Raw genomic sequence first — 57,671 nt, forward strand, 5'->3', positions numbered from 1 at the left:
GTAAATTTGGACAATCTGCTTCCCGCTTGATGGGCTGGGTTATTGTTGTCCTCGCGTATGGTGTGTCATTCTATTTAGCATTCACTTTCTTTAACCCATGGGCCGAAGTAAACTTTGAAATGGTTGGCGTTATTCTGTTTATTTTTTTAGTGTCTATGTTTGTTTTTGTGAGTGTGAAGTCAAAAGGGAAAAATATTAAAATAAATGTCAATTAGTCAAACGAAAGCTTTAATCTGTTGAAGATTGAAGCTTTTTTGTATGAATTTGTTGAAGTTTATGGCTATTTTCGGTCGGTTATGAATAAGTTAAAGTATTATCTGTATTTAAAGGATGGAAAATTGTCTGAAAACCATTATAATTAAGGATAATTTAAGGTCGTTATGTGAAACGTAGAACATAGTTATACGTACGATAAATAAAAGCATTTAATGCAAGCAGCAGGGGTTGTTTGGAGGAGGAATTGATTTGAGTCAGGTAATGGTAGAACAAAGCGTGTTTAGTTATTTAAAAGAACACGAACAAGAGATGCTTGAAGATTTAGTTGGATTTGTGAAAAAAGAATCGCCGTCCTACAGTAAAGAGTTAGTAGATCAGTGTGGAATGTATTTAACGCAGCTGTTTCATAAACGGTTAGGGGTAGGATACGAAATCATAGAAGAAAAAGAAGTAGGAAACCATTTGAAATTTACGATTGGAAAAGGAGAAAAGCAGCTTTTAATTATCGGTCACTTTGACACGGTATGGGAAAAGGGAAGGCTGAGTCTAAGAACAGAGGGAAACAAGCTGTACGGTCCGGGAATTTTAGACATGAAAGGCGGCATTGTGCAATCTATATGGGCGATTAAAGCGATTCAAGAGCTTGGCTTATCGCTCGATAAAAAAATTGTGTTTTTCTGCAATTCGGATGAAGAGATTGGGTCAATTTCTTCTAAAAAATACATTGAAGAAGAAGCACAAAGAAGTGAAGCAGTGCTAGTAGCGGAACCGGCGGTGGCGGGTTCAGGCGCGTTAAAAACGTCGCGCAAAGGAGCGGGAATTTTCACCGTAAAAGCATGGGGACGAGCAGCACACGCGGGTAATCACCACAAAGAAGGAATCAATGCGATTGAAGAGCTGGCGCGCCAAGTGATTTTCTTGCAGGGCTTAACAGATTATGAAAAAGGCACAACGGTGAACGTTGGGACATTTACGGGAGGCAGCGGTACAAATGTAGTGCCGGAATATGCAGAAGCGCACGTGGATTTACGTGTTTCTACAGAAGAAGAAGCAAAACGCATGACGGATATTATTTTGAATTTAACACCCATTTTAAAAGGGATTAAGCTCGAAGTAACGGGAGGAATGAATCGTCCTCCGATGGTCAAGTCTAAACAAACGGAAGAGCTATTTGAATGTGCTCAATCAATCGCGGCCAAACTGGGTATGAAATTGGAAGAAGCAGCTGTGGGCGGCGGAAGTGATGGCAATTTTACAGCGGCCATTGGTGTTCCCACGTTGGATGGATTAGGAGCATGCGGAAAAGGAATACATGCGGAATATGAACATATTCAAATTGATACGTTGTCCGAGCGTTCTTCTTTATTTGCCAATTTGCTGCTGCAAATATAAAAAAAGCCCGCCTTAAACGGCGGGGACTAATCTGAAAGCTTATATTGGGAGAGTATAAGCTTTCTTTTTTTATTTACTGCTTTCTTCTTGAAGAGAAAAGGCAGTTTCTTTCTTTTTGAATACCACTGCATCAAGAGCAAGGAACTGGCTTCCTGCAAGAAATAAGTGAGCAGACATGGCAATTAAGGCAATATCAAACTCAAACCCGCCAACAAATCCGCTTTTAAGCTTGGCTGTAAAAATGGCGCCAAGCATAACTGCCACAAATAAAGCAGATACAACTCTTGTTGCTAGGCCAAGAATAATAAGAACCCCCCCTACAAGTTCAATGGTTGCAACAATATATGCCATGAAACCAGGGATTCCTAAGCTATCGAAGAACCCTACTGTATTTTCAATCCCGCCTTGCCATTTTTGAAAGCCGTGTACTAAAAATGTAAAACCTAATACTAAACGAATAATAAGTGAACCAATTTCGACGTTTTTATTCACTTTACTTCCTCCTTTAAGTGTATTTGAAAAACACTACATTATGTAGTGTAAAAGCCCGAAAAAAGAAATGTAGTAATTAAATCAGAAAGTCTTTCTTATTTGGATAATTTTACAACATTATGAACATCACACTACACATTGTAGTGTGATGTTTGTCCCCAGTCAAGTGAAAATATAAAATTAGACCATTTGGCATACAAAAATTTTCTGAAGAGCACTTGAAAAATCCTTTAATTATGTACAAGTTAGTCCCTTATTTTCAATCTTATTCTCCAACATGCTATACTGATGGCGGAGGTGTTACGATGCGTTTAGAAAATAAAAGAGTTATTGCGCTTGTTAGTGCAGACTTTGAAGATCTAGAACTATGGTATCCAGTGATGCGTCTTCGAGAAGAAGGAGCAGAAGTACATTTAGTTGGAGAAAAAGCAAACGAAACGTACATGGGGAAATACGGTGTTCCAGCCGTATCGGACTACGCTTTTAAAGATGTTGATCCAGCTGAATATGACGCTATTTTAGTACCTGGAGGCTGGGCGCCGGATAAACTACGCCGCTACCCTGAAGTAATTGAAATGGTTCGTCATATGGATGAACAGCAAAAGCCAATCGGCCAAATCTGCCATGCAGGATGGGTATTAATCTCTGCAAAAATCTTAGATGGCCGAAACGTAACAAGTACGCCAGGAATCAAAGATGATATGGAAAATGCGGGAGCTATTTGGCATGATGAAGCAGTCGTAATCGACGGTCACATCATCTCAAGCCGCCGTCCGCCAGACCTTCCTCCTTATGCAAAAGCATTTGCTGATGTACTAGCAGAGCAATAAGAAAAAGCCGAAACCAGTGTGGTTTCGGCTTTTTTGTAAGATCCGCTAAAAAAGAAATGATAAAGTAAATAAAAAACCATCATTAAAAAAGCGAGCAGATGCATCTGCTCGCTTTTGTTCGTGTTTCTTATCAGTAACTTGCTTTTGCAAGTGTAAAAACAAAATGATTACTTTCTTTATAAAATCCATGATTACGGTTTTTGTATGTTTCGTTGTTGTTAGGGCACAATTAGCATTGATTGTGCTTGCATGGATTTCATCCATTGCCGCGGTTTGTTTTTCCACATGATCGATTAACCTAAACGACGCAAGCCCTACCTCTCTTGCATCCTTACGGCTCCGAAGCCGATCCAGTGTGAATAAGTTTTGTTCAAAGACATGTGTCGAATGCCAGTATTTTTACCTTGCATTGTACGATACATCCTTTCAAGTTACTTTCACTATGTCCAGCTCTTAAAGAAAAGCCAGAAATCTAAATATAACACCTCAGTTGATCTATGTCAAATAGAAAATATGATTTTTTCACGTGAAACAATTGCAGCTAAAACATGGTTAAGTAAAGGGATATCCTTTTTATATAGAAGAGTTTTTTGATACGATAAGCTAGAGGAATCCTAGAGGAGGATTAAATATGAATAAAAATGAACAGTTTCGAAATGACGTATTGAGCAGTGTAGAATCATTAACATATGAACAATTAAATCAACAGCCAGCATCTAATACATGGAGCGTTATGCAAGTATTAGAACATTTATATTTGATGGAGCGCATGATTGTTTCACGTGTAAAGGATCAGTTAGAAAACGGTGTGGATCAGCCGACTGAAGATAAGCCGTTTCATTTAGCGGTAGACCGTTCACGGAAAGTAGATGCACCGGCTCAAGTTACGCCTTCTAATGAAAAGCAGACATTAGAAGAAATGAAGAGTAAGCTGGCAGAATCAAGAGCGGCTTTAATAGAGCTAGAAGAAACAGCAAGTGAAGACAAGCTAAAGCAAAAATCATTTCCACACCCTGTATTTGGGTTAATGGATTTAAAGCAGTGGATTGATTTTATTGGCTATCATGAAAAGCGTCATCAAGAACAAATAGAAGAAATCAAAGCAGCAATTGGTGCATAAAAAAAACAGGCAGTCCGCCTGTTTTTTTATTTTTGGACCAAAATAGGATAGTCCGACATCATCCAAATACCAACACTGTATGTTTGGGGATTATGGTTCCCTACGGTAGAGCCTGTTTGAATCGTAAACGAGAGTTGCAGAGGATCCTGATCGTAATAAATTGTTTGCTTGGTGGAAGGGGAATAAAGGCGCTTCGGCGGGATTTTAGGAACCGTATCCGTTGTGTTAACAAAACAGCGGCTATTTGAAACAAGATTTGTGTATGTTTGAACGAATTGAGGATCACCTACTCGAGGAGCTCCGTAGTTGTACATTGTAACTTCTGGAAAAGATGCGTTTGTGGCGACATCTAAGGCATGAAGAACAGCGAGTGCGCCACCTAGGCTATGCCCCGTTATATAAAGTGGCTTGGGGGCAAGGGACTGATACGTTTCAAAAATTTCATCACGGCATGATTCGTAAACGGCTAAAAAACCTTCGTGGACGAGACCGGCTTGTTGATTGTATGGATAAGGGCGCTGCCTAATGCGAGCATCAGCAATCCAGTCTGCCTCAGATTGAGTTCCTCGAAAGGCAATTACGATAGAGTCATCAGATTCTAAAATAAAACCAAACCATTCTTGCACCCCTACGGCAGAAGCTTTAAACGATTTAATAAGCCGGTAGCCTTCAGGTACATCAAATGTGCCTCCCTGTGCGTATTGCTTATAAGCTAAGACGCACGCATAAAGAAGGTCTAGAGCTAAAGGACGATAAAATAAAGGCTCTATTCTCATCATTGTTTTTCACACCTTCTAATAGAAAATAACTCCTACAGCCTATGTGTTCCTGATAAGAAAGGTGCAGATATCTCTCTTTTGAAGGCGATAATTACGGAATATAAACGGTTTATCGTTGGATGTTTTTGAGGATTTTATAAGTTTTTTGTGTATTTTAACTAAAAATGAGTTTTAATTTAGAGTTTTATTGTTAAAATTTATAATTTAACTTATAATTTAAAATAGTCTGAATATAAAATAAGGGGGTTATCGTTTGGAGCAATTTGTAACGAGTATGAATAATGTGCTATGGAGCACACCTGTTATTTATGGGTGTCTTGCGATCGGCCTGTTTTTCTCAATTTTAACGAGGTTTTTGCAGGTAAGACACTTAAAAGACATGGTTATGCTGATGTTTCAGGGTAAAAGCTCAGAAGCAGGAGTTTCTTCCTTCCAAGCCCTGTCTTTAGCGCTGTCGGGACGAGTCGGAACAGGAAACATTGCTGGAGTTGCAACAGCTATCGCTTTTGGAGGTCCAGGAGCTGTATTTTGGATGTGGGCAGTTGCTTTTATTGGTGCTTCTAGTGCATTCATCGAATCAACACTTGCTCAAATTTATAAAGTTAAACAAGATGGCCAATATCGAGGTGGTCCAGCGTACTACATTGAAAAAGGAACAGGTATGAAATGGTATGGCATTTTATTTGCTATTGCAGCACTTGTTGCAATGAGTATCTTAATGCCGGGCGTTCAGTCTAACTCCATCGCGCTTGGCATCGACAACGCATTTGGCGTTAGTCCAACGGTTACAGCAGTAGGATTAGTTATTATTCTTGCTTTTATTATCTTTGGAGGCGTTAAGCGTATTGCAGGAGTGGCCCAATTCGTTGTACCTTTTATGGCACTTGGGTATATTATTTTAGCTCTTATTATTATTGCCATGAACATTTCCGAGTTGCCGGGAGTTATCGCTCTTATTTTTAAAAGTGCTTTTGCATTAGATTCTGCTTTTGGAGGAATCGTTGGTTTAGCTGTTTCTTGGGGAGTTAAGCGCGGTATTTATTCAAACGAAGCAGGGCAAGGAACAGGTGCACACGCAGCAGCTGCAGCAGAAGTTTCACACCCAGTGAAACAAGGTCTTGTACAAGCTTTTTCGGTTTATATTGATACACTGTTCGTTTGTTCAGCGACAGCGTTTATGATTTTATTTACAGGCATGTACAATACGGAAGGACCAGGCGGTTCATTTATTATTTCAAATCTACCGGGTGTAGAAGCAGGACCTGGATTTACACAAGCTGCTATTGAAACAGTGTTGCCGGGGTTCGGAGCTGGCTTCGTGGCAGTTGCCCTATTCTTTTTCGCGTTTACAACGATCATGGCTTATTATTACATTGCTGAAACAAATATTGCTTACCTAACTCGCGGAAAGAACGGAAAGTGGGCTATGTTTGCATTAAAGCTTGTCCTTCTAGGAGCTACGTTCTACGGCTCAGTTAAACAAGCATCACTAGCTTGGGCGTTAGGAGATGTCGGGCTTGGTATCATGGTATGGCTAAATTTAATTGCTATCTTAATTTTAGCTAAGCCTGCGTTAGTTGCATTAAAAGACTATGAAGCTCAGAAAAAACAAGGGGTAGACCCTGTATTTGATCCTGTTAAGCTGGGAATTAAAAATGCAGACTACTGGGAGAAAGAATATAAGAAAGATGAGTCACAAGTTTCGTAAACAAGAAAATCCTCACATATGTGAGGATTTTTTTATGAAGAAAGTGAGACAGATGAGTTATTTAAATTATATCGATCCTTCAAACAATGAATACGGTGTAGTTCTTCAAGCAGATGGTGAATTGCAAGCAGTTCGTAAAGCATTGTTGTTTCTGTTGAAAAAGGGTGATCCCCTCTATTTTCCTCCTGCTTATGTGCCCAAAACCTTTGTTTTAAAGTCAAAACAAGCGTTTGATGCTGCAAAGAGCTTTTATATTGTTCATTTTGTAAGACATTATGAAAGGAAGTGAATGTATCCCATATTACTTGATTCCTTGCACTTTGCAGCTGATGAGCAGGCAAGTAAATTAAATTGCCAATATGGTAGACAAGCTGCCTCATAAGAGAAAGTTTCTTATATTCATAGTGGAATTTTCTCATAGCTGTACGAGTGAAATGATGAAACTTCCATTCTTTTCGCTGATACTCACAAAGCGTCTCAATTTTTTCAATTTCAGCGGAAAGCTGCTGAAATTGAAGCTTTGTTTGTTTATGACAAGCATGTACTTGGGAAAGTTCGCTTCCTCTTTGCTGTAAAACGCTGCTCATTTGTTTTGGGAGATTTTGAATTTTCCTCGTAATAATCGGTGTATAATTAGGAGGAAGAACGATGATATTCACAAGTGAAGAAGTAAGCAGCCCAATACTGGTGGTCGCTAACCGAATTAAAAACGAGATGAAATAATGATCGTGCACAATCGTCAGCATAGCCACCCCTGTTAGCGTGGCAACGAGTGTTCCGGCATGCAAACGCAATTTAGAACAGGATATAATAGTAGAAACAGCAACAAGCATATAGGTAAGCGGCGTCACTCCTAATAGAAATGTATAAAGCATGGCAAAAGCAGCTCCGATTGCTGAAGCAGGAAAGCGGATGAAAGCTTTTTTAATAGAATCGGCAGCTGTTGGTTCAATCGTAACAATAGCTGTAATAACAGCGAGCATATACGGCCAGCCAATGGACTGGCAAATGAGCGCAGTTAAAAAAACGGCAATGCCTGTTTTAATAATACGACCGCCTAAAAAATTGAATTTTTTTATGTTAATCATTATGCATACCTTCTTTAAAACAGTTAGTAATTTAATTATAAGGCATATTAAGGTGATAGGAAAACCCGTCTTAAAAACTAGCTTTTTAAAAAAACGAATAAATATACTATAATTTGTTTAAATATTTAAAAGAGGAGTACAACTAATGAAACAATTAATAAATGAAACAATTAATAACTTACAGGATACATTTTATGAGGTAAGCAAATATATTGGGCAAAATCCTGAGCTTGGTCACGAAGAATTCAAAGCGTGCAAAGCATTAACGGATGTTTTAAAAGAACAAGGGTTCACAGTTGAAATTGGTACATGTGACTTGCCAACGGCTTTTACTGCTGTTTATGACAGTCAAAAGCCAGGTCCGTCGATTGGGTTTATGGCTGAGTACGATGCTTTGCCGGATCTCGGACATGCATGCGGACATAACTTAATTGGAACCATGTCGATTGCAGCTGGTATTGGTCTTAGTAAAGCAGTTGCAGAAACAGGCGGTAAAGTATACGTATATGGAACGCCTGCAGAGGAAACACGAGGCGGCAAAGTAACGATGGCCGAGCAAGGCATTTTTAATCATTTAGACGTAGCTATGATGGTACACCCTTATTACTGCCACCAAAAAAGCGGACGTTCTCTTGCGATGGATGCCATTCAATTTGAGTTCTTCGGAAAATCCGCGCACGCAGCAGCTGCTCCTCATGAAGGAATCAACGCGTTAGACGGCGTATTACAAACGTTCAACAGCATTAATGCGCTTCGCCAGCACGTGAAGCCGGATGTACGCATTCATGGAGTGATTACAGAGGGAGGCAAGGCGGCCAACGTTGTACCGGATTATGCAGTAGCACAATTTTATGTCCGCGCTTCAACTCGTGCATATGTAAGTGAAGTGACAGAGAAGGTGAAGGCATGTGCAAACGGCGCTGCTCTAGCCACGGGAACAAAATTAAAAATCTCAAACTATGAGTTTTCTTATGATGATATGCAAACGAATCAAACATTATCCGATGTCTATACAAATAATCTCATCTCATTAGGCGTGAGCGAACAAAGCATTACGGAAGACCAAGGCGATCATGGATCTTTAGATATGGGGAATGTAAGTCAGGTTGTTCCGGCTATTCATCCGTATATTCAAATTTGTGATGATTATTTTGTTTGTCATACGCACGAATTTAGAGAAGCAGCTTTAAGTGAGCAAGGAAGAGAAGCAATGATACTTGGGGCACAAACAATGGCATTAACAGGGTATGACGTATTAACAAATCAAACGCTGCTCCAAAAGATCAAAGAAGAATTTAATGCTACAAAGTAAGAGATAATGATAAAACCATACCAAATAATACGCTTGCGATTGCAAGCGTATTATTTAGTATGAGAAGCGGGACTGAATGGTTTGGAAAATTTGACCGTGGCGCTGTTCATCGCTCGCAGCTCGAACAATGCGGCTTTGAATTCGAGCATTTGTGATTCTTCTAGCGATTGATTGATAAAATGGAACGGTTTCTACTTCATCTTTAATGGATTCAGAGACCCCTTCTTGAAAAGTATTTGGCAGTTTTATGTTTAATGAAATCTGTGGGTAGCTGCCTGATAAATCATAATAGGCTTTAGAAAACCAGTCAAAGTGTTTAATTTCATCCTGCCGAATACCTAATATAGCTTGTTGAAACTGATTATTAGGAGCCAGTTCTGCTAAGCGTGTATAGTAGTGAATAGCGGAAAACTCATCGCTTACAGCTTTGTTTATATCTCTTAGAAGCTGTTCGTCTAGTCTTGTATCATCTTCCCAATATTCTTCATGCCGGGAGTAAAATTCATACATATGGATATACCTCCTCACCGTTTTGTTCTCTTGTCGTCACCATCATCGTATGTATAGACGAGAAAAGGCGTACATTAAAAGAAAAAAGTTTAATAAAATGGTAAAAAGGGTATGTGCAGAGAATAGTATCAAAAAAGACAGAGGTTATCTTATGATTAAAATTGTAGCTAAAACCAAAGAAGGAGCTATTAAAGAAATAGAAATGAATGAGATTCGTTCAAGGCATGACTTTCAATGGTATTGGGTTGATTTTTACAATCCCACCGAGGAAGAAAAAAAGCAGCTTGAACAATTTAATTTTCATCCTTTAGCAGTTGAGGACTGTTTAAATCAAGGTCAGCGCGCTAAATTTGAGTTGTATGATGAGCATTATTTTTTAGTCTATTATGCACTTCATAAAGAAGAGCTTGAGCACTTAGAAGTATCTGCGTTCGTAGGAGATAACTTTTTAGTCACTTACCATATGGATAAGCTAACGAGCGTGGCTAGGGTGTGGGAGCTTATTAAAAAAGACCCTGAAGCTACCGAAGATGGAACATGGGATATCATGTATGAACTCTTAGATCATACCGTTGACGAATACTTCCCCGTGCTTTATAAATTTGAAGATCACATAGACGACATTGAAGACAATGCAAAAGACGAACCTATGGATGAATTAATGAGGCAGCTTTATGACATCCGAAGTGACTTGTCACGAATGCGCCGCATTTTAAACCCCATGAGAGATTTAATGTATCGTATTATGTCAACTAATGCGTTAAAAGCAAAAGAGCAGGTTCGCTATTTTAATGATATTTATGACCACTTATTAAATATGATTGAAATTATGCAGGCGAGCAGGGATTTGTCAAATGATATTCGAGAAAGCTTTATGTCCATTAACTCGGATCGTATGAATTCAATTATGTTTACGCTAACGCTTATGTCAGCTATTTTCTTACCGTTGACGTTTATTGCTGGTCTCTATGGCATGAACTTTTCATATATGCCGGAACTGACGGGGAAATATAATTATTTTATTGTACTTGGCATTATGATTGGGCTTGTAGGCGTAATGGTCTTTGCCTTTTATAAAATGGGATGGTTCAAATATCGAAAAGGACCTAAACTATAAAGTAGATTGTTAACCTTCCTGTATAAATGTTAATCAACTCAGTAAAACTGAAATTAAATAAGCGAAGATCTTATCTGACTCTAGATAAGATCTTTTTCTTGTGCTATAAACAAGAAAAGCAGGGAAGCGAGGGAAGAATGTGAAACACGGAAGAATGGGGCTGCGAAGCATCACGGTGCTGCTTGTATGCATGGTGGTGATTCTATCGCTATTGTTAACGGATTTATTAGTTAGCAGTTCAATTGGAAAAAATATTCGAGATCAACAGGCTGAAAAAGCTCGGACTATTGCTACGATTATTTCAGAATCAACGAACGTGAAAGAAGGACTAGAGACAAAAACACCTCAGTCAATTCAAGAATTCACTAAACGAATTCGTAAAAAATCAAGCGTCTTGTTTATCGTTGTTATGGATATGAATGGAATTCGCCAATCTCACCCAGATCCTAAAAAGATAGGAAAGAGGTTTGCCGGAGGAGATGAGCAAAAATCATTGCACGGAAAATCTTATGTATCTGTATCAAAAGGAACGCTCGATAAATCTCTGCGCGCTTTTGCACCTATTTATAATGAAAAAAATCAACAAATTGGCGCAGTAGCTGTGGGGATTTCTTTGAATAATGTAAATGAAGCAATTAGAGAAGGGCATCGCCGAATTGTTTTAGGTTCATTAATTGGTTTACTTGTAGGCGTTCTTGGTGCTATTTTATTAGCGAATTACATAAAGAAAATTTTATTTGGCTTGGAACCTTCTGAAATCGCTAAAATTCTAGAAGAGAGAAGCACCATGCTGCAGTCGGTTCGTGAAGGAGTGATAGCTGTTGATAAAGAAGGTAATATTACACTTGCTAATCGTTCTGCACGCCGCTTATTTGTTAAAGCAGGGTTAGCACCAGAGCCAATCGGTTTGTCTATTCGAGAATATATGCCCACCTCCAGGTTGGACGACGTTTTGTCTACGGGGGAATCTCATTACGATGAAGAGCAAGTCATAAATGGAGTAGCCATTGTGGTTAACAGGGTTCCGCTAGTAGTAAACGAAGAGATTGTAGGGGCACTTTCTACGTTTCGGGATAAAACAGAAGTTAACATCTTAGCAGAACAGCTAACAGGTGTTAAAATGTATGTGGAAGCGCTTCGAGCACAATCGCATGAATTTATGAATAAACTTCATGTGATTTTAGGAATGGTGCAGATGAATTATTATGATGAGCTAAAAACGTATATTCATCAGCTTGTTAATCACCGTGTCGATGAATCTAGTTCAGTGACTAAATCTATTAAAGATCATGCGTTGGCAGGGTTCCTCATGGGCAAAATGAGTTATGCTAGAGAGGAAAGCGTAGAACTGACGTTTTCCGCTGATGAAGTTATTCCAGAACCTTCAGATCCACAAGTTACTCATCATCTCATTACCATTATTGGAAATTTAATTGATAATGCAATTGATTCAGTTTGTCATCAAGCCTCTAAAAAAGTGTCCGTTATGCTTGTGTATAAAAACAATAAACTTACGATTCAAGTCACGGATACAGGCTGCGGCATTCCTTCCGATACAATGAATCAGATTTTCAAGAAAGGCTTTTCTACAAAAGGCACGAGCAGAGGGTTTGGGCTGCATTTAGTGAAGCAAACGATTGATGAACTAGGTGGCCAAATCGTCATTGACTCATTTATAAATAGCGGTACCACATTCTATATTGATATTCCGTACGAAACAAGGAGAGATCAAGTTGATTAAAGTATTAATTGTTGAAGACGACCCAATGGTTGCTCAGTTTAATCAGAAGTACATTGAAGAGATAGAGGGGTTTACAGTGGTCGCTGTTGCTCATTCGGGTCATGAAGCCTTGGTGAAGGTAAATGAATATCAAGTTGATTTAGTGCTGCTTGATGTCTTTATGCCTGGACAAAATGGTTTGAAAGTTTTACAAGAGATTCGAACAAAACAAGAGGAAATAGATGTCATTTTTATCACCGCTGCTTCGGATGCCCAAACGATTCAGCAAGCTCTACGCTACGGAGCGATTGATTATTTGATTAAGCCTTTTACATTTGAACGCTTTTATCAAGCACTTTCGGCTTACAAACAAACATTTCGTACGTTAAAACAGCAACCTCAGCTTAATCAACAGGAATTAGACGGGCTGCTGTCTAATAAAAAAATAAAAGAAGCTCCGTTAGAGCCGTTGCCTAAGGGTTTAACGACAGGAACATTAGAAGTTATCGTAGAAGCCATTGAGCATCTTAAAGATCACCCTTTTTCGACTGATGATGTAGCTGAAAAAACGGGAATTTCAAGAGTGTCTATTCGGAAATATTTAAAATTTCTAACAGATATAGGTCTTCTTGGAGAAAGAATGACTTATGGCACAATAGGACGACCTGTGTATGCGTACTTATACAATGAACAAAACCGTCACTTGCTGCATCACTACCTCGTTGACTTTGAAAAATAAAGAGATTGACCTGTCAGAGACGTCCGGTGCTATTTTGTCAGTGTGAGAATATTTTACTGTAGAGTGCGGGTGAGTTAAGTGGTATGGTTGATAATAACAAAGGAAAAAACAAGTCGTTTGACTGAAAAAGAGGTGGTTTCTTGATTGAAAGCATAGAACGCTTGACTGAATTACTGTTATCAGGGAATCAAGACGAAGCTTGGAATATTGTGTGGAAAAAAAGACAGCAGGGTTTCGATACATTTTATATTTTTCAGCAATTCATTTCAGTGTCAATGGCTCAAATCGGTATGATGTGGGAAGAAGATGAAATTTCAGTGGCTGATGAACATTTAGCTACTACTACCTGTGACTATGTTTTGTCACGCTATCAATTGTGTATAAGACAAGAAGTTATTAAAAATGAAAAAAAAGGTCTGTTTTTGTGCATAGAAAATGAACAGCATTTTTTAGGTTTAAAAATGATTTCCATTCTCTTTGAAGAGCACGGATGGCAGACGAAACTTTTAGGAGCAGATTCTCCGCTTTTACATGCAACGCACGCTGTTGAACAATGGAAACCTGATTTAGTAGGAATCTCGTTCAGTTTAACTCATCATATAGAAAAAGCAAGCGAATATATAGAAGGATTACAAAAGACAAAACATCAGCCGCTTATTTTAGTTGGAGGCCGAGTAGTTTCAAACTATAAGTTTCCTCTTGTTCAAACAAATCAAGTTCGATTTATTGCACAGTTAGAGGAGTTGAAAGAGTTTTTTCATTATCAGTCAATTAGGGGGATTAAGGTTGTCGACTATTAAATATGCTCCGCTTCCTGTTTTTATTATGGATGAGGAAATGAATATTCTAGCGCAATCTGATGAAGCAGCCGCTTTATTCGGAGAGGTTCAACATTTTTTAGAAATTGTTGACGAAGATAGTCAGAACAAAGCTAGAAAACGATTAGGGCAGAAGAAAAAAATAAAAACAGAATTAGTCATGCATTCGCGCAAAGCTAAAATGTCTCTTTATACCGTGAATTGCAAATGGGAGCAAGATAAGGCACATGTAATATGTGTAGAGGAAGATTCTCAAATTAGAATTCTTTCAGAAAAAATCGAACAACATACAGCGCGTTTATCTGAAACAGACTTAGAACTGCTGCTGCAAAAAGAACGATTAGAAAAAGCAATGAACCGAGTTATAGAACTGTCGGGACCGTTTATTCATTTATCGAACAACATGGTGCTTATACCTCTGTTTGGCGATTTGTTTGAGGAAGTCATCATGAAAAATGAACATCGGCTGCTCAGACAAATAGATGAAGAAACGGTTGATCGAGTTATCATTGACTTTAATGGAATAGGTCAAATTGATGAACGAGGTGTTGCAGCCCTAGAACATTTAATATGGGAATTTCAGCTAATGGGTGTACAGATTTATTTAACAGGTGTGACACCCGATCATAGTCAATGGCTTCACCAGTATCATTTTCAAGCAAATGTAAAATCTATTAGTAACTTAGGTCAGGTCATTCATCAATTTTTTACAACGGCATGAAATGACTACAAAAAGTGAACACTTCATATAAAGACAATAAGACAGGGGATCAATACTGATAAACAGGTGATTAAAATTTGGTGAAACACGCGCGTAAAGTAGCTTTAAGAATTTCAATTATATATATCATTATTGGCGCTGTATGGATCTTGATATCTGATAATATATCTAGAACATTAGCGCAAGGTCGTTTTGAAGTATATATTTTTTTTCAACAATACAAAGGTTGGTTTTTTATTTTAGCTACGGGGATTATTCTGTATGGGTTGGTATATAGGAGAGCTTATAAACTAGTGGAGTCCCAGCAAGAGCTCGTAGTAAAAGAACACGAACTTCAAACGAGCAATCAGCACTATCAATCTTTATTCAAACATAATCCCGATGGCGTTTTTGAAATAAGTAAAACGGGTGAAGTTCTTCTTGCTAATCCAGAAGGTGAAGCAATCGTTGGATACTCCAGTGAAGAATTACAAAAGATGAAACCTTCAGCTCTTATCGCAGCTGAAGAGTTTGATATGTGTAAAGAGTATTTTAAAGAAGTGCTGAATGGAAAAGGTGCTAAGTTCGAAATGAATGTGATCAATAGAAAGAGAGAAAGACGGTTGCTTAGGTGTTCTTTGCTTCCCATCATCGTTCATAAGCAGGTAGTAGGTGTATTTATGATTGCACGCGATATTACTACATACCGTCAAGATGAAGAGCTTATGATAACCTCGGAAAAAATGTCGGTTATTGGACAAATGGCAGGTGCCGTCGCACATGAAATTAGAAACCCGCTTACTTCTTTAAAAGGCTTTGTACAGGTTATGCAAGCCTCTAAGGAAACAAATGACACATATTTAGATATTATGATGTCTGAAATCGACCGCATCAACTTAATCTCCAGTGAAATGCTCATTCTTGGAAAAAAGCAGCATGTATCTTTTGAAAAGACCAATTTATGCGAGATTTTAAAACAAGTTATTACCCTAATGGAAGCGCAGGCCAATTTAAATAATGTTTCTATTTTATTGAAAGAAACAGCGAAAAGGCCTATTTATGTTTCAGCTGATGCAAATCAGTTGAAACAAGTGTTCATCAATGTGATTAAAAATGGTGTAGAAGCTATTATGGAGAAAGGTCATATTACAATAACAGTTGAAGAAAAAGATACACGAGCATTGATTCACTTTGAAGACAATGGAATCGGAATGAGTCAAGAGAGGATTGAACAAGTAGGAACGCCGTTTTATTCTACAAAAGAAGCTGGCACTGGCTTAGGGCTGGCCGTGTGTTACAAGATCATGGAGCGTCATCAAGGTACCATGCATTTTAAAAGCGGTAAAGGAAAAGGGACAACGGTTACTATTGATATGCCAATTATAGAACGAAACAGCCGCCTCTCGTAGTTCAGAGAGGCGGCTGTTTTCTTGAAAAAGAGGCAGTAAGCAGATGAGCCCTTTGCGTCTGGATCCATATAGGACATAAAACCTTCTTCTTATACAAGTTTTCGTTCATAATAAAGAGGATCATATTGTTTTCTATAGAAGCAATAGTGTATCATAGTTGAAGCTATGTTTATTGATGTAGAAAAGTTAAGGCAACAACCGATTTTTCTACTGACGGATTGACAGGGTCCCTTGGGATAAGAAAGGTTTATTTATAAATAGAAATTAAGGTCAGTATTAACGCACATCACATGGCGACTGATACATTCGTTTAATTGAAATAAAAAAAATCGTTTATAATATCGAGAAAAGCATGGAAAAGGAGATAGATATGAGTCAATTTATAGAGACTTTACAGCCTTTTTTACAAGAGGCGTGGAAAAAAGCAGGGTTCAATGAGCCTACTGCTATTCAAACGAAAGCTATTTCAGAGATTTTAGCTAATAAAGATGTAATAGGAGAATCCCCAACGGGAACAGGAAAGACGCTGGCATATTTGTTGCCTGTCTTACATCGCATTCAGCCGGGACCATCTCATATTCAAGCAGTTATTTTAGCATCTTCCCATGAATTAGTTATGCAAATTCACGGTGAAATTCAAACTTGGTCGCAGGGAAGCGGTATTTCAAGTGCTGCGTTTATTGGCGGAGCAAATATGAAACGACAATTAGAAAAACTCAAAAAACGTCCTAATATCATTGTTGGTACCCCAGGACGTTTGAACGAGCTAATTAAAATGAAGAAATTAAAAATGCACGAAGTCAAAACAATTGTGATTGATGAGGCGGATCAATTGTTTGTACCTGAGCATTTTCAAACGGTTCAACAGATTGTAAAAATGGCGTTAAGTGATCGTCAAATCCTAGTCTTCTCAGCTACTGTATCAGAACGTACCAAATTGCTAGCGAAAGATATGATGAACCATCCTCTTGAAATAGAGGTAGGAAGAGACGAACTTCCAGCTTCGAAGGTAGAGCATGTATACATCAAAAGTGAAGCTAGAGATAAAGTGGACGTGCTTAGAAAACTAGTTCGTCAAGAACAAATGAAAGCTTTAGCCTTTTTTAAAGGGATTGATACTCTCATCGAGTTTGAAGAGAAATTAACATTTAAGCGTGTAGAAGCAGGCTCTTTACACAGTGAAACGAAAAAAGAAGATCGTGCTACGACGATTAAAGGGTTTCGAAAAGGAGATTTCCCTGTCTTATTAGCAACGGATGTCGCAGCTAGAGGATTAGATATTAAGGGATTGACGCATGTAATTCACATCGATGTTCCTCAAGATGCAGATCAATACGTACATCGCTCAGGTAGAACAGGCAGATCGGGAGCAGAAGGTACAGTCATTTCTCTTGTGACTGAACGTGAAGAACGAAATTTAAAACAAATCGCACGTGAACTTCAACTTTCATTAGTGAAAAAAGAACTTTATATGGGTGAAATCGTGGATGACGGAACAAAAGAGCAGTCCCGTACAGCTAAAAAACCTTCAAAAAAGCCATTTAACAAGAAAAAGAAACAAAAAGGTCGAATGTAAACTAGGTATTATTCCTTTTTATAACAGCAGTGTCACAACCTAAAAAGCAACGTCTACTGCTTTATTACAGCAGCCTGGCGTTGTTTATTTTCTCTATTTTACCTGTATAAATAAGTAAAAAAAGAGAAATGTAGATATTTTTTCCTAGGTATGAAAATAGTTTGAATGATGGATTTTGTTTTTTGTAACCTTATTTTAACATTACTTTAAGAGACTTCTAATAAAAGAGGAAGAAGGACGTGGGGACATTTTATGGATGCAATTGATGATCTCTTTGACGACATAGAGCGAAGAAGAAAAAGTAAAGAATATAGTCGAGATGCAGATCAATTAGAATCATATTTACATGAAGTTCAACGTATCATGGAATTTCTTGAAGAGGGTATCTATCTGTTTCAAAATTCGCACCAACAATATGCGTCAGATTGGTCAGGGCGTTCTAAGAGCTCATATGAGGATATTTATAATGATATTACGCAATCTACTTTTCATCTGTACGACGTAAGGGATGAATTGTTTCAAACTTTACGCTTAGAAATTTCGCGATTAAGAGAGTTAGCATCGGCGTAATAAATAACATTATCGACTCACTCCTTTAGAAAGTGAGTCTTTCCGTATAGGCTTAAAAAATGTTTGGATGATGACTGAAGGCTTACAAGAGATAGGGGGACGGACATACATGGAGATAAAAGTAAATCCAGAGGTGCTGCAGACATTTGCAGAGCGAATTCAGCAGTCTCATTCACAGACGGCTGATGCACTTCAAAAACTAAGCTGGGAAGCTACAAATCTACATTTCTTGTCTGTTGCAGATATTGATAAAGTGCTGGACTTGCAGGAAGAGTTACAGCATATGATTCGCAAACTTGATTCGCTAACGGAAAACGCACATTTATTAGTAAAAGACACTGCAGAACAAATGAGAAAAGCAGATGGAGAGCTAGAAGGCTCTTCAGGCTGGACGGAGTTTTGGTCGAGCGTGTGGAGCGATGGGAGCACCCATTCACAAGATACGTGGAATGACATAAAGAACTTAAAAGAATGGAATACGTATGACAATATGCATAGAACGATTGAAAAACCTTTAGGTACTCTTAATGTTATGTGGAATTCGCTTTCTATGTCTTGGGAAGAAAAAGTAGTGAATGGTTCTACATGCAGTCGAACGGAATTTTTTACTTATGGCGTTATTCAAATGGGGTTGGGCATTTTAAGTCAGGAAATGAATCCTTCAAACATTATGTTTAGTGACAGCACAGAGGAAGTGAAGAGAGAATGAATGAAGTATATGATGGCGCTGGAAGTGAAATGGTACAGTTCCTTACAGGGTTGTCTCGGCAATGAAATATACATTTAACTTATTAGAAAAATCATTAATTGAAGCAATGAAAGATAATAAGAAAATTGCTCAATTTTATAAAACTTTAATGAATAGCAATTTATGGCTAGTTGTTAGTTCAGAGCATGGAGCATCAGATATATTAATTGCAGAGCACTACGTTCAGACGATGAAAAGCGCAGCGTACCGATATTTACCTGTTTTTTCGTCAAAATATCCGATTGAACAGATGCTGAAAGATGAAAAGACCGTATGCGTATCATTTAAGGATATGCTGCCTGTATTAGATGAAGAAATAGCGATATTACTTAACCCTGACACGCCTCTCTCAAAATTATTCATCCCCGAAGAAATAAGGATGTTAAAAGAAGATCAAAATTATTTTAAGCAGTAGCCAAAAAATAAAAAGCGCATGTGCTTTTTCAAAGCATGTCTGAATCTTAAATAAATAGAAGATATATAAAGAGGCAGGGCCTTAAATAGGCTGCTGCTTTTTTATTACTAGTAAATAGTTCTATAGATAATGAACAAAAATGTAATTTAATAGTCTTATAGTTTTTATTTTCCTTTAAATAGGTACCTATAGATCAGATGGAAAAGGTTTAAATGAGAACAAAATCTTGGTTATTTAGGTTTTATTTGCATTTTTTAGGGGTATTTGTAGATACATATTCTTATTTTTGGAGGCTTTTGCAAGTAACCTTTGACCTTAACACTAGAGTTTCTTACAATAATAGTAAATATATAAACCGAAGGAGAGATATGTATGTCAGGGATTATTCGCGTAACACCAGCAGAGCTTCGCGACATGGCAGGTCGTTATACTAACGAAAGCGGTCAAGTTCAAGAATTAGTAAGCCGTCTTGATACAATGAAAAATCAACTTCAAGACATGTGGGAAGGTGCTTCAAGCGAAGCGTTTGCTGCTCAATACGAAGAATTAAAGCCTTCTTTCGTTGAAATGTCTAACCTACTTACAAAGATTGCTAAGCAATTAGATGACTCTGCAAATGTTCTTGAAGATACAGATAACCAAATCGCTAGCCAAATCCGCGGTTAACTTCATCTAATAATCTAAGTGAAGTAATAAAAGGAGCGCCCTATTCTCAAAAGATGAAGGCGCTTTTTCTATGTTTTGAGGTGATGAAACCCTATGTATATAGAAGTAACAGTAGACTTAAAGCACTATACAGGTGATCGGTTCGATTTGCGACTATCAAACTATCATTCACTCAAAAAAGTAGTCGAGATCGTTTGGCAAGCTAAAAAGATTACTCAATCACCAAAGGACGGTGCGTGGATACGTGTTTCAAATAAAAATCTTATTTTCTCGGGAAATGAGACGATGATTAACTGCGGAATTACCACAGGTGATTGTATCGAAATTCTCTAAAGGAGTCTATTAGAATGTCAGAGAAGAAACCGACTTACTTAGAAGAACAGCTCGAAGCTGTAATGACACGTCATAATAATCAATATACATTTATTTTTCAAAAAGAAAAAATTCGACTTAATCGTTCTGTTGAGATTGAAATGTTAAAGGATGTAAACACGGCTTTTCAAAAAGAAATCATGATGAGCGATGATGAACTTAAAATAACAATTAAGCCTACTTCTGAATTTCAACCTTTTACAGCATTAAGAGGAAAAGAAGAACAGCAAAAATGGCTGTTTGCAGATCAGCTTATCAAACAGGTAAAGCAGCATTCTTTTTCAAGGCTGCATTTGTTGATTTGTCCAGAAAATATCATTTTTGATAAAAGTTTAAGTCCGGCTTTTTTACATTATGGAGTCAAAGAAAGTTTACCTCCTTATGAGTCTAACGAGGAACAAAGCTTTCAAGAGTTAAAGGCTACGATAGCAGCGGCCGTTGACTCATCGCATACATTTGAACAGTATTTTAAGTTATATGAGACCTTGCAATTAAAAGAAGACGCTAAAAAAATAATGCATATCAGCAATGAGGAAGAGTTGAGTCAATTTGTTCAGCATAAGCTAACCCAAATTGAAAAGCATCAAAAGACACTCGTTCAACTTCCTCAAAAACGCTGGACTATTTTTAAGTTTTCATCTGTGGGTATACTTGTCTTATTAATTCCAGCTCTTATTTATACTTTTTACTCTTACTTTTTTGCTCAGCCGAAACAAGAAGCATTTGTAGAAAGCAACGAATACTTTCTTGAAAAAAACTACAGCAAAGTAGTCGACACACTTGAAGATTATGACATTGAAAGTATGCCTAAAATTGTGCAATACGAAATAGCAACTTCCTATCTTGTTAATGAAAAGTTAGGGGAGGAGCAAAAAGCAAATGCTTTAAAGACTATTACGCTTCAGTCAGATCCTCAGTATTTTGCGTATTGGTTTTACATTGGCCGAGGAGACAACAAAAAAGCGCTAGAAGTCAGCAGGTTGTTAGAAGAACGTTCATTAATTATCTATGCACTAATGAAATACGAAGGTCAGCTAAAGACAGACAACGATTTAGCGGCTGATAAAAAGCAAGAGGAGCTTGATAAAGTAGCGAACGAACTTGAAGAATTTAAGAAAGAAAATGATCAGCAAGAAGCGGAAGCAGCCAAGCAGCAAGAAGAGAAACAAGCTGAGGAGGCAAAGGCGGCCAAGCAGCAGGAAGAAGATCAGAAAGCTGCAGAAGCCGAGAAAAAGAAACAAGAAGAGCAGAAAAAACAGCAGGAAGACCAATCGAAGTAGGGAGGTAGTTGTATGAATATGCTTTGGGTAGTTAGTGGGCAAACGTATCAGCAGCTGCCTGTAGATTTTAAAACCTTTCGCCAAGCAACGGTTGGAAACACTCAGCATCAAACTTTTACGTTTTCCTATCCGTTTGAGAAAGGGCAAATGACGCTGTCATCTGAAAAGAACGGCCGGCTCTTAATTTCCTACGGAGAAGAAAGGATAGCAGAGCTATCTGTTTCTGAGTCGTTTGTATGGCGAGAACAAGGACATGCTTTAACCTTTGTCCTTACAGAGACGGCTGTTAAAGAAGCTGTCTATTATATTGATTACGGATCAGAAGTTTCGTTTTCCACAAGTGATGAAGCAGCTGATGTGTATCAGCAGAAACAAAAGTGTGTAGTAGAGCCAAAAGAAGGATTTTACTTATCAAAGATAAACGGGAAGTGGAAGGTCTTTTATAACCAAGAACCGCTTTATCTTAACGGACACCGACTAGAAGAGAATACGAACCTTCAGCCCGGAGATCTTATTTTATGGTCTTCTATGACGATTCAATTGATCGAAAAAGATTTGCTGAAGATTCAAAGCTACTACGATTATGCATCTAAGCTTCCAGCTACGGCACAGCCTATTTCTGAAATGAAAAAGAAGTACCCGGTTTATAGACGGACACCGCGCATGATATATGATTTGCCTAATGATAAGGTAAGCTTGTCCTTTCCGTCTCAGGACAATGATGAAAATAACCGAAGCTTATGGCTTACTATTTTACCGCCATTAGTCATGCTTTTAGTCATGGGTACGGTCTCGATTATTCAGCCTAGGGGAATTTTTATTATTATATCTGTCATGATGTTTACGACTACGCTGATTGTATCTACCGTTCAATACTTCAAAGATAAAAAACAGCGCAAGAAGCGGCAGGAGCGTCGTCGTCGAATTTATACAAAGTATTTAGAAAACAAGCGCGAGGAATTACAAGAACTAGTATCAGTTCAACGAGATGTATTATCTTATCATTTTCCGACGTTTGAACGAATGAAGTATTTAACAGAACAGATTTCTGATCGAATTTGGGAACGAACTGTAGAAAGCAGTGATTTTTTACAGGTGCGCCTTGGAACAGGAACAGTTCCGGGAAGCTACCAAATTTCTTTGAATAGCGGAGATATGGCTAATCGAGAAATTGATGATTTGCTTGAGCAGTCTCAGCACATGGAAAAGGTCTATCGAGAAGTGAAAAATGCCCCTGTTACCGCTCATTTAGGTTTAGGCTCTATCGGTCTGGTAGGAAAGATGAAAACGGTGAAGAATGAACTGCATCAGCTTGTAGGACAGCTGGCATTTTCCCACAGTTATCATGACCTAAGATTCGTATTCATTTTTGATGAAGAAGAATATAAAGAGTGGGAATGGATGAAATGGCTTCCTCATTTTCAGCTTCCGCATTCTTTTGCGAAAGGTTTCATCTATAATGAACAAACGAGAGATCAGCTTTTATCTTCTATTTATGAAATGCTGAGAGAACGCGATTTAGATGAAGCAAAAGGAGAAGGGGTTTTCTTGCCTCACTTTGTTTTTATTATTACGAATCAGCAGTTAATTGCAGATCACGTTATCTTAGAGTATTTAGAAGGATATCACCCTCACCTTGGGTTCTCTGCGATATTTGCGGCAGAGACAAAGGAAAGCTTAACGGAGCATGTTCATACACTCGTCCGTTATATTAACGAATCCGAGGGGGATATATTAATTCAAAAGCAAAAAGCTGTGAATATTCCATTTCAGCTTGATAAGCACACGCTTGATTATAATGAAAGATTTGCAAGGATGCTGCGAACATTGGATCACCAAGTCGGCATGACCAACTCAATTCCAAATAGCGTTTCATTCTTAGAATTATTTAAAGCAAGAGAAATTGGTGAGTTGGATATCGTGCAAAGGTGGCAAAGCAATGAATCAGCTAAGTCGCTAGCAGTTCCCATTGGTTTAAAAGGAAAAGAAGATATTGTTGAACTAAATCTTCATGAAAAAGCTCACGGCCCTCATGGATTACTTGCAGGTACGACGGGGTCAGGAAAAAGTGAATTCTTACAAACGTACATTCTTTCTCTAGCGGTGAATTTCCACCCCCATGAAGTTGCATTTTTATTGATTGACTATAAGGGCGGAGGAATGGCTCAGCCGTTTAAAAACATGCCTCATCTGCTTGGAACCATTACAAACATTGAAGGAAGTAAGAATTTTAGTACAAGAGCCCTAGCTTCTATTAAAAGTGAATTAAAACGACGCCAGCGCTTGTTTGATAGATATGAAGTCAATCACATTAATGATTATACAGATTTATATAAGCAAGGTATGGCAGAAGAACCTCTGCCTCATTTATTCTTAATCTCGGATGAATTTGCCGAGTTAAAAAGTGAAGAACCAGAGTTCATTCGGGAATTAGTCAGCGCGGCGCGCATTGGACGTAGTCTGGGCGTTCATTTAATTTTAGCGACGCAAAAGCCAGGCGGTGTTATTGACGATCAAATTTGGAGTAACGCGCGCTTTAAAGTAGCTTTAAAAGTCCAAGATGCCGCTGACAGTAAAGAAATTTTAAAAAATGCGGACGCTGCTTCTATTACGGTGACGGGTCGAGGCTATCTGCAGGTTGGAAATAATGAAGTGTATGAACTGTTTCAGTCAGCTTGGAGCGGCGCGCCGTACATGGAAGATACGTATGGGGCTGAAGATGAAGTCGCCATTGTCACAGATCTCGGGTTGATTCCTTTATCTGATGTATCTACTCAGCAGACGTCATCTAAACAAGCGGAAGCAGAAATTGATGTTGTGGTGCAAAAAATTGAAAAAACGCAGCAGGAACTAGCTATCAAAAAATTAAATAGTCCATGGCTGCCGCCTCTTAAAGAAAGATTGCTTCGCAGTGAGTACAAAGAGAAGCGAGACGGCGTATTCCCAATTGGCCTGATTGATGAACCGGAAAAGCAAAGCCAAACGGTATATAACTATCAGCTGATGGACGATGGAAACATTGGTATATTTGGTTCGTCAGGATACGGTAAATCGTTTACAGTCATGATGTTGCTTCTTAGTCTAGCTGAAAGACAGAGCCCGGAGCAGCTTCATTATTACATTTTTGACTTTGGAAACGGCACGCTACTGCCGCTTCGTCAGCTGCCTCATACGGCGGATTATTTCTTAATGGATCAAATGCGTAAAATTGAAAAATTCATGACGATTATCAAACAAGAAATCGCAAGGCGAAAGCAGTTATTTCAACAGCGGGAAGTTAGCAATATCAAAATGTATAATGCTCTAAGTTCAGAAGAGCTTCCTCTAATTTTTATCACGATTGATAATTTTGATCTTGTCAAAGAAGAAATGCAAGATCTAGAAATGCAGTTCACACAGCTCGTGCGTGACGGTCAGTCTTTAGGAATTTATATGATCTTTACCGCGACGCGCGTGAATTCTATTCGTCAGTCGCTTATGAATAACTTGAAAACAAAAGTTGTTCATTATTTAATGGATCATTCAGAAGCGTATTCTATTCTAGGACGTACGCCGTATGCGCTAGAGTCTATTCCAGGCCGGGCTATTATCAAAACGGATCAACCTTATTTTGCGCAGCTGTTTTTACCTGCGGAAGGAAAAGATGATTTTGAAATCTTTGATGCAGTTAAGCTGCACATTCAACGATTAAAGAATCAATATGCTGATGCTACTGTTCCGGAGCCTGTACCAATGCTGTCATCGAAACTTGTACTTGCCGAGTTTATGACGGACAGAAGGGTTATTCGGGAAAAAGGAGTCATTCCTCTTGGATTAGATGAAGAGTTTGTTCGACCGGTGCATATGAACTTTACGAAAAATAAGCATTGCATCGTCATGGGGCAGACGCAAAAAGGAAAGACAAATGTAGTGAAGGTCATACTGCAAACAGCGCTTGAACAAGGCGTGAAGCAAATCGGACTATTTGATTCGGTTGACCGCGGTTTATCAAGCTATGCAGCTGAAGAGCAAGTTGTTTACATGGAAACAAAAGAACAGATTATCGACTGGCTTGATTTAACTGAAGAACGATTGCAGCGACGTGAAAATAAGTATTTGGAAGCAGTGCAGGAAGGAACGGTACACAGTCTTTCATTTGCCCCGATCATGCTTGTAGTAGACGGATTTGTACGATTCCAGCAAAACTTAGACAGCGTCCTGCAGGATCGTATTACAAAATTGATGAAAAATTATAGTCACCTGGGCTTTAACTTGATTGTTGCAGGGAACAACAATGAGTTTTCAAAAGGATTTGACGCGTTAACAACAGAAGTGAAGCAAATTAGCCAAGCCGTGTTGCTGATGAAGAAAACAGAGCAAAGCTTATTTACACTTCCTTATGACCGAAAAGAAGCCGATGTTAACCCTGGCTTCGGTTATTATATTAAAAGTGGAAAAGAAACAAGAATTCAAATCCCGCTATGTGTAAGTGAAAGGAAGATCTTAACATGACCGAACAGCGTAAGTATACACTTAAAGTCATATTAGCTGTTGTTTTAATTTTGGCTCTTCCTTCTTTCTTTTTCCAGTATATTGGAGACAACCCGCTGCAAGTCACAGAAAACTCAACAAGAACGATTGCGGTTGTTAACGAAGATAATGGAGTAAAAGAAAATAGTGAAAAAGCGATAGAATTTGGAGAAAAAGTGACTCCTCTTTTACAGGAGGGGTCGGATTATCAATGGACCGTGCTTGGACGAAGCGCAGCTACAAGCGGTTTACAGAATGGGAAATATGATGCGGTTATCTATATTCCCTCGACCTTCTCACAAAATATTTTATCGTATCAGGAAAAAAATCCAGAAAAAGCTACTTTGGAATACAAAGTTCAAAGTCAGCTTAACGCAGTTAATAAGGAAAAAGTAGTAGGGGAATTAGAAGATGCTACTACAAAGGTTAATAATGAAATGTCCTCTTTGTACTGGAGTTATGTATCACAGGAAGTAGATAAGGTACGCGGACAGTTCGATAAAATTCTAAATAAAGAAATCGCCTTTCAAAAAACAATGGTCGCTTTTTATAAACCGAATTCAAAAGATTTAGCAGGTGAATTAAATGATCAAAAGAAAATTCTTCAGCAAATCCAAGATAATGTAAATAAAGCAGAAAAAGGTTCAAGTGACAGACAAGGCGACGTAGAACAGGTTGAAAAGAATTTAAACAGCTTCATTGAATATGTAAATCAATATCAAACATATCAAGAAACACAGAAACAAATGCTTGAAAAAACGCAGGCTCAAAGCGTCGCTGCGATTCAAGAAGAGTTGTCTTCCCTTGAATCTAATCAGCCAAGCTCTAAGCAAAATTTTAATGAGCAGGCCAATCAAGTGTTTAGTGGCTTATCTTCCATTCAACAGCAGTTGGATCAAAATCAAAAAGCCGTCGGAGAACTTGGAGAACAACAAGCGGATAACGTCAGTGAACAAGAAAAAGCTCTGCAAGATTTGAACGGCCAAATAGTCAGTTCATATAAACAGCAGTCAGAGCAAACAACCCTAAATCAAATTGAAAGTAAGCTAAAGCCGCTTCGTGCGCAGCTAGAGACAGCTTCATCAAATGAGGGTGGCGGAGGCTCAACGGATCCAGGAGAAGATGGCGAAGCTCAGCCAGATCCAAATCAAGGCGGAGAGACGCCAACGGACCCTGGGGAAGATAACGGAACTCAGCCAGATCCGAATCAAGGTGGAGAGACGCCGACGGATCCTGGAGAAGATGATGGAACTCAGCCAGATTCCGGTCAAGGCGAAGGAACGTCAGAACCAATTAAAGTGGATTTATCTCAGCAAACAGCAAAGCTTGATGATATATCAAAAGGACTTGAAGACTTAGAACAGCAGCTCCAAGGAATGGTGAACGAAACACCTGAAGCGCCTGAAGCACCTGAGACATCTGAGGGAACGGAAACGCCTGAAACATCGGACACAGCGGATGCATCAGGTACATCCAATGCTGTGAAAAGTGCGCTTGAAAAAGTGGCTAATCTGAAAACACAGGTACAAGCAGTCAAAGATGAGCTGCAAAATGTAACCGTTCAGCCGGAAGCTTCAGGAGAAAATACGGATGCGCTGAAGCAGAAAATTGCCAGTTTGGAAGCAGACGTTAAGTCTTTGACAGCACAGAAAAACAAAGCAGAGAAAGACTTAGAAGAAGCAACCAAGTCGTCGAGCGGTCAAATTGCTAAGCTTCAAGAAGAAAATGAACGATTAAAAAAAGAGAATGAAAAGTTGAAAGAAGACGGCAAAAAGCCTTCTAAAGGTAGTGTGGATGTAGACAATCTCATTACGATGATTAAAAACAAAGAAGATAAAATTTTATCTTCTCCAAACCTTTCAGCTTCTCGCAAGGAAAAGTTGAGCAATACATTCTCAGGTAAGATTCAAAGCAGCAGTGCAGAAGATCTGCTAAAGTATTACGGTGATTTATCGCAGTATGATTTGACTTTAGCTCAAATAGGAAATACAGACATACAGAACAGCGTCCTTAACAATGACTCTATTAAAGGAAGTTTGCAGCAGGCGTTAGCTGGCACCGTCTCTTCTCAAGATGCACGTAAGCAAATCCAACAAAACCTGTCTCTAACAAAAGAAGAGTTAGCACAGTTCCAAAGTTCAGTGCAAGATTTTGCTGATCAATATGGCCAAACAGTTGATGCTGAACAAGCATCTATTATGGAAGAGCTATCAGCTATTCAAGAAAAAGCAAATGCAATGAATCAAGAGCTTCAATCTAGCGCAGGTGAAGATCAAGCATTAGAAAAGAAAGAAGCTCCGGACGTAACGGGCTTAATGACGCTGCAGCAAAGCATGGGTCAAGAGTTGAAGGGAATGAACGAACTCATTTCATCTTTAGGTGAAAGACAAGCTAATGTTGTCACATACACAGATGAATTGCAGAAGCGTGTAAATGAAGTCCAGGATAAAGCTGACACGCTTAACAGCAAGTGGGCCCAAAACGTGGATTCAACGAAGTTGGTTCGCGGCCAGGTATACCGTTTGTTAAATAATACATTAGTAGATGGACAGAATAATGATTACGTTTATCATTATTTAGCGAATCCTCTTCAAGTAAGCGGTGAAGTGCCGGCTGAAAAAGTAAAAGAGGTTCCACCAGTTGTCATTTTGGTTATTATTTTAATCAGCAGCTTACTAATTGGCTATTTCAGTCAATACTACCGACATGCACCTATGCTTGTGAAAGGTACGCTGTTTGGGTTATTGAATTTGATTGTAGGGTTAATGGTAAGTATCTTTAGCCTTAATATTTATTCGTTATCGGGAGACCGGGCAATGGAATGGTCAATCTTTACAATCGTCTTATTGCTTGCTTCATCTACACTCGTACGTATTGCTTTCTTATTAGGAAGCTTCGCTGGATGGGTGACGACAGTAGGGTTGATTTTATTTTATATTACCCCGCTTCTTAACTTATCTATGCCAAACTTTAATTACGAAGATCCAGTATCTAAAGTATATATGTCAATTCAATATGATACGCAGTCTCTGTTTGGACAGGCGCTTATTGTATTACTGGGAATGACTGCCGTTTTAAGTGTTCTGCCATCTATTATTCGTGCTTTAAAGACGACTAAAGAGGTTGAAAATGATGAAACCTATAGTGCTTAATAAGAAGATTGGAAGTATTGTTCTTATTTTTTCACTTCTTTGTTTCCCTATAGCAGCAGCGGCTGAAGCTGATGACGGAAACGTTGAAGAGATTAAACCAAATGTATATAAGGATGATCCGATTAATTTGGACCCCGAATCTTTGCTAGAAAATAAAAAAGAAGTAGGAAATATTCCGGAGGAAATAAAGGATCTTACATTTGAAAAAGAGGAAGATGCAGAGAAAGAGAGCTTAAAAGAAAGTCTTTTTGCGAACGCATCAGCTGAAGATAATACGATTTCTGCGAAAGCAAAAGAATATAACTTGTTTTCTTCTAAAAACACTTCCTACAAGAAAGAGCGAACAGAACAAACTGTTTCTGAAAAGTCATCAGACCTACAATGGTTTTATTTATTATTGATTGGTGTGGGGGTTGTTATATTATTTGCGGTTTTAATACCGCGCATTAGCCCTCAGCCTTCTGTAAAAAAATGAAAAAACCTCGCTGTTAATCAACAGCGAGGTTTTTTCATATAGACGCAGGCTTATAGGCGGCGGAAGCCTTCTTCAAACAAATAATCTTCTGCTTCTTCGTAAGATAGAAATGCTGCCTCTAAATTCAAGCCAGAATAAACATTCCACAGGTCATCCTCATGAACAAGTAAAAGCGTTGCATTGTCTGGGCCGTTCCAGCGCTGTTCATTTCCATTCCCTACAATAGCTTCTTCTCTAGCTGTATCAGGAAGGGTAGACAAAGATTCAATAGAAGCTTCAATAATAGAGCGAAGCTCTTCTTCTGTATAATCACGGATATTTACAAGACCTTTGTCATTTGTTTCATATCCTTTTAAAAACCCTGCATATACAAATCCATTTCCGTTAGGGTGCAGATGATGCACAACAACCGTTTTATCGTACACGCTTTCTTCATAATGAAAATTCACGCGTCCTAAAGATACATCTTTTCGATGCAGCTCTGGAAACGATGAAATAATAGCTAATTTTTCGTCAAAACTAAGCATAGACAATCCTCATTTCTATTTAAATCATTTCATTTTCTGAAATAGTATAAGCTCTTTTACGATTCGGTTGATTATACCATATATAAAGAAAGACACATAATGCTTTTTCCAATGTGGACTTTTAAAAATATAACCCTTCGCATAAAGTGGCCGTCACTGTAAAGAAGAATACATCTTTTTCACTATAAAACTTAACAAAAAAGAGGCAGGGAATTCACAGTGAAAAAATAATATAAAGAGATGGAAGAAAACTAGTTTTCAAACCTATCATAAGGAGGAATAAAAAAGTGAAATTATACGCTCTGTGTAAAAAAACATGGGCAATGTCCCTGCTTATTTTTGTTCTTTTAGTAAGCTTAACTCCTGTTAGTCAAGCAGCCGCGTTTTTATCTGTTGCACAAGCTCTTGAGAATCAAAACAACAGTGTACAAACGGTTAAAGGATATGTAGTAGGTCAACCCACAGGCACATCTACAGTTATTACGAGCAATTACCCAAACGATTATGCACTTGCTCTTGCTGACAGTTCAAATGAAACCAATACAGACAAGCTGGTGTACGTTCAAATTCCTTCAAATTTGCGAAGTACATTTGGACTTCAAAGTCACTCGGAGTTAAAAGGGAAAAGTCTTACTGTTACGGGCACACTCACTCCTTATTTTTCGCACTCTGGAATAAAATCAGTTACTTCTATCAGTACAGAAACAGGAGGAACTTATCCCGCTCCAGATCCCACAGGGCCAACCGTTCCAGTAGAAGACTATTATCGTACTGCAGCTGAAAAAACAGGAAACAGCTTAAAGACAGAGCTTCATAACATTATTGATCATCACACAGAACTGTCGTATTCAGCCGTATGGGAAGCTTTAAAGAAAACGGATGAAGATCCAGCTAACGCAAATAACGTTATTTTGCTCTACACAGGGCGTTCACAGGCTAAGGGTACAAATGGAGGCGGAGTGGACGATTGGAACCGTGAGCACGTCTGGGCAAAGTCTCACGGGGATTTCGGAACAGCTATGGGACCTGGAACAGATCTTCATCACTTACGTCCAACCGATGTGTCTGTAAACAGTACGAGAGGAAACTTAGATTTTGATAACGGAGGGACGGAACATAGCGAAGCACTCGGAAATTATTTTGACAGTGATTCATGGGAACCTCGAGATGAAGTAAAAGGCGACGTGGCTCGTATGTTGTTTTATATGGCCGTACGCTATGAAGGCGATGTAAGTGATGAGCCTGACTTAGAACTTAATAACACAGTGAATAATGGCACTGCTCCTTATCACGGGAAATTATCTGTGCTTCTTCAATGGAATGCCCAAGACCCAGTAGATGATCGAGAACGACGTAGAAATGACATTATTTATTCAGACTATCAGCATAACCGCAATCCGTTTATTGACCATCCTGAATGGGTGAATGAGATTTGGAACTAATGAAGAAGGCGTCCTGGCGGGGCGTCTTTTTTTATAAAAGAAAAAGGAAAAAACTAAAATCTGCCGAATACCTATAGGTGATTTTGAAAAAATGGAGGGAAGATATGAAACAGCAATGTAAAAAAGGATTGGCTTTCGTTTTGATGTTCATTTTTGTTAACGCTTTCATTTTGAGTCCAATTAACGGAGCGGCTGCCGTAGATGGAAAATCAATGAATCCAGGTTACAAAACCTATTTAATGGCGCCTTTAAAAAAGGTAACAGACTATACAACATGGGAAGCGTTTGAGAACGATTTACGCAAAGCGAAACAAAATGGATTTTATGCAGTGACAGTAGACTTCTGGTGGGGAGATATGGAGAAAAACGGCGATCAGCAGTTCGATTTTTCCTATGCTCAGCGATTTGCTCAAGCAGCTCGTAACGCGGGTATAAAGATCGTTCCTATTATTTCTACTCATCAGTGCGGCGGTAATGTAGGAGATGATTGTAACGTTCCGCTTCCGTCTTGGGTATGGAACTTAAAAAGTGATGACAGCCTTTACTTTAAATCTGAAACAGGTACGACAAATAAAGAAACGCTAAGCCCGCTTGCAACCGATGTTATTTCTAAGCAATATGGAGAGCTCTACACGGCATTTGCGCAAGCGTTAGCACCTTATAAAGACGTGATTGCTAAAATCTATTTATCAGGAGGCCCTGCAGGTGAAATTCGTTATCCGTCTTATACAGCAGCAGACGGAACCGGCTATCCGTCTAGAGGGAAATTTCAAGTGTATACGAACTTCGCCAAAAGCAAGTTTCAATCATATGCTTTGACTAAATACGGTTCACTCGCCGGCATTAATCAAGCATGGGGAACCAATTTAACGTCTGCATCGCAAGTTTTACCGCCATCAGATGGCTATCAGTTCTTAAAAGATGGTTATTCAACAGCTTATGGAAAAGATTTCTTAGCATGGTATCAAGGAGCTTTGGAAGATCACACAAAACGTATTGGACAGTTAGCTCATCAGGCTTTTGATTCCACCTTTAACGTACCAATCGGTGCAAAAGTGGCAGGAATTCATTGGCAGTATAATAATCCCACGATTCCTCATGCTGCAGAAAAACCTGCTGGATATAATGATTACAACGCGCTTTTAGATGCGTTTAAAACAGCTAAATTAGATATAACGTTTACGTGCTTAGAAATGACGGACAGCGGAAATTATCCGGAATATTCTATGCCAAAGACGCTTGTACGCCAGGTAGCAGGTATTGCGAATGCAAAAGGAGTTGTTTTAAACGGGGAAAATGCTTTAACTATAGGCAGTGAAGATCAATATAAAAAAGCAGCTGAAATGGCCTTTAACTATAATTTTGCAGGATTTACTTTGCTTCGTTTCTACGATGTTATTAACAATGATACGCTGATGGGGCAATTTAAAAATACGTTGGGCGTTACACCTGTTGCGCAAACGGTTGTAGTAAAAAATGCGCCAACTGCATTAGGAGAAACGGTTTATATTGTTGGAGACAGAGCTGAGCTAGGTCAGTGGGATACGTCCATTTATCCAATTAAATTAACATATAATTCATCTACAGCTGATTGGAGAGGCACAGTCTATTTTTCTGCGAGTCAAAATGTTCAATTTAAAGCAATTGTGAAGAGAGCTGATGGATCGTTAAAAGCATGGCAGCCTTCGCAGCAATATTGGAGCGTGCCGTCAACAACAACGACTTATACAGATAATTGGTAAAACAAAGCCGCATAGCAAACGCTATGCGGCTTTGTTTTGAACACAAGAATTATTTCCAGTTCGTTTGAATAAATTCATCTCGCCCAGACTTAGCGCGGTCTTCTTTATAATGCTTTGGATTTTTCTTGTGGAAATCTTGGTGATACTCTTCGGCTTCATAAAACGTAGAGGCAGGAAGAATGCTTGTCACGATTGGTTTTTTAAAACGTCCGCTTTCTGCGACCTCTAGCTTCGTCTCTTCAGCTGCCTGTTTTTGGCTGTCGTTATGGTAAAAAATTGCTGTTCGATACTGCGAGCCGCGATCTTGAAATTGACCTCCGTCATCCGTTGGATCAATTTGCGGCCAATAAAGATCTAATAAACGTTTATACGGAAACACTTCGGGGTCAAATGTGATTTGAACCACTTCGTAGTAACCGCTTGTTCCAGATTTTACTTGCTCATAAGTAGGGTTATCCACAGTTCCCCCCATATATCCTGATACAATGCCGTGAATACCTTCTAGCTCTTCAAAAGGTGTAACCATACACCAGAAACATCCACCTGCAAATGTAGCTTTTTCCATATGTAATCCCTCACTTAATCCGTTGTTATGAAGGGTATTATAACAAATTTATATTGAAACAGCTAGAAAAGGGTTTGTAGTCTGTGTAAAAGCTGTGGATAAAGATGAATATCCACAGCTTTTACACAATAAACTCGACTGTTTTGAAGATTGAAAAATGAAGGAGAGAATAAAGAAAAAATGATAGAATAGATAAGATGTATATATCGATTTAGAAGAAATTGTACAACAGAAGTACAATCTACGGACTGGACTTTGGGGTGCTGATGGCATCTAGATAAATAAAGTTAGTACGTTAGTAACAAGAGGTAAGAAACAGCATATTCGCGCTGTTAAATAAATATACAAAGATAATAGGAGAGTTGAATATGTTACAAGATAATCTCATCCTAGAGCACTATGGATTAAACGAATTAAATTTTGATACGATCAAAAGCTACCGGGATCGGTTTGCTGAAGTAAAACCAGCTCATCCTTGGAATGCGCTTGAAACAAAGGAGTTTTTATACAAAGTAGGAGCTTGGGGAAAGGTTAGAGATACCCATAAAGAAGGAGTCACACTCGCAGGCCTGCTTTTATTCAGTGAAGAACGGATTATCACAGAAGTTTTACCACAATACTTTTTAGAATACCGGGAAAGTAAAGGAAACGAAGAATGGACAGAGCGCTTTACCTCTCAAGACGGGACGTGGTCAGGAAATATCTTTGATTTTTATTTTCATATTCATGAAATTGTTCGTAATAGCGAACCCCAGCCGTCAATCGCTTCCTCTTTAACAGAAGTTTTGATTAATATGCTTATTCATGCAGATTATAATGGCGAGGGCGGCGTTATTTTAGAAAAGCAACCTTCACATTACGTTTTTTCTAATCCAGGTCTTTTGTTAGTACCTACAGATTCAGTTTTTAGCAATACCGTTAGTCAGCTTCGAAACCCAAATATCGTTAAGTTATTCAGTTTACTAGGGTTATGTGAACGTTCGGGCTCTGGTTTGAAAAAAGTAAAGCAAAATTGGAGCTTGCATCATTATAAAACGCCGGCTATTGATCAAGATGTTTCTATGCATCGTACAGTGGTCACGTTATCTCTGTCCACTCAAGAAAGACAGGTGAGTTCTTCTGAAAAAGACACTTACAATACGTCCATAACCGATTTGGGAAATAATTTTAAAGATGTCGAAAAATATCAAAATATACCTGAAAACGATGTCGAAATTGACTCCTATAATAAAAATAGATACTCCTATAATAAAGAATTAATAGAGGAGTTAAAGTCATATAGCAACGGTGTTAACTCCTTAAATAAAGAAGATAACTACTATAATAATGAGAGTAACTTATATAATAATGATGTTAACTCCTGTAATAAAAATCATAACTCCTGCAATAAGGAACAAGAAGAGGATTCTTCTAATTTGGTAAATGTGGAGAATATTGATACGAAGCTATGGGGTATTGCAGCGCTGGCTCGTGAAAAAAAACGGCTTTCGCCGAATCAGATGGAACATATTATTCTTGAGTTATGTAAAGAAAAACCGCTTATGCTTAAAGAGTTTGCTTATTTACTAGAAAGAACGCCGGATGGAGTACGTAATAATTATTTAACAAAGCTATTACGAAAAGGACAATTACAGTTGAAATATCCAAATCAGCCAAACCATCCAAAACAGGCATATTTATTTAATAAGAAAGATATAGAGAAATAAATCAAGCAACCGATAGAACATATAGAGATTAAGCTGCAAAAAATTCATAAGGAGGAGTTTGCTAAAAGCTACAGATTTAAGGGGGAAATTCACCATAAAGTTGTGCCAAGCTGTCAGACTCTCTTTATATGAGTTCTGGCTCGTATAAAGGAGGAAAAAGAGTGTGAAAAGCAAGTGCGTTCTTATTTTTCTGGTGGTTGTATGGCTGTTTAATATGGGGAAAGGAATGGGATGTGGATCAAAGGTGAATGCAGAGATGAATATACCGCTGTCGACGTGGGTGTGGGATACAAAGAAATGGATGCTGAACCAAGAAGCTATCCTCGAAAAGCTTCAAGAAAAAAAGGTGACAAACGTTTATTTACAAATTGATACTCATCTTTCACCTTCCGTATATAGGCATTTTATCCAACAAGCACAAGCCAAGGGCATAAGTGTTTACGCACTTGACGGCGCTCCTTATTGGATAGGGCCTTCTGGTATAGAAGAGCAGGAAGCATTTTTTAATTGGATAACAGTTTACCAGGCAGAAGCAGACGAGCAACAGCAATTTTCAGGGGTTCATTTGGATGTAGAGCCTTATTTGTATAAAAGTTGGGAAAATAATCGCGTGAAAAGTATTCTGCAGTATCAATATGTTATTTCTCAAGCCGCTGTACAGTCTCATGAGTTACACTTGCCGCTTGCTGTAGATATACCGTTTTGGTTTGACGAAGTTCCATTCAAAAATAGCAATGGTTCCGGTTCGCTGGGGCGGTGGGTTATTCAGTACGCTGATGAAGTCACAATTATGGCGTACCGAAACCACGCAGATCAAGAAAACGGTATTGCTGAAATAACAGAAAATGAACGCAAGTGGGGACGTTTACTATCCACTCCGATTGAAATAGGGTTAGAAACGAAAGCTTCAGATGAAGGAGAATACATTTCTTTTTCTGCTAAAGGAGAAGAAAAGATGATGCAAGAGCTGGGTATGTTGCTTACGGAGTGTCAAGCTGAAAATCCTCCAAGCAGTATAGCTGTTCATTATTTTGATAGCTGGCTACAGATGAAGCCATGACCACGAAAAGACCGCTGCATTGCTGCAGCGGCCTTTTTGGGTTTAGGGAGTATAGATACAATATAGCCATTTTATTAAAGGACTATACATAAAAAAAGTAACCATTTAAAAAATGGCTACTCACACAAAGGGGGGGAACTTAATCTTATCATTCCCACTTTTTCTAAAAGATATGCCTCTTTTAACCCGTTTTTTTAAAATAATTTAGTCGTCCAAGATTCGCAGTTCCACACGTCTGTGACAACATCTTGATAAAATTCAGGTTCGTGGCAAATAATTAAGATACTTCCTTTGTATTCTTTTAAAGCTCGTTTTAATTCATTTTTCGCATCTACATCTAAGTGGTTTGTAGGCTCATCCAGTACAAGAATGTTGGTTTCATTGTTAATCAGCTTACATAGACGAACTTTTGCTTTTTCTCCACCGCTTAGAACTTCTACTTTACTTTCAATATGTTTTGTTGTTAAGCCGCATTTAGCTAAAGCTGCACGAATCTCGTATTGGGTAAAGTGAGGAAACTCATTCCATACTTCTTCAATACACGTATTGTAATTAGCCGTTTTGATTTCTTGTTCAAAATAGCCAATATGCTGGTAATCTCCTTTTTCTACAGAGCCTGAAATCGGTTTGATTTCTCCTAAAATACTTTTTAAAAGAGTTGTTTTCCCGATTCCATTTGCTCCTACAAGGGCAATCTTTTGACCTCGCTCCATTTTTAAATTCAGTGGCTTAGAAAGCGGCTCTTCGTATCCAATGACTAAATCAGATGTTTCAAAAATTAATTTGCTTGAAGTACGAGCACCCTTAAAGTTAAACTCTGGTTTTGGACGCTCTTGAGCTAGTTCAATTACTTCCATTTTATCGAGCTTTTTTTGACGGGACATGGCCATATTTCGTGTCGACACACGGGCTTTGTTTCTCGCTACGAAATCTTTTAAATCTGCCATTTCTTGCTGTTGTTTTTTATAAGCTGCTTCAAGCTGCTGTTTTTTCATCTCATATACTTTCATAAAATCGTCGTAGTCTCCTACATAGCGATTTAACTCTTGGTTTTCCATATGATAAATTAAATTGATCACGCTATTTAAAAATGGAAGATCGTGAGAAATTAAAATAAAGGCATTTTCATATTCTTGCAAGTAGCGTCTCAGCCACTCAATATGCTGTTCATCCAAGTAGTTTGTAGGCTCATCAAGTAAAAGAATTTCTGGTTTTTCAAGCAGCAGTTTGGCTAATAATACTTTCGTACGCTGTCCGCCGCTTAAATCCTGTACATCGCGATCTAAGCCGATATCTTCTAAGCCTAATCCGCGTGCAATTTCTTCGACTTTTGCATCGATAACGTAAAAGTCATTGTTTGTTAAGAGGTCTTGAAGCGTACCGACTTCTTCTAATAGTTTTTCGAGTTCTTCTGGTGATACCTCCGCCATTTTCTCATAGAGGCCATTCATTTGAGCTTCTAAATCAAATAAATATTGAAAAGCACTTTTTAGTACATCACGAATAGAAAGGCCGCGCTCTAATGCTGTGTGCTGATCTAAATAGCCAACGCGCACTTTTTTAGACCATTCTACTTTTCCAGCATCCGGTTCTAGCTTGCCTGTAATGATGTTCATAAATGTTGATTTACCTTCGCCGTTTGCTCCAATTAAGCCGACGTGTTCACCTTTTAACAATCGAAATGATACGTCGTTAAAAATCGCACGGTCACCAAAACCATGGCTTAGATTTTTTACGTTTAATACACTCATGCTGACACACCTTTTCTTTTAAAATATCTATCGTACGTTTCGTTATAAACAAATTGATTCATAACGATTATAGCGAACTTATATACATAAATCCATATGAGTTTTCCAGCCTTGAAAGTCATATAAAATTCACTCGCGTCTTCCTTTCACTTCATTCATACTATATATATCAATGTAGAAAATCCTTCATGACGAAGGGACGGTTATATCGAATCATTCAAATAGAGTATATAAAAGAACAAAAAGGCAGGGGGAAAAGAAATGAACATTCATACGATACTAGTGGCAGGAAGAATGCATAAAGAGCTGCAGGAGATAATCAATCAAAAGCAGCTGTCTCAGACGTTTCGATTTATGGAAGAGCAAGACGTTACAATTGAAGATTTAGACTGGGCTGACGCGCTTTTATCCTTCGGTCCAACGAATTGCTTTGAAGATCATAGCTTTAAATGGATTCATTCTCTCGGCGCAGGAGTCGACCGGTTCTTAGAAAGCGGTAATTGGAAAAAGAGTGTGATGTTAACACGTACGGTTTGTTCATTCGGTCAGCGAATCAGTGAATATTGTCTTAGCTATATGCTAGCTGAACTTCAGCACCACGCACAGTTTCAGCATCAGCAAAAACAAAAGCAGTGGAAAGTGGTAGAGCCTAAGCAGCTTTCTACTCAAACGGTCATAATTTACGGAACAGGTGAAATCGGCGGGCGTCTTGCAGCCGTTTTAAAATTTTTTGGTGTACGAGTAATTGGTGTATCTAAAAGTGGAAATGAAAAGCCGTCATTTGATCAAGTGGTCTCGATTTCGAAGGAAAAAGAATTGCTAAAAGAAGCCGATTGGATTATTAGTACAATGCCCCTAACACATGAAACAAAAAGCTACTTTGATCCAAAATGGATGAATGTAGTTGAAAATGCATACTTTATAAACGTTGGACGAGGAGCAACTGTAGATGAAAATGCGTTAGTAGAGGCTATTGAGCAAAAACGTATTCGAAAAGCATACATAGACGTGTTTGAGCATGAGCCGTTAACGAAAGAATCTTCTTGGTGGGATCATTCAAACATCATCATAACACCTCATATTTCAGCGGTGACTACGCCTGAAGAAGCCGTCGAGTGCTTTGTTGAAACGCTGCAAAAAGTTGAACAAGGCGAATTGCCTTCTAACTTGGTTAATATTGAAAGAGGCTATTAAAGCACTATGATGCGCGTTTCCGCTATGAGAATGGTATACTGAAACTTGCTTTTCTTGAACGAAAAGAATGAAATCTGTTCTTCTAGGGGGGAACAAACGTTGAAGCAAGAAGAATTATTTGAACAAGCACGTGTATTTATAGAGACGTGTTACGCTGAACTTGAAAAAAGCGAAGCGGATAAAAACAAGCGGTTAAAAGAAATCCATCAGCAAATTATGTCACTCGGACATTATGATCATACATTTGAAGAGATAGAGCACGGAGCTCGTATGGCTTGGAGAAACAGCAATAAATGTATCGGACGGTTATTTTGGCAATCGCTTAATGTATTTGATAAGCGAGAGGCAAGCACAGTTGAAGAGGTAAGAGACGCGCTTTTTCACCATATTGAATATGCAACAAATGACGGGAAAATCCGGCCTACTATTACGGTGTTTAAACCGAAAATGAAAGCAAAAGAGCCGGTTAGAATATGGAATCATCAGCTAATCCGCTATGCTGGATATGAGACGGAATACGGTATGGTAGGAGATCCTGATTCTATTGCGTTCACGGAGGTTTGCCAAAATTTAGGGTGGGAAGGTGAGAGAACTCACTTTGATGTTCTTCCTCTGGTACTGCAAGTTAATGAAGAGTCACCTCGATGTTTTGAGATTCCAAAACATTTAGTGAAAGAAGTAGCTATTACGCATCCAGAACTTCCTGAATTTGAAGACTTACAGTTAAAATGGTACGCTGTCCCGATGATTTCAGATATGAAGCTAGAAATTGGAGGGATTGATTACGTCGCGGCACCGTTTAATGGATGGTACATGGGGACTGAGATTGGGGCGCGAAATTTAGCGGATACGTATCGCTATAATCAACTTCCAAAAATAGCTTCTATGATGGGATTGAACATGGATTACAACGCGACGCTTTGGAAGGACAAAGCTCTTGTTGAATTAAATGTTGCAGTGCTTTCTTCTTTTAAACGAGAAGGAGTTAGCATTGTAGATCATCACACCGCTGCTCAGCAATTTCACTTGTTTGAAGAAAGAGAGCAAAAAAATGGCCGCGAAGTGACTGGGAACTGGACGTGGTTGATCCCGCCGGTTTCGCCAGCTACCACGCATATTTTTCATAAGCCTTATAAAAATAAAGTATTATCACCAAATTATTTTTATCAAGACACTGCTTATTAAATGAACAAAAAAGAGAGTACGCATTTGTACTCTCTTATTACACGTTAATTAATTTTTGTGTTTATCAAGCAAGTTAGCAAGTACATATGTTTTGTACTTTTCTACTTTGCGGCCTTCGTGGTTGCGAACTCCTCGTTTCTTAAGTTCCTCAACATACCAACCTTTGCTTCCTACGTGCATACTTAAACACCCTTTCGTCATTTTTTTAGGATGAACAGAATGAGGTTCATTGTCTGCTCGAATGGAGACATCTTGTCTTTCCAATACGTGCCTCATTGTAACATCTTTTATTTTATGATGAAAGGGAAAAAGGTTAAAAAAACGAGAATGATTTCAAATGAATTTTAGTTTACTCATTCCTCGTTTTTTTGAGATAGAAGGAGGAGGTTTAATTCATCTTTATTTTGAATTAGATCTTCTAGCGTATATTGATCTAATACCTTAATGAAGGCTTGCATGGCTTCATGTAAAACACTTTTTAACTTACAGACGGGGCTAATAATGCAGAAGTTTCCTTCACGGTCAAAACATTCCACGATATGAAAATCTTCTTCTGTTTGACGTACCACTTTTCCGATATTAATGTCTTTTGGAAGCTGAGCTAAACGAATACCGCCGTTTCGTCCTCGGATCGTTTCAATTAAGCCAAGTTTTCCAAGCTCGTGAATGATTTTCATAAGATGGTTTTTTGAAATATTATACGCTTCAGCAATTTCTTTTATATTGCTTAGTTTATTATTATCGCGAACGCCTAAATATAATAAAACTCGCAGTGAGTAATCTGTATATTGTGTGAGCCTCATCTTTTTACCTCTTCTCTTACCAGCAGCTTATATATCTATAATAGCATGTCTATATCTAAGAAATACAGAAAGAATGTTCACATTTTTGACGAGGCGAATTTGTGAACATTTCTTTAAAAATGTATATAAAATATATCTTTTTGAGTTAGATGTGAGTATTATAAAGATGTATTAAAAATATATCTTTTAAAAATGAATCTTTCGGAGGCGAAAGTTATGAAACAAACAACTATTTCTATTGTAAAAAGTACAGTTCCTGTTTTAGAAAAGCATGGTCAAGCAATTACCACTCGTTTTTATGAGATGCTTTTTGAACAGTATCCTTCTTTAAAAAATGTATTTAACCAAACAAATCAAAAAACAGGACGTCAGCAAATGGCGTTAGCTAATACAGTTTATGCCGCTGCGCAGTACATCGATCGGCTTGAAACGCTGCTTCCAGTTGTAAAGCAAATCGCTCATAAACACCGCAGTATCGGCGTAAAAGCAGAGCACTATCCAATTGTCGGAGAGTTCTTATTAAAAGCAATTAAAGATGTTTTAAAAGAAGCTGCGACCGATGAGATTATCGAAGCTTGGAAAGAAGCATACGGTGCCATTGCGGATGTATTCATAAGTGTGGAGCAAGAATTATATGAAGAAGCCGAAGAAAAAGGATGGAAAGATTATAAAAAACTAATGGTTCATAAAAAAGTAAAAGAAGCAGAAGACGTGTACTCGTTTTATTTAATATCACCTGATCAAAAAGCGCTGCCTGCTTTTCTGCCAGGTCAGTATGTGAGTGTACGAATTCCTGGTCAAGAGTATTTATCCATTCGTCAGTACAGCTTATCTGGCTATCCAAACCAACCATATTATAAAATTACGGTGAAGAAAGAAAAGCAAATGGAAGACGGGGTTGTGTCAACTTATTTACATGACCAATTGAAAGAAGGAGACTTGCTTGAAGTCAGCGTTCCAGCAGGAGATTTTGTCTTAAAAGAAAATAGTAAATCAGTATTTATCAGCGGAGGTGTAGGAATTACTCCAATGATGTCAATGCTTCATCAAGCACTGGAAAACAATCAAGAAGTAACATTTATTCACAGTGCTAAAAATGAGCAGTTTCATGCAATGAAACAAGAGCTTCAATCGTTGTCAGAGACATATACGTTTGAACAATACGTTTTCTATAGTCAAGCGCAAACAGAACAGCATGATGAACATATAACGTATGGTCGCTTAACTAAAAAAGAGCTAGCTAAATATGCCGCCGATAAACATGCATATTATTATGTTTGTGGATCTTCTTCATTTACGCAAATGTTGTTAGAAGGCCTAGCTGAAATGGGTATTTCCAAAGAAAATATCATGTATGAATCGTTTGGCCCGAAAATGAGTATGACTCCTTCCGCATAAATGTATGGAAAAAGGGTAAAAAGCTAACAGTAGACAATACTGTTAGCTTTTTTTATGAAAGGGAGTTTAAAGATGACAAATAAGCAGTATGACATGGTGGGAATAGGAATAGGACCTTTTAATTTAGGCTTAGCGGCCCTTGCTGAGCCTCTTGATGAAATTGATGCCGTCTTCTTTGATAAAGAAGAGAAATTTGAATGGCATCCGGGCATGTTAATTGACGGCACGGACTTGCAGATTCCGTTTCTAGCAGACTTAGTTACATTTGCGGATCCAACAAGCCCCTATTCTTTTCTAAATTATATTCACAGGCAAAAACGCTTGTATCCGTTCTTTTTCTTTAATCGTTTTGACATTCCGCGTCAAGAATACAACGAGTACGCAAAATGGGTAGCGGAGCAGCTATCTTCCTGCCACTTTTCTTCAAAAGTTGTGGACGTGATACCAAAAAATGAAGAAGAGTATTATGAAGTGAAGATAGAAACACCTGAGGGAATTCAAACGGTAAATGCTAAACACGTTGTAATGGGGACAGGAAGCATTCCACTTGTGCCTCCGGCTTTTGAAGAAAAGCTGAATGAGCATATTTTACACAGCAGCGGCTATTTACATAAAAAAGAAGAGATTCAAAAAGGAAAGCATGTAACGATCGTTGGTTCAGGGCAAAGTGCTGCAGAGATTTTTCTTGATTTACTAGAAGAACAGACTGAACATCATTACCACCTTACATGGTTTACAAGATCCTCGAATTTTTTTCAGCTTGATCAATCCAAGCTTGCTCAAGAGTTATTTTCGCCAGACTATGTAAATTACTTTCATTCGCTGTCTTTTGAGGAACGTACAAGCACGGTAGAAGATTTAAATCCTTTACGTCACGGAATTGAATCTTCTACTTTAACGAAAATCTATGATTTACTTTATCATCGTTCACTTAAAGGAAAAGTACCAGTTACGATTCAAGCTTCCACTGAAGTAAGTGATATTCATAAAAAAGGAAATGGATATGAGCTGGAGTGCAAACAATTAAAGGCTGAACGCTCTTTTCAATACGAAGCGGATCGTTTGATATTGTCCACGGGCTATAAGCCAAAAATTTCGCCGTTCATCGAACGAATAAAAGATGATATCGAATGGGAAGATGACAAGCGTTTTAAAGTCACAAAAGATTACCGGCTTGTCTTTAATCAACCCCGTAACCACCACTTTTTTACGTTAACCAATATTGAACATTCACATGGATCTGGCGCAACAAATCTTGGTTTATCCGTTCAGCGCAATCAGCGTATTCTGAACGTGATTGCAGGGAGAGACGTGTACCCAGTTCCAGAAGAGACGACGTTCCAGACATTTAATTTGTTTTGAATTTCTTCTTTATAAAAATCTTCAATGTGGTTTTTGATTATTGTAGAAAAGTTTTTTACCCATAAACTATGTTTAAAAGAATAGTGTACGGGTATTTTATTTATAGAACATTAGTACACAAATCAATTAAGGAGTTGCTTAGAATGAGTAAGAAAATTGCAGTACTAGTAACAGATTTATTTGAAGATGTGGAATATACAGATCCAGCCAAAGCCTTTGAAGAAGAAGGCCATACGCTAACAAAAATCGATGTTAAAACAGGTGAAGTAACAGGTAAACAAGGCGAAACAACATTAACAATTGATAAAGCAATTGCGGATGTAAAACCAGAAGATTTTGACGCATTGTTTTTACCGGGAGGTTTCTCACCAGATATCTTGCGTGCGGACGATCAAGTCGTAGCTTTCACAAAATCATTTATGGATGAAGGCAAACCGGTTATGGCTATCTGTCATGGACCACAGCTGCTAATCAATGCTGAAACATTAAAAGGACGTGACGTAACTGGTTTCAAATCAATTGCTATTGATTTGAAAAATGCAGGTGCAAACTTCCATGATAAAGAAGTGGTGGTATGCGGTAATCAACTAGTTACAAGCCGTACACCAGACGATATGGAAGCATTCGTACGTGAATCAGTAAATGTCTTAAAGTAAGTAAATAATATTAGTAAAACTTTCTGTAAAAGGCGATAAAAGGGTGGTTTACCACTCTGCTGTCGCCTTTTTTGTATGTAACGATTTTGACGAGGAATTTACAGTTATATTACTGCATTGGATGAAGCGGTTTCTAAAAGAATATGAAAACCTTTTACTATCAATAGATAGAGGCCACGTAACACAATCGAAATATTTTTTACATAAATGAAAGTATAATTTTGGTAGCTTAAAAGACGTTGCGAGTTTCATAGTTTTCATGCAACAATGAGGGTGCATCACGAGATTGGCTTGCTACAAGCTTAGATGCGTTGCGGTTTTACAAAAAAACTTTATTATCACATAGGAGGATTTCAAACATGAAGAAAAGGTTTCGTATTGCCACTGTCGCAGGTGCCGTATCATTAGGATTACTAACAGCAGGACAAGCAAATGCAGCAGCTCCTGATTGCAACACTCCAAAACAAATTAACATTAAAGATGCTCAAGCAGCACAAAATATAAATGTAGATGAGCTATTAAAGAAATTTAACGCTCAAGGACAATCTGCTCAAGCAGCAGCTCCACAACAAGAAACACAAGCACCAGAGCAAGCTGAAGCAGCTCCACAGGAACAAGCACAAGCACCAGAGCAAAGTGAAGAAGCAAAAGCTCCAGAGCAAACACAGCAAAACACAAAAGCTCAACAATCAGAAAATACTGATAAAGCAGAACAAACAAAAGATGCTAGTCAATTCGAACAAAAGGTCGTAGATTTAGTGAACCAAGAGCGTGAAAAACAAGGTTTAAAACCTCTAACACTTAACAAAAAATTAAGTGACGTTGCACGCACTAAATCAAAAGATATGATGGACAAAGGGTACTTTGACCACAATTCACCAACATATGGTTCACCATTTGATATGATGAAACAATTCGGCATTGAATATACAACTGCAGGTGAAAACATTGCAAAAGGTCAGCAATCTCCTGAAGATGTAATGAATGCTTGGATGAATAGTGACGGTCACCGCAAAAACATTCTAAACCCTGATTTCACTGAAATTGGTGTTGGATACGTAAAAGGTGATACTACGTACTGGACTCAACAATTTATCGGTAAGTAATACAAAAAGAGCAGGATATACCTGCTCTTTTTTTGCGTTTTTAGCTGTCCAATTTGGGTATAGTAAAGTAAGAACACGTAAAGGAGTGCCTTAAATTGGGACGTATATTAAAAAAAATTCTAGTCGCTGTTTTTCCTATCCTTTTAAAAGAAGGATATCGTCATTATAAAAATCGTAAAACTCGAACTACGCCGTCTAAAGGATATAAATAAAAAGGACTCGAAAGAGTCTTTTTTATTTTATGCTTGAACGGTGATATGCTTAAATTCTTTTACGTTAAATAATCCTTTGTCGGTTAATTTTAGACATGGGATAACAGGCAAGCTTAAGAAAGATAATGTCAGCAGCGGGTTGAATTTCTGTGAAATATCAAGCTCATGAAGAGCCCCGTGAAGCTGCTTAAGTAAGCTGTTTACTTCATTGTAAGGGTGAGGTGACATTAATCCTCCAATGGAAAGAGGGAGGGAGCCAATCACTTCATTGCCTTTTACAATAACAATACCTCCGCCGATTTCTTCAATTGCCGCAATTGCTTTTGCTAAATCTTCATCATTTGTTCCTACGGCTACGATATTATGTGAATCATGAGCAATCGTGGTAGCAATCGCTCCGTCTTTTAACTGAAAACCTTTTACAATCCCAAGACCAATATTCCCTGTTAGATGATGACGCTCAACAACAGCCATTTTTAGCTGATCGTTTTCTACAGAAGACTGAAATTCGTTTTGCTTCACTTGAACTTCTTCTACAATATGATTTGTAATCAGGCTGTTTGGATTAATTTCAATAATATTAGCGCGATTGTGCTGAAGTGGTATCGTAAGTTTTTTAATGGAAAACTCTTTGAGCTGAACAGAATTCATTAGTTCTGTTGGAAGATCAATTTGTTCTTCTTGAACAGAAAGCATCTCTCCATTTTCAGCAATAAGCTCTCCGTTTTGATAGACATGTGCTGCAGATATATCGGTTAAGTCGTCTAATAGAATAAAATCCGCTTTGTAACCAGGAGCAACCGCACCTCTATCTTTTAACCCGTAGCATTCAGCGGCATTTAACGAAGCCATTTGAATCGCAATTAGCGGATCCAGCCCGAGTTCAATAGCAAAACGAACATTGTAATCAATAGAACCTTCCGTTAATAAATCATCTAGGTGTTTGTCATCGGTACAGAATAAAAATCTGCGCGCGTTACGTTCATTTACAGCAGGTAATAGTTGTTTCAAATCTTTAGCAACAGAACCTTGGCGGATCAGAACATACATCCCGCGCTGAATACGTTCAATTGCTTCTTCTGCTGTTACGCATTCATGATCTGTTGAAATATCAGCGGTACGATAAATATTAACGCCCGTAGCATCTAGCCCTGAGCCGTGCCCATCAATTACGCCGTTTGCATCGTTAGCTGCTTGTAATTTATCGAGCATATCGTCATCGCCATCTCGCACAGCAGGGAAATCCATCACTTCTGCTAATCCAAGCACGCGAGGGTGAGAGAAAAATGGCGCTAAGTCAGCTGCTTTTAAGACGGCTCCAGAGCTTTCAAAAGGAGTTGCCGGCACGCTTGAAGGTAAGTTCACAAATACGTCTAAAGGAATGGAATCCGAGTTTTGAAGCATAAACTCAATGCCAGATTTCCCTGAAACATTCGCAATTTCATGAGGGTCCGTTACGACAGTTGTGACGCCTCTAGGTACAAGAAGTTTTGAGAACTCTTTAGGTGTAACCATTGATGATTCAATGTGAACGTGTCCATCAATGAATGTAGGAGAAATGTATTTTCCTTTTGCATCCACGACGTTATTCCCATCGTATTGACCTATTCCAACAATCACTCCATCAGCAATCGCAATATCGGCTTCAATGATGGAAAGCGTAAAGACATCGATAATTTTCCCGTTTTTCACTACAAGATCTGCAGGTATTTTTTTATTGGCAACAGCAAGCTGTTTTTTTAAGATTGTTTTTGTATTTGACATGAATGTGACTCCTCTCATTGTATAACTGAATAACAATGAAGGACTATGTAAGGGAGAACATAAAGAAGAATAAAAATGCAGTATGAATGATGTTCAACCCTCGTAGTCCAACTATTTACGGTAGTTCGGTAGAAACTCTTGGACCCTATTTCCAAGACTATACGAGCTTTAGGTATTTCGATACATTCTATAGACAAATAATAAAAACGTCAATTCCTAATAAAAAAGAAAGATTTTTAGGAATATTTCATCTATGTGTATGTAAACGATTTAACTCTTATTTGCTCGCTAAAAGGTGCAGCATTCATGTATAGAAAAAAATGCAGAAAAAACCGTCAATGGCTATTAGTCATTGACGGAGTTGTCATTAAGCTTGTTTACGCAGTGTACCTAATTCTTCCGCGATTGCTTGCATTTCACTTGGGCTAAAAGAATCTTTTCTCATTACCATATCGTATAAGTACTTTAAGTCTTCATACATTTCTTCGTCAAAAGCTTCAGCTTTAATTGCTCCGATATTTAGCATGCGCAGTTTTTCACTAATGCTATCGACCATATGTTTAATATTCTCTGGAGATTTTACTGATAAATCCACTTTGTTCATCCTTCCAGTTGCGTTTTTTTTATTGTAACATGTTTTTATCGTGTGAACACTTTTATGTCAGGTTCTTATCCACAGAAGAGTGGAAACGATATAAATAAAAGAAAACTATTTTTTAGTTTAAAAATGATTGTATATAATGTTTGTAATAAGGGAAAGGAGTCGAGACTATGATTAACGTATTATTCGTTTGTTTGGGAAATATTTGTCGTTCACCCATGGCAGAAGCGGTCTTTAAAGATATGGTGAAGAAAAAAGGGCTAGAAGGGCAAATTCACGTAGATTCTGCAGGCACAGGAGGCTGGCACAAAGGCAATCCTCCTCATGAAGGGACGCAATCTATTTTAACGAAAAACAACATTGATTTTAAAGGGCAAACAGCAAGACAAGTGATTCAAGAGGATGTAGCTAAATTCCATTATATTATTGGAATGGATGTCGAAAATGTAGGAAACCTGAGAAGGATGGCTGGACATACTAAAACAGGTTATATTGCAAGGCTTTTGGATTTTGTGCCCGATTTACATATTGAAGATGTGCCTGATCCTTATTTCACGGGAAATTTTGACGAAGTATATGACTTAGTTCAAGAAGGATGCAAGGCTCTTTTAGACGAAATTATAGAGAAGCATTTCTCGGAATAAGCGATACTTAAAAAATAAAAAACGGAGGAGAAACGACAAATGGGTAAACGAAATAAGCTAGTAGAAGGTATTGTCATTGGAGCAATTATAGGAGGAGCTGTTTCTTTATTTGATAAAGAAACAAGAAGCTCCGTCATTCAAGGAAGTAAAAAACTGAAAGACAAAACAACAACTCTTATTCAGCACCCTGAACTTGTAACGGATACTGTCAAAGAGAAATATGAAACCATCCGTACGACCATCGAGCAAGTTTCTGAAGATGTATCATTTGTAGCAGGAAAAGTAGAAAAGTTAAAAGAAACAACGCCTCAGGTGATGGAAATTGTAAACGATACAAAAGAAGCATTTGTGGAGAAGTATGGTGATGAACAAAAATAAATAAGGAGGCACATATGGCTGGAATGTACATGAATAACATCGTAAGGTTTGGCAAAGAACTGATGGGCCGCATTCATCGAGATGAGCTGCCCAGTTTATCAGCTGAATTGGCTTATTATTTGCTGCTCTCGCTATTTCCTTTTTTAATTTTCTTAATTACGCTGATTGGATTTTTGCCATTGGAATCAACAGACCTGCTTGACTTGGTCGAAAATGTAGCGCCACAGCAAACGCTGCACATGATTGAAAGCAACGTTTCCCATATCATTGGTTCTCATAATGAAAAGCTATTGTCCTTTGGTATCATTGCCACGATGTGGTCTGCTTCAAATGGAATTAATGCGATCGTAAGAGCATTTAACCGAGCGTATCACGTACAAGAAAATCGGCCTTTTTTAGTGGCGAGAGGTATGGCAGTTCTCCTTACTTTTGCGATGATATTTGTTATTATTGTAGCGCTTTTACTTCCTGTTTTCGGTCATATGATTGGCCTTTATTTATCGTCTACGTTTGGGTTTTCAGAAACTTTTCTCGCTTTATGGTCTGCTTCCCGCTGGATTATCAGCGGCCTCATTTTGTTTACTGTTTTTACGGGGTTATATTACTTTGCTCCTAATAAAAAGCTGCTGATTCGAAATGTTGTAAAAGGAGCGGCTTTTGCTACGGTCGGCTGGACAGTGGTATCGATGCTATTTGCTTATTACGTAAATCATTTCAATAACTATACAGCTACATATGGAAGCTTGGGTGGAATTATTATCCTGCTTATTTGGCTGTACCTATCGGGGATGATTATCGTTATTGGAGGAGAAATTAACGCTATTTTCTACGACCGTCGAGTCAAATCTTCATAGTCACAAATTGGGATGAAATCATTCGCAAGATAATGAGCATACTAACAAAGTGAAAGGGAGGTTTTACATCATGACAAAGCATACAAAAAAAGACGGAAGCAATACAAAGCAAAATAAAAAGAGCCAGCCGAAGCATAAAACAAGCAACAGCCAAAATGGACAAAACGGTTACCATTAAGGCATTGATTTTCATAATAAAAAGCCTAACAAATACGTTAGGCTTTTTTGCGTTAAGATTTTAGCAAGCGAAGGCCGTTTAAGATAACTAAAATGGTGCTGCCTTCGTGACCTATAACGCCAAATGGCATATCAAGTACTTGGAAAAAATTCGAACAAATTAATAAAAAGATGACGGCAATAGAAAAAATAACGTTTTGTTTCACAATTGAGTTCATCCGTCTGGAAAGAGCTACTGCATCCGAAATTTTTGATAGATCATTTTTCATTAAAACGATATCCGCTGTTTCAAGTGCCACATCCGTTCCTTCTCCCATGGCTACTCCAACGTTAGCAGTAGCCAGAGCAGGTGCATCGTTAATGCCATCTCCCACCATTGAAACGGTAGGGAATTTTTCTTTTAACGCTTTAATTTTATCTACTTTCGCTTCAGGCAAACATTCTGCAATGTATTCATCGACTGCACATTCTTTTGAAATGGCTTCGGCTGTTTTTTCGCTGTCTCCTGTAATCATGACGGTATGAATGCCCTGCTCTTTAAGAGATTTAACAGCGTCTACAGCTTCTGTTCTTACAACGTCTTTTAGCGCAAGCAATCCCACAATACCATGCTGGTCTTTTGCGTACACAATCGTTTTTCCTTCACTGGCAAGCGTAGATGAAATCCCATTTTCAAATTCAGCTGCATCTTCTTTACCTACAAAATCTGCTTTTCCTATCTTCCACGTATCTCCTTGAAGAGACCCAATGACACCATATCCGGGAACGTCTTCAAGCGAATCTGGCTGAACGAGCGTCAATTCCTGCTTATTTTTCACAAATTCAACAATGGATTGAGCAAGCGGATGATTGGACTGACGTTCAATTGATGCGATTTTAACAAGAAATTCCTGTTCGTTCATATCAGAACGGACAATGACATTTGTTACTTCTGGCTTTCCTTTTGTTAACGTTCCTGTTTTATCAAAAGCAATTGCGCTTAAATGGCTTAACCTTTCCAAATGCACGCCGCCTTTGAACAAAATTCCTTTTTTTGCTCCGTTTGAAATAGCAGAAAGCGAAGCAGGGGTGATAGATGCAACCAGAGCGCAAGGAGACGCTACAACTAAGAGAATCATTGCACGGTAAAATGTCTCGGTCCAGCTCCATCCAAGCACATAGTGTGGGAGAAATAGCATAACTGCCACAACCGATAGAACAATTTTTACGTATGTGCCTTCAAATCGTTCAATAAACAATTGAGAAGGCGACTTTTCACTTTGAGCCGTTTGAACAAGTTGAATGATCTTTTGAAACAGCGTCTCAGCACTTGGCTTTGTCATTTTAATGGTAATGGCGCCTTTCACATTCACCGTGCCCGCGAATACTTCATCATCGAGCTGTTTTAGTACAGGAACAGATTCCCCTGTAATAGCAGCCTGATCAATCGTTGTTTGACCTGAGACAACAATACCATCGGATGGCACTCGTTCACCCGGCTTAACCAGCAGCAAGTCACCGATTTGTAAATCCGAAATGGATACAATTTCTTCTTGATCTCCAATCAGACGCGTTGCTTCTTGCGGCTGTAAATTCATCAAGGCGCTAATTTCTCGGTTGCTTTTATTCATGGTGTACGTTTCTAATGCACCGCTTAATGCAAAAATGAAAATAAGCATAGCACCTTCTGTCCAGTAGCCAATTACAGCCGCTCCAATGGCTGCAATAATCATTAACATTTCGACATTCAATTCTTTATTTTCAATCGTTTCTTCAATACCTTCTTTTGCTTTAGCAAATCCGCCTATCACGTAAGCTAATACAAAGAGCGTAATAGATACAGCAGTATCGTGCTGTTTTGACAGCAGCCAGCCGGCTAAAATCAGCACGCCGCTTAACAGTGCAGCAATGAGTTCACCATGTGTTTTTAATACGTTGACAGCAGAAGATGTTTGAGGCGTTTGTTCTTGTTTTTTAGGTAACGCATTTTCCATACAAATCCTCCTTGAACGATAATTGAGAAGAATAATCACAATCATTACCCCTAAAAAAACACGAAAGCTGCCATCTCAGCGATAGCAGCACATTTTTTCAGTTCTTCTCTTTTAAATTGGGATATTTAGTATAGTATAGCACGGAACAAGCAAGGAGGTAACGACTAACGCCTAAAAAATAAAAACAGAATGCAGCTGGACGTCTGCATTCTGTAAAAAACGTACTACATATCTAAATGTTCTTCATAATATTTATAAGCGGAAGTGTAAATGTGCTCGATATCGGCATCCGTCATGTACATTAAGGTTTCACGGTCAATCCCCTTCATTGTTTCAATAAATGTAATCATGTTTTTGCGTTCTTGTCTGCTCATTTATTATTCTCCTCTCCATCTGTTTTAATACAGTTTATTATATTTAATTGTATTATATAACAGAAAAAGTATTTTGTGTGGATTTTTTTTAAAAATAGGCAAAAAAATTTAGAAAGACGTAAATAATTGACTATATAGAAAAAGGTGTTTTATAATTTATATATGAACATATGCTCATATACTTGCATATAATGAACGGAGAGATGTTATGAAAAAAGATGAACATTCGTTTTTATCGCCTCAAATAGTAGAAGAAGCGTCAAGAATACTAAAAGCTATTTCAGATCCTACGAGAATGAAAATTCTTTATTTACTATTTCAAGAAGAGTGTTCAGTCGGTCATATGGTTGAAGTGCTTGGTGTTTCACAATCAGCTATTTCACATCAGTTGACTCACTTGCGCCATTTACGTTTAGTAAAATATCGCCGTGAAGGGAATACGTATTTCTATACGTATGATGATGAACACGTGGTCGGAATACTGCATCAAGTAATTCAGCACGTAGAATGCGCACATAACGAGTAAAAGGAGGGGCTTTGCATGAGTCATGATCATCACCACCATCATGGTCACCATCACCATTTTGATACACAGCGTGAAGGCAACAAAAAAGGTCTGTTAATTGCACTCATTATCACAGCCGGTATTATGGTTCTTGAGTTTGTTGGAGGGCTTTTTACAAATAGTTTAGCGTTATTATCGGATAGCGGACACATGCTTTCTGATACAAGCTCACTTGCTCTTAGCCTTGTAGCGATATGGTTTGCTAATCGAGCTGCATCGGCTAAAAAAACGTACGGTTATTATCGTTTTGAAATATTAGCGGCTCTTTTTAATGGAGTGGCACTGTTTGTAATAGCAGGATTTATCATCTATGAAGCCTATCAGCGCGTATTAGAGCCGCAGTCTGTAGCAAGCGGCAGCATGATGCTGATTGCTACCGTTGGTTTACTCGCTAATTTAATCAGCGCCTGGTCACTTATGAGACAAGGCGATGTAAAAGGAAATGTAAATTTACGCAGCGCTTACTTACACGTATTGGGAGATGCTTTAGGATCTATTGGAGCTATTGTAGCGGGATTTCTTATGATGCTGTTTGGATGGTATATTGCTGATCCTATTATTTCTGTAGTTGTGTCTGTATTAATTTTAAAAAGCGCTTGGGGCGTGCTTGCTCATAGCGTTCATATTTTGATGGAAGGCTCTCCTGAAGGGGTAGATCACAGTGAAATAAAAAACCTTCTTGAAAACATTGAAGGAGTCAAAGATGTGCATGATTTACACATTTGGACGATTACTTCAGGACTGGACTCATTGAGCTGTCATATGCGCGTAGAAGATGAAAAAGATAGTCAGCAAATTTTGCAAAAAGCCATCGATTTAGTACATGATCACTGCGGCATTGAGCATACCACGATACAAATTGAAAAATCAGCTCTTCAGCATCGAACGCTAAAAGTTTAAAAAACAAGCGAGAACCTATAGGTTCTCGCTTGTTTTTTGTGGCCTAGGCATCTTTTGTCCGAATACAAAAAGAATAATAAAAATAAAGCCAAGCATCCCGCTAATAATATTAAAAAAGCTGATATGGTGAAAGAACTGAATAAACGTGCCGCCTATGTAAGGGCCGGCAAGGCTTCCGATACTAAAAGCAATGCCGCATAGTAAATTACCTGTAGGCAGTAGACGAGCAGGAATCAAATCCGTCATATAGCTGATTCCTAAACTGAACGTCGAGCCTACAACCATGCCAGCTATAAATAAACAGGCTACTAATGGAATAGCGGTCTCTTCCAAGAGGCTTGCTGTAAAAAACGTAACGGCTCCAATTGATAAAATCCATCCTAATACCAATTTCCGCCCAAATTTATCGCTCAGTATTCCCAGAGGAAGCTGAAATACAATAGCTCCAACTGCAAAGGAAGTCAGCAGCAGTGAAATAAACTCTACTTGCAAACCAATTCGTAAGCCATATACAGGAAAGCTTCCGTTCAGTGATGATTCTAAAAATCCATATCCAAAAGGCGGCAAAAAAGCAATCCAAGCATACTTAGCCGCCTTAGAAAATCGCTTAGCCGTTTCTTTTAATGAATTAACCTCCACTTCCTGTAGGGGAAATTCATTTTTTATCAAAAATAAAAACACCCACGTTATGAGGCAGAGAGCTGAAGAAATCATAAAAGGAAGCGCTTGATTAATTTCAATTAACGGCGTCATTAAAGGGCCAACAGCAAAACCAATACCGAAAAAAAGCCCGTACAATGAAATGTTTCGACCTCGTTTATCAGCAGGTGAAGACGATGTAATCCACGTTTGAGTACCAAAGTGCAGCGCGTGATCTCCTATTCCAATAAATAAACGGAGCACAAACCAAAAAACAACAGATTTCCACAGGGGAAACAAAGCTAAAGATACAATAACTAAAAGTCCGCCTGCTGCGATAATTGGTTTATATCCGTATCTGCGAAGCGGGGCTTCCATGAAAGGAGAAATAAATAAAATGCCTAGGTACAATCCAGTTGCGTTTAATCCGTTTATAGTAGAAGAAAGACCGTCTTTCTCAAAAATAATAGCAATTAAAGGCAGCAGCATACCTTGGCTGAATCCAGAAATGGCGACAAGGCTAACTAAAATCCAGAAACGTTGTTTATGAGTAGCACTCATAGCATTCAACCTCTTTTTATCTATATTTTGTCAATCTAACTGTTTCATCGTACAAGGAAAACGCTTTATTGACAAGGATGTAGACGTGCTGTGCTGTTAATTTGACATCTTTTTATAAGGAAAGTAGAATAAAACATGTAAATAGTTACATGTTTTAATTTACATTCAAAAGGCGATCGCTAGGATACAAACAGTGCTTAAGAAAATAGCGACATTCACAATCAATGTCGGTGCAACGAGTGTCATTGGTCATACAGGAAGTGCAAAATATAAACGCTTACACAACTGCGTTTTTCTAGGCACTGCTGTGAGACACTTAGATCGCGTTGTGTCAGACATATACGAAGTGTTATAAATCAAAGGAGCGATATAAAAATGGAAAAGTTTATTGGAAATCATATGATTTACACATACGAAAACGGATGGGAATATGAAATTTATATCAAAAACGAAAATACAATCGATTACCGTATTCATAGCGGAATGGTGGCAGGACGATGGGTTCGTGACCAAAAAGTAGATATTGTGAAGTTAACAGAAGGTGTATATAAAGTATCGTGGACTGAACCGACTGGAACAGATGTATCTTTGAACTTTATGCCTCATGAAAAACGGATGCACGGCATTATTTTCTTCCCAAAATGGGTACATGAACATCCTGAAATTACCGTGTGCTATCAAAATGATCATCTCGATTTAATGCATGAGTCTCGTGAGAAATATGAAACGTACCCGAAATATGTGGTTCCGGAATTTGCTGACATTACATTTATCAAAAATGTCGGAGAAAATAATGAGGAAGTTGTAGCTCAAGCCCCTTATGAAGGAATGACGAATGATATTCGCGCTGGAAAATTAATTTAATACGGAGTCATAAAAAAGGCTGAGACAAAATTATGTTAGCTGAAGGAAGATCCGAACGATGAATCGAGATTCTTGATGGAGAATCTCGATTCATCGTTCGGATCTTTTTATGGTGACGGTGTAACAAGTATCCGTATTGAGAGTAGTTGGTTATATAAAAAGCGGTTTATAATGAAGTAAAGGAGTGAAGGAAATGGAATTTAACATGAAAAAAAAGGCGGGATTTACAACAAATCTTCCTTATGGAGAGCTACATATCGCCGGAGATGAAGAGTATGGCTTTCGTCCGTATCAGCTAATGACATCGTCCATTGCTGTTTGCAGCGGAGGCGTGTTAAGAAAGATTCTAGAGAAAAAAAGAATTGCTTTTTCTGATTTACGCATCCAAGCTGGTGTGACGCGAAATGATGAAAAAGCGGGGCGAATCGAAAAAATTCATTTGCACTATGTCATTACAGGAGAAGAGCTTCCATTAGACAAAATTGAAAAATCAATTGAGCTAGCACGAAAAAATTGTTCGATGCTACAGTCGGTTATTGACAGTATTGAAGTGACAGAAACCTTCGAAATTAAATGAGGTTGGGACAAAAGTATTTTAGTTGAAGAAGATCCGAACGATGAATCAAACTCGTTCGGATTTTTTATGGTGTTATTACAAGCGGTTTAGCTCTTTGCTCCCATTTGTTTGTCTTTAGATGGAATGGACTTAGCTACGTCTCAATCTCATATTTCCTTCGGTTTGCTGCCGGCTTTATCAAAATAGCGCATGCGTTCAGGAGTCAGCTGAAGAAGTAAATAATTTGGGTCATCTGGAATTTTAATCCACTCTTTTAACTTTTCATTCCAAAATTTCTTTTTTAATTCTTCGTTTGTTTCTACATTTACTTTGGCTTCTACCTCTACATACGGATCACTCCAACCTTGCCCATCATAGCCTAACAAAATATGAACATAA

General features: G+C 38.3%; 55 protein-coding genes, 3 pseudogenes and 1 riboswitch (2 of these 59 cut by a window edge). Of the genes and pseudogenes, 41 read left to right on the forward strand and 17 right to left on the reverse strand.

The genetic code is table 11. The features are described from left to right. Both LAV82_RS24215 and LAV82_RS24220 read left to right on the forward strand, forming a co-directional pair. Positions 1 to 215, forward strand: the 3' portion of a protein-coding gene (locus tag LAV82_RS24215) for a HoxN/HupN/NixA family nickel/cobalt transporter (protein ID WP_013055084.1). It extends 583 nt beyond the left edge of the window; only the last 215 of its 798 coding nucleotides appear in the window; the start codon falls outside the window, past its left edge; the stop codon is at positions 213 to 215. 229 nt (positions 216 to 444) lie between these two features. Then, positions 445 to 1,608 (forward strand): M20/M25/M40 family metallo-hydrolase, encoded by a 1,164-nt coding sequence (locus LAV82_RS24220; protein WP_328254955.1) that lies wholly within the window; start codon positions 445 to 447, stop codon positions 1,606 to 1,608. Positions 1,609 to 1,677: 69 nt separating this feature from the next. On the opposite strand, the gene LAV82_RS24225 is transcribed toward LAV82_RS24220, so the two are convergent. Further along, positions 1,678 to 2,100, reverse strand: coding sequence for a DoxX family protein (locus LAV82_RS24225; protein ID WP_025601701.1), 423 nt, complete (start codon positions 2,098 to 2,100; stop codon positions 1,678 to 1,680). Between the two features lie 305 nt (positions 2,101 to 2,405). Here LAV82_RS24225 and LAV82_RS24230 point away from each other — a divergent pair, with 305 nt between their 5' ends. Then, a complete protein-coding gene (locus tag LAV82_RS24230) occupies positions 2,406 to 2,930 on the forward strand; it encodes a type 1 glutamine amidotransferase domain-containing protein (RefSeq protein ID WP_013055087.1) in 525 nt (174 codons plus the stop codon). A gap of 45 nt (positions 2,931 to 2,975) precedes the next feature. Here LAV82_RS24230 and LAV82_RS24235 read toward each other — a convergent pair whose 3' ends face one another. Then, complete coding sequence (locus LAV82_RS24235) at positions 2,976 to 3,215, reverse strand: hypothetical protein (RefSeq protein WP_013055088.1); 240 nt, start codon at positions 3,213 to 3,215, stop codon at positions 2,976 to 2,978. A gap of 346 nt (positions 3,216 to 3,561) precedes the next feature. Between LAV82_RS24235 and LAV82_RS24240 the strand changes: the two genes are divergently transcribed. After that, the gene (locus tag LAV82_RS24240) at positions 3,562 to 4,050 is read left to right on the forward strand and encodes a DinB family protein (RefSeq protein WP_025601698.1); all 489 of its coding nucleotides are present in this window, start codon (positions 3,562 to 3,564) and stop codon (positions 4,048 to 4,050) included. 26 nt (positions 4,051 to 4,076) lie between these two features. On the opposite strand, the gene LAV82_RS24245 is transcribed toward LAV82_RS24240, so the two are convergent. Then, complete coding sequence (locus LAV82_RS24245; RefSeq protein ID WP_035439339.1) at positions 4,077 to 4,829, reverse strand: lipase family protein; 753 nt, start codon at positions 4,827 to 4,829, stop codon at positions 4,077 to 4,079. 253 nt (positions 4,830 to 5,082) lie between these two features. On the opposite strand from LAV82_RS24245, the gene LAV82_RS24250 reads away from it, so the two are divergent. Beyond that, positions 5,083 to 6,537, forward strand: coding sequence for an alanine/glycine:cation symporter family protein (locus LAV82_RS24250; protein WP_499717139.1), 1,455 nt, complete (start codon positions 5,083 to 5,085; stop codon positions 6,535 to 6,537). A 32-nt stretch (positions 6,538 to 6,569) separates the two neighbouring features. Here LAV82_RS24250 and LAV82_RS24255 read toward each other — a convergent pair whose 3' ends face one another. Continuing rightward, positions 6,570 to 7,625 carry an aromatic acid exporter family protein gene (locus tag LAV82_RS24255; protein ID WP_499717140.1) on the reverse strand — a complete coding sequence of 352 codons (1,056 nt, stop codon included), beginning with the start codon at positions 7,623 to 7,625 and terminating at the stop codon, positions 6,570 to 6,572. A 145-nt stretch (positions 7,626 to 7,770) separates the two neighbouring features. Between LAV82_RS24255 and LAV82_RS24260 the strand changes: the two genes are divergently transcribed. Then, positions 7,771 to 8,937 carry a M20 family metallopeptidase gene (locus tag LAV82_RS24260; protein ID WP_211078835.1) on the forward strand — a complete coding sequence of 389 codons (1,167 nt, stop codon included), beginning with the start codon at positions 7,771 to 7,773 and terminating at the stop codon, positions 8,935 to 8,937. A 54-nt stretch (positions 8,938 to 8,991) separates the two neighbouring features. On the opposite strand, the gene LAV82_RS24265 is transcribed toward LAV82_RS24260, so the two are convergent. Continuing rightward, positions 8,992 to 9,447: a ferritin-like domain-containing protein gene (locus tag LAV82_RS24265; protein WP_013055094.1), complete on the reverse strand. Its 456-nt coding sequence runs from the start codon at positions 9,445 to 9,447 to the stop codon at positions 8,992 to 8,994. 151 nt (positions 9,448 to 9,598) lie between these two features. Here LAV82_RS24265 and corA point away from each other — a divergent pair, with 151 nt between their 5' ends. From corA to LAV82_RS24280, 3 genes and pseudogenes are all read left to right on the forward strand, one after another. Further along, complete coding sequence (gene corA / locus LAV82_RS24270) at positions 9,599 to 10,564, forward strand: magnesium/cobalt transporter CorA (protein WP_057275216.1); 966 nt, start codon at positions 9,599 to 9,601, stop codon at positions 10,562 to 10,564. A 154-nt stretch (positions 10,565 to 10,718) separates the two neighbouring features. Next, complete coding sequence (dcuS, locus tag LAV82_RS24275; protein ID WP_328254962.1) at positions 10,719 to 12,305, forward strand: DcuS/MalK family sensor histidine kinase; 1,587 nt, start codon at positions 10,719 to 10,721, stop codon at positions 12,303 to 12,305. Continuing rightward, positions 12,298 to 12,630: pseudogene (locus LAV82_RS24280) on the forward strand (response regulator); the annotation flags it as partial. The gene dcuS and the pseudogene LAV82_RS24280, both read left to right, overlap by 8 nt. Positions 12,631 to 12,871: 241 nt before the next feature. Here LAV82_RS24280 and LAV82_RS24285 read toward each other — a convergent pair. Continuing rightward, entirely contained in the window at positions 12,872 to 13,021 is a 150-nt protein-coding gene (locus LAV82_RS24285; RefSeq protein ID WP_372585240.1) for a DUF952 domain-containing protein, read from the reverse strand. 142 nt (positions 13,022 to 13,163) lie between these two features. On the opposite strand from LAV82_RS24285, the gene LAV82_RS24290 reads away from it, so the two are divergent. The 13 genes from LAV82_RS24290 (at position 13,164) to essA (ending at position 29,713) form a co-directional block, all read left to right on the forward strand. Then, positions 13,164 to 13,823, forward strand: a complete 660-nt coding sequence (locus LAV82_RS24290) for a cobalamin B12-binding domain-containing protein (RefSeq protein WP_013055098.1) — start codon at positions 13,164 to 13,166, stop codon at positions 13,821 to 13,823. After that, complete coding sequence (locus LAV82_RS24295; RefSeq protein WP_013055099.1) at positions 13,810 to 14,562, forward strand: STAS domain-containing protein; 753 nt, start codon at positions 13,810 to 13,812, stop codon at positions 14,560 to 14,562. The genes LAV82_RS24290 and LAV82_RS24295 overlap by 14 nt, the downstream gene beginning before the upstream one ends. Before the next feature lie 80 nt (positions 14,563 to 14,642). After that, positions 14,643 to 15,950 carry an ATP-binding protein gene (locus LAV82_RS24300; RefSeq protein ID WP_234015017.1) on the forward strand — a complete coding sequence of 436 codons (1,308 nt, stop codon included), beginning with the start codon at positions 14,643 to 14,645 and terminating at the stop codon, positions 15,948 to 15,950. Between the two features lie 370 nt (positions 15,951 to 16,320). Next, a complete protein-coding gene (locus LAV82_RS24305) occupies positions 16,321 to 17,526 on the forward strand; it encodes a DEAD/DEAH box helicase (protein WP_499717141.1) in 1,206 nt (401 codons plus the stop codon). A gap of 252 nt (positions 17,527 to 17,778) precedes the next feature. Then, the gene (locus LAV82_RS24310; RefSeq protein WP_013055102.1) at positions 17,779 to 18,096 is read left to right on the forward strand and encodes a hypothetical protein; all 318 of its coding nucleotides are present in this window, start codon (positions 17,779 to 17,781) and stop codon (positions 18,094 to 18,096) included. Positions 18,097 to 18,205: 109 nt separating this feature from the next. After that, positions 18,206 to 18,805: a WXG100 family type VII secretion target gene (locus LAV82_RS24315; protein ID WP_013055103.1), complete on the forward strand. Its 600-nt coding sequence runs from the start codon at positions 18,206 to 18,208 to the stop codon at positions 18,803 to 18,805. A gap of 61 nt (positions 18,806 to 18,866) precedes the next feature. After that, complete coding sequence (locus LAV82_RS24320) at positions 18,867 to 19,259, forward strand: SseB family protein (protein WP_499717142.1); 393 nt, start codon at positions 18,867 to 18,869, stop codon at positions 19,257 to 19,259. Between the two features lie 372 nt (positions 19,260 to 19,631). Then, positions 19,632 to 19,925, forward strand: a complete 294-nt coding sequence (locus tag LAV82_RS24325; RefSeq protein ID WP_013055105.1) for a WXG100 family type VII secretion target — start codon at positions 19,632 to 19,634, stop codon at positions 19,923 to 19,925. 93 nt (positions 19,926 to 20,018) lie between these two features. Then, positions 20,019 to 20,258 (forward strand): ESX secretion system protein YukD, encoded by a 240-nt coding sequence (gene yukD, locus LAV82_RS24330; RefSeq protein ID WP_013055106.1) that lies wholly within the window; start codon positions 20,019 to 20,021, stop codon positions 20,256 to 20,258. A 14-nt stretch (positions 20,259 to 20,272) separates the two neighbouring features. Beyond that, complete coding sequence (gene essB, locus LAV82_RS24335; RefSeq protein WP_499717143.1) at positions 20,273 to 21,577, forward strand: type VII secretion protein EssB; 1,305 nt, start codon at positions 20,273 to 20,275, stop codon at positions 21,575 to 21,577. 12 nt (positions 21,578 to 21,589) lie between these two features. Further along, positions 21,590 to 26,068: a type VII secretion protein EssC gene (gene essC / locus LAV82_RS24340; RefSeq protein ID WP_013055108.1), complete on the forward strand. Its 4,479-nt coding sequence runs from the start codon at positions 21,590 to 21,592 to the stop codon at positions 26,066 to 26,068. Continuing rightward, positions 26,065 to 29,238 (forward strand): type VII secretion protein EsaA, encoded by a 3,174-nt coding sequence (gene esaA / locus LAV82_RS24345; protein WP_328255182.1) that lies wholly within the window; start codon positions 26,065 to 26,067, stop codon positions 29,236 to 29,238. Before essC ends, esaA begins: the two co-directional genes overlap by 4 nt. After that, the gene (essA, locus tag LAV82_RS24350; protein ID WP_013055110.1) at positions 29,216 to 29,713 is read left to right on the forward strand and encodes a type VII secretion protein EssA; all 498 of its coding nucleotides are present in this window, start codon (positions 29,216 to 29,218) and stop codon (positions 29,711 to 29,713) included. Before esaA ends, essA begins: the two co-directional genes overlap by 23 nt. 50 nt (positions 29,714 to 29,763) lie before the next feature. Here essA and LAV82_RS24355 read toward each other — a convergent pair whose 3' ends face one another. Continuing rightward, positions 29,764 to 30,240, reverse strand: coding sequence for a hypothetical protein (locus LAV82_RS24355; RefSeq protein WP_013055111.1), 477 nt, complete (start codon positions 30,238 to 30,240; stop codon positions 29,764 to 29,766). 323 nt (positions 30,241 to 30,563) lie between these two features. On the opposite strand from LAV82_RS24355, the pseudogene LAV82_RS24360 reads away from it, so the two are divergent. The 3 genes and pseudogenes from LAV82_RS24360 to LAV82_RS24370 form a co-directional block, all read left to right on the forward strand. Next, positions 30,564 to 30,926: pseudogene (locus tag LAV82_RS24360) on the forward strand (DUF6359 domain-containing protein); the annotation flags it as partial. A gap of 75 nt (positions 30,927 to 31,001) precedes the next feature. Further along, positions 31,002 to 31,682 (forward strand): annotated as a pseudogene (locus tag LAV82_RS24365) (endonuclease I family protein); the annotation flags it as partial. A 104-nt stretch (positions 31,683 to 31,786) separates the two neighbouring features. Then, the gene (locus LAV82_RS24370; RefSeq protein WP_328255179.1) at positions 31,787 to 33,424 is read left to right on the forward strand and encodes a family 14 glycosylhydrolase; all 1,638 of its coding nucleotides are present in this window, start codon (positions 31,787 to 31,789) and stop codon (positions 33,422 to 33,424) included. Between the two features lie 49 nt (positions 33,425 to 33,473). Here LAV82_RS24370 and msrA read toward each other — a convergent pair whose 3' ends face one another. Then, positions 33,474 to 33,989, reverse strand: a complete 516-nt coding sequence (msrA, locus tag LAV82_RS24375) for a peptide-methionine (S)-S-oxide reductase MsrA (RefSeq protein ID WP_029324598.1) — start codon at positions 33,987 to 33,989, stop codon at positions 33,474 to 33,476. A gap of 368 nt (positions 33,990 to 34,357) precedes the next feature. Between msrA and LAV82_RS24380 the strand changes: the two genes are divergently transcribed. Then, complete coding sequence (locus tag LAV82_RS24380) at positions 34,358 to 35,695, forward strand: DUF8451 domain-containing protein (protein WP_499717144.1); 1,338 nt, start codon at positions 34,358 to 34,360, stop codon at positions 35,693 to 35,695. Between the two features lie 163 nt (positions 35,696 to 35,858). Further along, on the forward strand, positions 35,859 to 36,755 hold the full coding sequence (locus LAV82_RS24385; RefSeq protein ID WP_328255177.1) for an amidase: 897 nt from the start codon (positions 35,859 to 35,861) through the stop codon (positions 36,753 to 36,755). Positions 36,756 to 36,949: 194 nt separating this feature from the next. Here LAV82_RS24385 and LAV82_RS24390 read toward each other — a convergent pair whose 3' ends face one another. After that, complete coding sequence (locus LAV82_RS24390) at positions 36,950 to 38,506, reverse strand: ABC-F family ATP-binding cassette domain-containing protein (RefSeq protein WP_211078850.1); 1,557 nt, start codon at positions 38,504 to 38,506, stop codon at positions 36,950 to 36,952. A 261-nt stretch (positions 38,507 to 38,767) separates the two neighbouring features. Between LAV82_RS24390 and LAV82_RS24395 the strand changes: the two genes are divergently transcribed. Both LAV82_RS24395 and LAV82_RS24400 read left to right on the forward strand, forming a co-directional pair. Further along, positions 38,768 to 39,700, forward strand: coding sequence for an NAD(P)-dependent oxidoreductase (locus LAV82_RS24395; protein WP_328255176.1), 933 nt, complete (start codon positions 38,768 to 38,770; stop codon positions 39,698 to 39,700). Positions 39,701 to 39,799: 99 nt separating this feature from the next. Beyond that, positions 39,800 to 40,885, forward strand: coding sequence for a nitric oxide synthase oxygenase (locus LAV82_RS24400; protein WP_328128425.1), 1,086 nt, complete (start codon positions 39,800 to 39,802; stop codon positions 40,883 to 40,885). 48 nt (positions 40,886 to 40,933) lie between these two features. Here the strand turns inward: LAV82_RS24400 and LAV82_RS24405 are convergent, their stop codons facing one another. After that, positions 40,934 to 41,065 (reverse strand): YflJ family protein, encoded by a 132-nt coding sequence (locus tag LAV82_RS24405; protein WP_016762840.1) that lies wholly within the window; start codon positions 41,063 to 41,065, stop codon positions 40,934 to 40,936. A gap of 173 nt (positions 41,066 to 41,238) precedes the next feature. Continuing rightward, entirely contained in the window at positions 41,239 to 41,688 is a 450-nt protein-coding gene (locus LAV82_RS24410) for an Rrf2 family transcriptional regulator (protein ID WP_028410145.1), read from the reverse strand. A 216-nt stretch (positions 41,689 to 41,904) separates the two neighbouring features. On the opposite strand from LAV82_RS24410, the gene hmpA reads away from it, so the two are divergent. The 4 genes from hmpA to LAV82_RS24430 all read left to right on the forward strand — a co-directional run bounded on the left by hmpA (position 41,905) and on the right by LAV82_RS24430 (position 46,210). Beyond that, positions 41,905 to 43,086: an NO-inducible flavohemoprotein gene (gene hmpA, locus LAV82_RS24415; protein ID WP_328255174.1), complete on the forward strand. Its 1,182-nt coding sequence runs from the start codon at positions 41,905 to 41,907 to the stop codon at positions 43,084 to 43,086. 72 nt (positions 43,087 to 43,158) lie between these two features. Beyond that, positions 43,159 to 44,448, forward strand: a complete 1,290-nt coding sequence (locus LAV82_RS24420; RefSeq protein WP_328255173.1) for a SidA/IucD/PvdA family monooxygenase — start codon at positions 43,159 to 43,161, stop codon at positions 44,446 to 44,448. Positions 44,449 to 44,591: 143 nt separating this feature from the next. Continuing rightward, positions 44,592 to 45,104: a type 1 glutamine amidotransferase domain-containing protein gene (locus LAV82_RS24425; RefSeq protein WP_013081517.1), complete on the forward strand. Its 513-nt coding sequence runs from the start codon at positions 44,592 to 44,594 to the stop codon at positions 45,102 to 45,104. A 359-nt stretch (positions 45,105 to 45,463) separates the two neighbouring features. After that, entirely contained in the window at positions 45,464 to 46,210 is a 747-nt protein-coding gene (locus LAV82_RS24430) for a CAP domain-containing protein (RefSeq protein ID WP_013055125.1), read from the forward strand. Positions 46,211 to 46,449: 239 nt separating this feature from the next. Here the strand turns inward: LAV82_RS24430 and ade are convergent, their stop codons facing one another. Beyond that, complete coding sequence (gene ade, locus LAV82_RS24435; RefSeq protein ID WP_211078855.1) at positions 46,450 to 48,186, reverse strand: adenine deaminase; 1,737 nt, start codon at positions 48,184 to 48,186, stop codon at positions 46,450 to 46,452. 83 nt (positions 48,187 to 48,269) lie between these two features. After that, positions 48,270 to 48,371: riboswitch (purine riboswitch) on the reverse strand. 182 nt (positions 48,372 to 48,553) lie between these two features. After that, entirely contained in the window at positions 48,554 to 48,781 is a 228-nt protein-coding gene (locus tag LAV82_RS24440) for a DUF1128 domain-containing protein (protein ID WP_013055127.1), read from the reverse strand. Between the two features lie 176 nt (positions 48,782 to 48,957). Here LAV82_RS24440 and LAV82_RS24445 point away from each other — a divergent pair, with 176 nt between their 5' ends. From LAV82_RS24445 to LAV82_RS24455, 3 genes are read left to right on the forward strand one after another with little or no spacing between them, the layout of a single operon-like run. Continuing rightward, positions 48,958 to 49,431: a low molecular weight protein-tyrosine-phosphatase gene (locus LAV82_RS24445; protein ID WP_013055128.1), complete on the forward strand. Its 474-nt coding sequence runs from the start codon at positions 48,958 to 48,960 to the stop codon at positions 49,429 to 49,431. A 39-nt stretch (positions 49,432 to 49,470) separates the two neighbouring features. Beyond that, positions 49,471 to 49,809 carry a hypothetical protein gene (locus LAV82_RS24450; RefSeq protein WP_013055129.1) on the forward strand — a complete coding sequence of 113 codons (339 nt, stop codon included), beginning with the start codon at positions 49,471 to 49,473 and terminating at the stop codon, positions 49,807 to 49,809. 14 nt (positions 49,810 to 49,823) lie between these two features. After that, positions 49,824 to 50,663, forward strand: a complete 840-nt coding sequence (locus LAV82_RS24455; RefSeq protein ID WP_013055130.1) for a YihY/virulence factor BrkB family protein — start codon at positions 49,824 to 49,826, stop codon at positions 50,661 to 50,663. Between the two features lie 230 nt (positions 50,664 to 50,893). Here the strand turns inward: LAV82_RS24455 and LAV82_RS24460 are convergent, their stop codons facing one another. Both LAV82_RS24460 and LAV82_RS24465 read right to left on the reverse strand, forming a co-directional pair. Further along, positions 50,894 to 52,813 (reverse strand): heavy metal translocating P-type ATPase, encoded by a 1,920-nt coding sequence (locus LAV82_RS24460; protein ID WP_499717145.1) that lies wholly within the window; start codon positions 52,811 to 52,813, stop codon positions 50,894 to 50,896. 224 nt (positions 52,814 to 53,037) lie between these two features. Next, the gene (locus tag LAV82_RS24465) at positions 53,038 to 53,187 is read right to left on the reverse strand and encodes a BH0509 family protein (RefSeq protein ID WP_013055132.1); all 150 of its coding nucleotides are present in this window, start codon (positions 53,185 to 53,187) and stop codon (positions 53,038 to 53,040) included. Positions 53,188 to 53,395: 208 nt separating this feature from the next. On the opposite strand from LAV82_RS24465, the gene LAV82_RS24470 reads away from it, so the two are divergent. Next, positions 53,396 to 53,713 carry an ArsR/SmtB family transcription factor gene (locus tag LAV82_RS24470; RefSeq protein ID WP_013055133.1) on the forward strand — a complete coding sequence of 106 codons (318 nt, stop codon included), beginning with the start codon at positions 53,396 to 53,398 and terminating at the stop codon, positions 53,711 to 53,713. Between the two features lie 15 nt (positions 53,714 to 53,728). After that, positions 53,729 to 54,652: a cation diffusion facilitator family transporter gene (locus LAV82_RS24475; protein WP_029324576.1), complete on the forward strand. Its 924-nt coding sequence runs from the start codon at positions 53,729 to 53,731 to the stop codon at positions 54,650 to 54,652. A 15-nt stretch (positions 54,653 to 54,667) separates the two neighbouring features. Here the strand turns inward: LAV82_RS24475 and LAV82_RS24480 are convergent, their stop codons facing one another. Further along, positions 54,668 to 55,852: an MFS transporter gene (locus LAV82_RS24480; RefSeq protein ID WP_499717146.1), complete on the reverse strand. Its 1,185-nt coding sequence runs from the start codon at positions 55,850 to 55,852 to the stop codon at positions 54,668 to 54,670. 193 nt (positions 55,853 to 56,045) lie between these two features. On the opposite strand from LAV82_RS24480, the gene LAV82_RS24485 reads away from it, so the two are divergent. The 3 genes from LAV82_RS24485 to LAV82_RS24495 all read left to right on the forward strand — a co-directional run bounded on the left by LAV82_RS24485 (position 56,046) and on the right by LAV82_RS24495 (position 57,293). Next, complete coding sequence (locus tag LAV82_RS24485) at positions 56,046 to 56,207, forward strand: hypothetical protein (RefSeq protein WP_328255979.1); 162 nt, start codon at positions 56,046 to 56,048, stop codon at positions 56,205 to 56,207. 20 nt (positions 56,208 to 56,227) lie between these two features. Further along, the gene (padC, locus tag LAV82_RS24490) at positions 56,228 to 56,716 is read left to right on the forward strand and encodes a phenolic acid decarboxylase (protein ID WP_328255978.1); all 489 of its coding nucleotides are present in this window, start codon (positions 56,228 to 56,230) and stop codon (positions 56,714 to 56,716) included. A 193-nt stretch (positions 56,717 to 56,909) separates the two neighbouring features. Further along, on the forward strand, positions 56,910 to 57,293 hold the full coding sequence (locus LAV82_RS24495; protein ID WP_328255466.1) for an OsmC family protein: 384 nt from the start codon (positions 56,910 to 56,912) through the stop codon (positions 57,291 to 57,293). A 146-nt stretch (positions 57,294 to 57,439) separates the two neighbouring features. On the opposite strand, the gene LAV82_RS24500 is transcribed toward LAV82_RS24495, so the two are convergent. Next, positions 57,440 to 57,671, reverse strand: the 3' portion of a protein-coding gene (locus LAV82_RS24500; protein WP_328255465.1) for a pyridoxamine 5'-phosphate oxidase family protein. The gene runs 185 nt beyond the window's last position; 232 of the gene's 417 nt are visible here — the last part of the coding sequence; its start codon lies off the right edge, out of view; the stop codon is at positions 57,440 to 57,442.

This window comes from Bacillus sp. ILBB4 (assembly GCF_035064545.1).
In the GTDB taxonomy this organism is placed as follows: Bacteria; Bacillota; Bacilli; order Bacillales; family Bacillaceae_H; genus Priestia.

Excerpts from the sequence above, each read along its gene's own strand:
- LAV82_RS24480 (WP_499717146.1), bottom strand. The coding sequence starts at position 55,852 with ATGAGTGCTACTCATAAACAACGTTTCTGGATTTTAGTTAGCCTTGTC.
- LAV82_RS24265 (WP_013055094.1), bottom strand. The coding sequence starts at position 9,447 with ATGTATGAATTTTACTCCCGGCATGAAGAATATTGGGAAGATGATACA.
- LAV82_RS24355 (WP_013055111.1), bottom strand. The coding sequence starts at position 30,240 with ATGCTTAGTTTTGACGAAAAATTAGCTATTATTTCATCGTTTCCAGAG.
- LAV82_RS24425 (WP_013081517.1), top strand. The coding sequence starts at position 44,592 with ATGAGTAAGAAAATTGCAGTACTAGTAACAGATTTATTTGAAGATGTG.
- LAV82_RS24450 (WP_013055129.1), top strand. The coding sequence starts at position 49,471 with ATGGGTAAACGAAATAAGCTAGTAGAAGGTATTGTCATTGGAGCAATT.
- LAV82_RS24470 (WP_013055133.1), top strand. The coding sequence starts at position 53,396 with ATGAAAAAAGATGAACATTCGTTTTTATCGCCTCAAATAGTAGAAGAA.
- dcuS (WP_328254962.1), top strand. The coding sequence starts at position 10,719 with ATGGGGCTGCGAAGCATCACGGTGCTGCTTGTATGCATGGTGGTGATT.
- LAV82_RS24420 (WP_328255173.1), top strand. The coding sequence starts at position 43,159 with ATGACAAATAAGCAGTATGACATGGTGGGAATAGGAATAGGACCTTTT.
- LAV82_RS24310 (WP_013055102.1), top strand. The coding sequence starts at position 17,779 with ATGGATGCAATTGATGATCTCTTTGACGACATAGAGCGAAGAAGAAAA.
- LAV82_RS24390 (WP_211078850.1), bottom strand. The coding sequence starts at position 38,506 with ATGAGTGTATTAAACGTAAAAAATCTAAGCCATGGTTTTGGTGACCGT.
- msrA (WP_029324598.1), bottom strand. The coding sequence starts at position 33,989 with ATGGAAAAAGCTACATTTGCAGGTGGATGTTTCTGGTGTATGGTTACA.
- padC (WP_328255978.1), top strand. The coding sequence starts at position 56,228 with ATGGAAAAGTTTATTGGAAATCATATGATTTACACATACGAAAACGGA.
- corA (WP_057275216.1), top strand. The coding sequence starts at position 9,599 with ATGATTAAAATTGTAGCTAAAACCAAAGAAGGAGCTATTAAAGAAATA.
- LAV82_RS24260 (WP_211078835.1), top strand. The coding sequence starts at position 7,771 with ATGAAACAATTAATAAATGAAACAATTAATAACTTACAGGATACATTT.
- ade (WP_211078855.1), bottom strand. The coding sequence starts at position 48,186 with ATGTCAAATACAAAAACAATCTTAAAAAAACAGCTTGCTGTTGCCAAT.
- LAV82_RS24455 (WP_013055130.1), top strand. The coding sequence starts at position 49,824 with ATGGCTGGAATGTACATGAATAACATCGTAAGGTTTGGCAAAGAACTG.
- LAV82_RS24230 (WP_013055087.1), top strand. The coding sequence starts at position 2,406 with ATGCGTTTAGAAAATAAAAGAGTTATTGCGCTTGTTAGTGCAGACTTT.
- LAV82_RS24460 (WP_499717145.1), bottom strand. The coding sequence starts at position 52,813 with ATGGAAAATGCGTTACCTAAAAAACAAGAACAAACGCCTCAAACATCT.
- LAV82_RS24405 (WP_016762840.1), bottom strand. The coding sequence starts at position 41,065 with ATGCACGTAGGAAGCAAAGGTTGGTATGTTGAGGAACTTAAGAAACGA.
- LAV82_RS24445 (WP_013055128.1), top strand. The coding sequence starts at position 48,958 with ATGATTAACGTATTATTCGTTTGTTTGGGAAATATTTGTCGTTCACCC.
- LAV82_RS24305 (WP_499717141.1), top strand. The coding sequence starts at position 16,321 with ATGAGTCAATTTATAGAGACTTTACAGCCTTTTTTACAAGAGGCGTGG.
- LAV82_RS24255 (WP_499717140.1), bottom strand. The coding sequence starts at position 7,625 with ATGATTAACATAAAAAAATTCAATTTTTTAGGCGGTCGTATTATTAAA.
- hmpA (WP_328255174.1), top strand. The coding sequence starts at position 41,905 with ATGAAACAAACAACTATTTCTATTGTAAAAAGTACAGTTCCTGTTTTA.
- LAV82_RS24410 (WP_028410145.1), bottom strand. The coding sequence starts at position 41,688 with ATGAGGCTCACACAATATACAGATTACTCACTGCGAGTTTTATTATAT.
- LAV82_RS24495 (WP_328255466.1), top strand. The coding sequence starts at position 56,910 with ATGGAATTTAACATGAAAAAAAAGGCGGGATTTACAACAAATCTTCCT.
- LAV82_RS24240 (WP_025601698.1), top strand. The coding sequence starts at position 3,562 with ATGAATAAAAATGAACAGTTTCGAAATGACGTATTGAGCAGTGTAGAA.
- LAV82_RS24245 (WP_035439339.1), bottom strand. The coding sequence starts at position 4,829 with ATGATGAGAATAGAGCCTTTATTTTATCGTCCTTTAGCTCTAGACCTT.
- LAV82_RS24475 (WP_029324576.1), top strand. The coding sequence starts at position 53,729 with ATGAGTCATGATCATCACCACCATCATGGTCACCATCACCATTTTGAT.
- LAV82_RS24325 (WP_013055105.1), top strand. The coding sequence starts at position 19,632 with ATGTCAGGGATTATTCGCGTAACACCAGCAGAGCTTCGCGACATGGCA.
- LAV82_RS24315 (WP_013055103.1), top strand. The coding sequence starts at position 18,206 with ATGGAGATAAAAGTAAATCCAGAGGTGCTGCAGACATTTGCAGAGCGA.
- LAV82_RS24465 (WP_013055132.1), bottom strand. The coding sequence starts at position 53,187 with ATGAGCAGACAAGAACGCAAAAACATGATTACATTTATTGAAACAATG.
- LAV82_RS24395 (WP_328255176.1), top strand. The coding sequence starts at position 38,768 with ATGAACATTCATACGATACTAGTGGCAGGAAGAATGCATAAAGAGCTG.
- essC (WP_013055108.1), top strand. The coding sequence starts at position 21,590 with ATGAATATGCTTTGGGTAGTTAGTGGGCAAACGTATCAGCAGCTGCCT.
- LAV82_RS24430 (WP_013055125.1), top strand. The coding sequence starts at position 45,464 with ATGAAGAAAAGGTTTCGTATTGCCACTGTCGCAGGTGCCGTATCATTA.
- esaA (WP_328255182.1), top strand. The coding sequence starts at position 26,065 with ATGACCGAACAGCGTAAGTATACACTTAAAGTCATATTAGCTGTTGTT.
- yukD (WP_013055106.1), top strand. The coding sequence starts at position 20,019 with ATGTATATAGAAGTAACAGTAGACTTAAAGCACTATACAGGTGATCGG.
- essA (WP_013055110.1), top strand. The coding sequence starts at position 29,216 with ATGATGAAACCTATAGTGCTTAATAAGAAGATTGGAAGTATTGTTCTT.
- LAV82_RS24380 (WP_499717144.1), top strand. The coding sequence starts at position 34,358 with ATGTTACAAGATAATCTCATCCTAGAGCACTATGGATTAAACGAATTA.
- essB (WP_499717143.1), top strand. The coding sequence starts at position 20,273 with ATGTCAGAGAAGAAACCGACTTACTTAGAAGAACAGCTCGAAGCTGTA.
- LAV82_RS24320 (WP_499717142.1), top strand. The coding sequence starts at position 18,867 with ATGAAATATACATTTAACTTATTAGAAAAATCATTAATTGAAGCAATG.
- LAV82_RS24370 (WP_328255179.1), top strand. The coding sequence starts at position 31,787 with ATGAAACAGCAATGTAAAAAAGGATTGGCTTTCGTTTTGATGTTCATT.